This window comes from Paenibacillus phocaeensis (assembly GCF_900021165.1).
In the GTDB taxonomy this organism is placed as follows: domain Bacteria; phylum Bacillota; class Bacilli; order Paenibacillales; family Paenibacillaceae; genus Fontibacillus; species Fontibacillus phocaensis.
The window spans coordinates 1-57,671 of sequence record NZ_FCOQ01000022.1 but is presented as its reverse complement, the minus strand read 5'-3'; the positions used below and the strand labels follow the sequence as shown (position 1 = coordinate 57,671).

Here is a 57,671-nt window from a genome sequence, read left to right as displayed (position 1 = left end):
TCGCCGGAAATGATTTCGCAGGATAAGCTTCGAGCCAGTTCGATGCTGAGCTTCGTTTTGCCAACCGCTGTCGGGCCGAGCAGCACGAGCAGTTTCGGTTTATCATTACGTGTCAAGCGAAATCACTCCATATGCAATCTTGGTATGGGAGCGGACGGTAGCGGTAAACCCCAAACGATCGAATTCTCCGCTTCCGCGCTGTTCCTTCAAAACAACCTTCTTCCGTGCCACCCGGCAAGCCTCTTGGACCGCTTCCGCATCCAGGCGATTGGGATTGGCAAACGTCCGCAGCGGTGAAATGGAGGACGATTCTGCAATCGGATCGCGGAACATCGGGTCGAAATAGACGATATCCGCGCTATGGTCCGGCATTTCCCGCAGCGCGTCCAGATGGTTCTTATGTACCGGTTCAATCCGACGCAGCGCTTCGTCGAAGGCCGGCAGGCCGGAGACGTAATGCTTCAGCCCTTCATATAACAAGGCCCAAAGCGGCAGAGAGTCCTCCAGCGCCAGCACTTTCCCTTCTGCCCCTGCGGCAATCGAGAAAATCATAGAGTCGGAGCCAAGCCCTGCCGTGCCATCGAGGATGACGTCGCCGGGAACCACTCCTGCGGCGTCCAGCATCGCGTCGTTTTCTCCTTTAAATAACCGCTTCGCCCGTACAAACGCCATGCTGGGGTGAAACGTCATCGGTTCGCGGCCGGTCCGATGCAGTCGGGCCCCCTGCTCCAGGATCACCAGGATATCGCTGTCGCCATAACGTTCGGCTAACCGCGACAGGGAAGTTCGGCTGCGCGAAACGTAAGGAACGCCGGCCAAGCCGGCTAATTCCTTCGCTCGTTGAACCGCGCCCGGCGTTTCGTGATCTCCCGTAGTAATGAACATGATGAATTCCTCCGTTTATCGCCTTTACATCACCCGTTTGAACAGTTTCTCCAAATCATATGTGGAGAAGGATACGATGATCGGTCGTCCGTGCGGGCAAGTATAGGGCTGCTTGCAGGCGGCCAGCCGGCGGATCAGCGTGTTCGCCTCTTCCGGCGTCAGCTTCTGGTTCGCCTTGATCGATGCCTTGCACGACACCATTGTGGACGAAGCCTCGCGCAGCTTGGCCAGATCGATAGCTCGCTCGCTCAGCACCCATTCGGCCATCTCCTCGATGATGCTTGCTTCCTCCCCTTGCGGGAACCAATAGGGATGCGCCGCAACGCGGAAGGTGCCGCCGCCGAAGTGCTCGAGAACGACCCCGACCTGCTCGAACCAATGCAGCCGCTCCTGCAGCTTGGCACTGTCCGACGGCGTAAATTCCAAGGTAATTGGAATCAGCAGTTCCTGCGAGGCATCGGCCGGGCGACCGAACTTCTCATAGTAATATTCGTAATTCACACGCTCGTGCGCCGCGTGCTGATCGATTAAATACAACCCCTGATCATTCTGGGCGATCAGGTAGGTCCCGTGATGCTGTCCGATCAAGGACAGCTCGGGAAACGNATTGCCCGGCGGCCGGAGCGTGACTTCCGCCGCCGCAGCCGTCTGGCCGGCGGCGGAAGCGTCCTGCCCCGCGCCTAGAGGCGGCGCGGGGAAATGGAACTGCTCCTGGATCACGGAGCGGTTCGGGCCCTTCCCGATCGTCTGGCGCACGACTTGCGGGATCAGCACCTGGCCGGACAATACGGCGCGCACACTGTTCTCCACAAAGCCGTTGAGCTCCGGCTCCTTGCTGAAGCGCACCTCCAGCTTGGCCGGGTGCACGTTCACGTCGACCAGCGACGGGTGCATCTCCAGCATTAGCACCACCAGCGGATAGCGATTAATCGGAAGCAGCGTGTGATACGCCCGCAAAATGGCCTGATGCAGCCCCTGATTACGGATGTAGCGCCCGTTGACGATCGTCGACATGCCGCCGCGGTTGGAGCGCGCCAGGTCCGGACGACCGATATATCCGGTAATCCGGTAGTCCAGATCCTCCGCTTCGATCGCAACCATCCCCTTGGAGGCGTTCACGCCGTAGATGGCCGCAATTACCTGCAACAGATCGCCGCCTCCCGGGCTTTGCAACAACGAATTGCCATTATGCCGCAGCGTAAAAGCAATCCCGGGATGCGCGAGCGCTTGCCGATACATCACATCCGAAATATGGCCCAGTTCGGTTTGGATGGTCTTCATATACTTCAGCCTTGCCGGTGTATTGTAAAATAATTCCTTCACCGTGATATCCGTACCTTGCGGTGCGGCGATATCCTCGTTCAGCTTCAGCGAACCGCCTTCAATCTCGACCACCCGGCCGAGCCCGGTGTCGCTGCTTGAAGACACGAGCCGGACTTTGGCAACGGCTGCGATGCTGGGTAAGGCCTCGCCGCGAAATCCGAGGCTGCGGATCTGGAACAAGTCGCGGCCGGAGGTGATTTTACTCGTCGCATGGCGGTAAAAGGCCGTTTCGCAGTCCTCCGGTTCAATCCCGGACCCGTTATCGGTAACCCGGATCAACTGCAGGCCGCCCTCTTCGACGGTTACTTCGATTTTGGTTGCCCCTGCGTCAATCGCATTCTCCACCAACTCCTTGACTACCGACGCCGGACGCTCCACGACTTCCCCCGCCGCAATCTGGTTGGCAATATGCTCGTCCAATATGGCGATTTTTGCCATTGCAATTCCCCTCCTGCCTTGTTGTTCGTATTACTGCCCGCCGCTCAGTGCCCATAGCCGATTCGATAGCCGACTGACCGTTGCAGCATTTTGCTGACTTTTCCATCCTACCTATTTACCCGCCTCAAGCCTAACGCCTTACCAACTACTCATCAGCATCATACTAACTTCCGCCATCTACCTAATACCCACTAGCACCTTACCAACTTCCACCAACCACCTAATTACTCACCAGCACCTTACTAACTTCCGCCAACTATCTAATTACACTCATCAGCACTAAAGTTTGCACCTGCTGCGCTAACGCTGATCTGAAACGTTATTTCGCTAAAATCCATCGTTAAAAATCTCTAACGACGCTCAGCCACTCTATTTCCTCGAAAACGCCGAATTTCGGGTATGAAATAGCCAAATAAGGTTTGTAGTCAGCGTTAAAAAATGAAACCGCGGATTTTTGCCCATTTAAGACTTCTCACAAGCGTTAGAGCTCAAGGGAGACTTAAGCCCGGGATTGGAGAAAAGTTTGCGAGAAAAAAAGGGGTACGCAAGGGAGACCAGCGTCCCCGAGGACCAGTCTGCCAAGTCCCCAGCGAACCTATAAGCCCACCGTCAGCGCGGCCACTTCAACCACCTGTGCTCCCGCCCGATAGTCAGTTCACAGCTATCGATCAGCCCCCCCCCCAACGGGCCGGCCAGCCTGCCGGTATACTCAACCAGTGAGCTTTCGGGGCCGTGAGGACAGCGAACTGCAGATTGCGAACTGGCAAGCCGGCACCTTGCGAACCTACACGCGCTGCATGCCTGCACCCTGCGAACCTGCATGCCCTTGTCCCGTGTGCTTACATCCCTTCTGTCCGGCATCTCCTGACAACCGTATTGACAACCTTCCCGCATACCATCCCCTGACTCCCCCGCGTTTCGCTACAAATCCTTCGCTTTCATCTTCAGATCATTCACCAACTGCATCGCCTGCAGCGGGGTCATATTCATCAGATCGGCATTCTTAATCAGGTTAATGATCGATCGCGTTCCCGGATCTTCCGGCGTCTGGACGGAGGCTTTCGTTTGAACGGGCGGCTCCTCATCGCCAAAAATCGAGAGCTGCACGACCGCCCCGCTTTCACCAACAAGCGGCTCTGCCGCAGCAGCTTCCATTGCTGCCCCAGCCCCCGTTGTCGCTTCCGCTTCCGTTGCGGCCGCAGCGGCGGCCGATTCCTGAAGGGCTAAAGCGGCCTCTTCCTTCCCCATCGACACGACCGGTTGCGCAGCCGCATAATCCGCCGCCTTCNCGGCGGCCGATTCCTGAAGGGCTAAAGCGGCCTCTTCCTTCCCCATCGACACGACCGGTTGCGCAGCCGCATAATCCGCCGCCTTCATCAACGGCTTAGCCGATTGCGCAGCTGCGGCAGCTGTGGCAACCGCCGCACCGGCAGCGCCCTCAGCCAGCGGGGACTTCTCCTCCAGCCCTTTCAGCAGCCCGTAGGCTCGTCCGATAATTTCGTCTGGCAAGCCCGCTAGCCGTGCACAGTATATGCCGTAGCTGGTGTCCGCTGCGCCGGGGATCAACTTGCGCAGGAAGTGCACCTTATCGCCGCTCTCCTGTACCGCCATGCTGTAATTGCTGAGACCGCGCAAGCTGTGCTCCAGATGGGCCAGCTCGTGAAAATGCGTCGAGACCAGCGCCTTGCAGCCGATCCGATCATGGACGTATTCGATCACGGCTTGCGCGATCGCCATCCCTTCGCTGGTCGACGTGCCCCGGCCCAGCTCATCGATGATAATCAAACTGCGCGGGGTAGCCTTTTCCGTCATGATCTGAATGTCGGCCATCTCCACCATAAAGGTGCTTTGTCCGCCAATCAGATCGTCCGCGGCTCCAATCCGCGTAAAAATACGGTCTACCAGCGGAACCTCCGCCTTGGATGCCGGCACGAAGCTGCCGATTTGCGCCAGGATCGAGATGAGGGCGACCTGCCGCATGTACGTGCTTTTCCCGGCCATATTCGGTCCGGTAATCAGCAAGATGCTGGCTTCGTCCTTGCGAAGCGCCGTGCCGTTGGCGATAAATGCGGCATCCTTCATCACCGATTCCACTACCGGGTGCCGGCCTTGCTCAACCACGAGATCGTAGCCATCGGTCAGCTTCGGCTTCACGAAGCCGCTGTCCGATGCCACCGCCGCCAGCGAGCGCAATACGTCGATTTCGGCGATTTGCTCGGCCAGCTTCTGCAGGCGAGGAATTTCGGCGGCGATCCTTTCCCGCAGCTCGTTAAACAACGCGTACTCCAGATCGACCATTTTCTCCTCGGCCTCAAGAATCAGGGCTTCCTTCTCCTTCAGCTCCGGCGTGACGAACCGTTCGGCGTTCGCCAGCGTCTGCTTCCGTTCATAGCGGCCTTCCGGCAATGCCGCCAAATTCGCGCGGGTGACTTCGATATAGTAGCCGAACACTTTGTTGTAGCCGATCTTCAGCGATTTGATGCCGGTGGCCTGCCGTTCGGCGGCTTCCAACTCGGCGATCCAGCGTTTCCCGTTCACTCCCGCCTCGCGAAGCTCGTCCAAGCGCTCGTGGTATCCGGCTTTGATCACGCCTCCGTCGCGGACCGAGACGGGAGGATCCTCCGCGATAGCTGCGTCGATCATCCCGGCCAGATCCCCGCATTCGTCCATCGACGAAGCGATCCGCCGCAGCGTTGACGATGACGAGCTGCCGCACAGCTCCTTGATAGTCGGCACCTGGCGCAGCGAGTTCTTCAGCGCGACCAGATCGCGCCCGTTGGCGTTGCCGAAGGCGACCCGGCCTACCAGCCGTTCCAAGTCATAGATATCCTGCAGCGCCCCGCGCAAATCCTCACGCAAAATAAAAGCGCCATGCAGATGCTCCACCGCTTCGAGCCGCTCTTCAATGCGCGATTTTTGCAGCAGCGGCTTGTCGATCCAGCGGCGCAGCAGCCTGGAGCCCATTGAGGTTTCCGTGCGATCGAGCAGCCACAGGAGCGAGCCCTTCTTCGAACGTTCGCGGACGGTCTCGACCAGCTCCAGATTGCGGCGCGTGAACGGGTCCAGAATCATAAAATGCTCGGGCTCATAAGCCGAGATTTTCGTCAACTGGCCTAGCGAACGCTTCTGCGTTTCACTTAAATACCCGACAAGCAGCGCGACATTGTCGCGCCGTTCCGGCTCCAGGCGGATCCATTCCGCTTCGCCGAACAGCGATCGGCCGGTCTCTTCCTTCGCCCTGGTCCATGGGGTATAGACCACCGGCTTGCCCAGCGGAGCGGCTTGTCCGGCAATCCAATCCAGCAGCTCCGGATCCCCGATCATCTCCGCCGGGTCGTACAATCCGATCTCATCACGCAGCCATTCCTTGTTCGACGGTGCCGAGGTCGCATAGAGCTCGCCCGTGGACAGATCACAGGCAGACAAGGCCATGAGCCCCTGCCGCTCGGTGACCGATACAATGTAGTTGTTCGTTCGCTCGCCAACCGTCTTTCCTTCCATAATGGTACCCGGCGTAATGACCCGGACGATTTCGCGGCGGACCATGCCTTTGGTCTGTGACGGGTCTTCCATCTGCTCGCAGATCGCCACTTTGTACCCTTTTTCGATCAATCGGTGAATATAGTTGTCTGCCGAGTGGTAAGGAACGCCGCACATCGGAATTTTCTCCTCGGCGCCCCCGTCCCGACCCGTCAGGGTAATTTCAAGCTCCTTCGCGGCCAGAACCGCATCCTCGAAGAACATCTCATAGAAATCGCCCAGCCGGAAGAATAGAAACGCATCTTGCGCTTCTGCCTTAATCCGCAAATATTGCTCAATCATCGGCGTATAGGTAGCCATGATTCCCCTCCATTTACCCCTGCACTGTCAGGTCTTTCATAGTATCCTATTATACCAGAAATGGGCAGCGGGGTTATGTGGGATTTTGCATTTTCCATGAGCGCCGGATATCTACGGTTTCGTCCCAGGTGCGTCCGGATTGAATCGCTTCCAGCAAGGGTCCGACATAACCTTCATAACGGGAATAATCGGGAACGCTCTGAATCTCGTTCAACAGGCGGGGCAACGCAGCGCGGAGCGGCTTTTTTCTCCCGGAATAAAAAGCTGTCCATATTTCTTCCTGCTCCAGCGGTCTCGCGGGGAGCCTTCCTTCATTTTCGATAATCAGGCAGGCCAGTGCCACCACCCCTTTCGTGACTAACGGGGAAATCAAGAAGCTGGGCAAGGTACGATATTCGAAACCTCCGTATGCTTTGAGCCGGAAATCGCCAAGGAAACCGTACTTCGGCCGGCGAGGGATCCCCCGGGCATCTTCCAAAACCGCCAGCGGCAGCGCCAGATAATTATCGAGCGTGCGCAGCAGTTCAGGCGTCAGCCTCACTCCGCTGAAATGCAGGTGTCCGCCCAGCGGAAACCCGCGCTGCGGCATTGCGCCCGCCTGCCAAATCAGCCCCCGGTCTTCGATGGATTCGCGGGCTTGGCGGAAGGCATGCAGCAGATGGACCACCACCTCACGCGGCTCCTTACCGGGACGAGGCCGCAGCTCGGCCAGCGGGAATAATCGCTGCCCGCGGTAACGCAGAACATCGCAGCCCGCTTCCCCGTGAAACTGCAAATAGCGGGACGCCGGGACCACTTTGCCGTTGGCCGGGTCGAACAGCAGAAATTCCGGGTCCATCCCGATCATCCGTTCCTCCCGCGATTCCCGAAGCTTCTCCAACTCTGCCAATGTCTCCCGCATCGCATGAGCGAACCCGGCGACGGCGGCGCTCCCGGCTTCCGTAATGGGGATTAAGGCATCCACCGTAAATTTTCCTTCCTCCCCAGCCGAGATGACCACTTCGCCGAAATCCAGTCCTACGGCATATAACGCCCGAACGGCGGTACTGACGAGACGTTTGTACAACGGCGAGTCTGGGGAAGGCGATTCACTCAAGAGCGGCAGCGCTTGACCGGCCTGACCGAGCGGCCGAATTTCCCAGGCGCGCAAATGAAATACGGTCACCGCAAACCGGCGCGTATAGGCCGCCGATGCACTGCTGGCCGTCGATGCGGGCCGTTCTGCTTGCGAAGCCTGGAGTCCGGACGCTTCGAGACGCCGCCGCCAATGGACCAGCGAAGACTTGGCCCGTCCCAGTACGATCTCCTCCACCCGGCCGCCCCAATAGGCTTCCTCCGGGCCGTAATAGATCCACTCCGAACGGTCCTTGGACGACGCCGGACCCTTGAGTACTCGATACGGACCGTCCCTGCGTTCCAGCGTCTGCAACAGGCGTGTTCTGAACGCGCCAGAGGCTAGACGGATTTTTAGCACGAGATGCTCATCCTTCACCACCGAATCCATCCCCCATCTGAATTGAGGTCATTCGAAAAAAATAAAAACAAAAAGAGGGCAGCCGCCCTCTTCGACGACGCCCCTGCCGCATATGCTACACTGTAATCTGAAACGTTCGGTGCTTACCCCTCTGGCTTCCTGCTTCCAACCTGAATCACAGTTCGTCGTCGAGGAGATCCGGATCCAAATCTTCATAATCGCCGAGCTCAGAACCGAAGTCGTAGTCCTTATCTTCAATGCCGCTGCTCGGCACGACAAGAACATTCAACTTCGTTTCGGCCACCAGCTCCACTGCGAATTCGCGTTCCACCCGAATGGATACGCGGCCGTCTCCCGATACGGTAGCTTCGACAGTGCTCGGTTCCTGCGTGGCCTCTGCGGACACTTCCACCGTCGACGAACGGTGTCTGGAATCCAGGTAGCTCAGCGGAACGCTCTCGACGTAGGATACCGTTTCCTTGGCGACCTCGGTCTGCGAGTTCTTGTCGTACGAATACCAGATGTTAATATCGTAAGTACCAATAACTTCAATTCCGTCTCCCGCAGCGACCGCTTCGTACTGGTGGTTGATGATCCAGGCCCCCAGGATGCTCGACGGTTTATGAGGGGGAGTCACGGTATGTGTTACGGTAGAGAACTTACGACCTTTGCCGCAGATCGCTTTCGTGATGATCTCTCTACTTTGATATTTCAATGACATGTTAGAACCTCCTCCATACATCATTCACTAAAAGTGTATGCAGGACATTCGTCTAGGGTGACAACTATTTTATCGGCACTTGATTTCGTTTGCGCACCCGTTTCGCCGCCATTCGTGGAATGGGGGCTTTATTTTTTTTGGAAACCGCCAGATAGAAGGATAGTTCCCGGCACAGCTGCAGGATGGCCGAACGGATTTCAAACTCCTCGCGGGTGGAGGGCAACTCCATTTTTTTGAACTCCTCCTGCAATTCAGCTAACATTTGCTCGGTGATCCCGGTGTATTCCTCCTGATTGACATCGACGCTAAGCCGGTCAAACAACACCGCGACAGAATCCCCTTGCGGCATCCGATGATAGACCTGCGAAATCAGCTCCAGCATCCCTTCGATCCGGCTTAACTGCTCTTTGCGCATGATAAAATACGCCGTCCACGCCTCATTAGGCGAGAGAATGTGGTTCTCTTCCGCCCGCTTGGCGATCGCATGGCCTTCCTCAATCAACCGGGCCGCATTCGTCAGCTCTTTGCCGTCCCATAAGCGATACGGATCGCGAAGCGAAGCGCTGATTTCCTGAAAAATCCGGGAAAACAAAGCGTCCACCTCACGCCGAGTCTCCAGCAATTTGTCTTCCGTCTTCGGCATGTACATAAAATTAACGACCATCGCCGAACCGAGCCCAATAACCAGCAGTTCGACCTGGGTCAGCAGCACATGCCAGGAGATTTCCGTACCGCTGAATACGCGGAATACGACGACGGAGCTGGTTACAATCCCTTCTTTGAAGCCGGCACGGGCGATCAGCGGGAAAGCGATAAGAATATAAATCGCCAGCACCCAAATATGAAAGCCGAGGAAATAAAAAACGCCGAATGCCAGGAGTAAACCCAATAGGGAAGCGAAAAAACGCGCCGATATCGAGGCCAGGCTGCGTTTGCGGGTTACGTCTACCCCGAGAATGGCGAGAAGTCCGGCGGAATTGGCCCCCGTCACCCCGGCAAAATCCGCAATAAAGATAGCCATTAACGTAGCGATGGCTGTTTTGATGACCCGAAAGCCCATAAATACCCACCTTTTTTGTCGAAAACGATCTATGGAAATATCCTACTTGATTTTCGGAATCCAAACAATCCCACTTTCACCTTCAACCTTTGCTGTCATGGGAAAAGGGAGCTTTGTACGATTATCCCTTTGGGTAAGGGTTCCCCCATTTCTCCTGATCTGATCGAACGGGATCATGCTGCAAAGCGGCCTTACGCAATGATGTTCCGTGATATCCCCATTCGAATAGTCGCAGCAGGCCGTGTTGTTCACCGATCACCGATCCCCCACCTCAAGGCTGATGACAACAATCGTAAGCATGTCACGTGTCTGGAAGGACAGCAAAGAAGAAGATCGCCGACGACCTGACCAATTGGCCGGATAGGGCGATCTTCCTGTTTTCACGTTAATGGGGAAACCTGGTGCGGCAGCGTTACCGCTCCCGCACCAGCTTCCGTTCGATATATACAACCAGCTGGTACATCGCCGTCGCCACCACCGCGATGATGACCAGACTCGACAGCACCAGGGTGAAGTTAAACACCTGAAACCCGTAGACGATCAGGTACCCGAGCCCGATTTTGGCGACGAGGAATTCTCCGACGATGACTCCGACCCAAGCCATCCCTACGTTCACTTTCAACGTAGATACGATGGTGGGGAACGAAGCGGGCAGGATCGCCTTCATAAATACGTCCCGCCGCGAGCCGCCAAACGTACGAATCACCTTGACCAGATTGGCATCTACCTCATTAAAGCTGTTAAACACCACCAGCGTCGTGACAATGACGGTAATCGACAGCGTCGTGACGACGATGGCGGTGAAGCCGGCGCCGAACAAGACGATAAAGATCGGGCCAAGCGCCACCTTCGGCATACTGTTGAACACCACCATGTAAGGATCCAGCACCCGGGAGAGAAACGGCGACCACCAGATCAGGACGGCCAGCAGGGTGCCGATCAGCGTGCCGAGGAGGAAACCCACCGCCGTTTCCCCTACCGTCATCGCCAGATGAGGCCACAGCTCGCCGCTGACCGCATCCTTGACGATTTGCCGCCCTACCTTGGACGGGTAACTGAAGATGAGGACATCAATCCATCGCATTCGGCCCGCAAGCTCCCAGCATCCAATGAACAAAACGAGGAGGAGAGCCTGAACGCCAAGCACATAGTTGCTCAACCGCCGCTTCCGTTTGCGGTATTGGCTCCACTTCTCCTTCAGCCAGGCTTCCTGATTTTCATCCGGTTTGGTTCCAGACTGTACCAAGGGTTATCCCTCCTCCCTTTCCGAACGTTCCAGGTCTCGCCAGATTTCCCGGAACAGTTCGTTGAAGCCTTCGGCTTCCCGGGCATACAGCGGCTGCGCGTTCCGGATGTTCTCCGGAACAAGGTACATGCTGCGAATGCGGCCGGGTCTTGGCGCCAGCACGATCACCCGATCGCTGACCGCAATGGCTTCGGACAGATCATGGGTGACCAGGACGCCGGTTTTCTCCCGCTGCTTGAGGGTCCCCCAGATCAGATCCTCCAGCTGCAGCTTGGTCTGATAATCGAGTGCCGAGAACGGTTCATCCAGCAGCAACAGCTCCGGATCGGTCGCCAGGGTTCGGACGAGGGCAACCCGCTGGCGCATGCCGCCCGACAGCTGATGCGGATACAGATTCGCCGTATCGCCCAGGCCCATCTCCGCGAGCAGCGCCCGGGCTTTTTCCGCGCTTTCCGTCGTCAGCCGCCCCGTCAACTCGAGCCCCAGCACGCTGTTGCTCAGAATCGTCCGCCACGGGAACAAATAATCCTGCTGCAGCATATACCCGACCTGCGGGGTTGGCCCCGTCACCGGGTTGCCGTTCAGCAGAACCTCTCCCCGGGAAGGAGGGAGCAGACCCGCCATGACGGAGAGAAGCGTGGTTTTTCCGCAACCGCTGGGACCGACCAGACTGATGAATTCGCCCGGCTCCACCGACAAGTTCATCCCTTGCAAAGCGAGGACGGCCTCCCGGTCCGTCACGTAGACCAGATCCAGGTTTTTCAGTTCCACGACAGAAGGCAAAAGCGCTCACGCTCCTTTTCCGTTTTTTTGCATTACTTCACCGTATTTACGGCTTGCTCGGCGAAGCTGTTGTCGACCAGCTTGCCTGCTTCGACCCGTTCGTTCAGCTCCCCGGCGCTGTCCATCACATCCAGCAGGTTGTTCCAGGCCTCCTCCGCCAAGGCCGGCGTCTCCGCATACGTCCCTTGCTCCTGGTACCGCTTGATCGAGCTGACCAGAATGTCCATGTCGGTATCCTTAAAGTAGGGGGCGACTGTCTCGGCGATTTCCTCCGGCGTGTGCGATTGCACCCAGCGCTGGGCTTTATGCACCGCGTTCGTAAACTTCTGAACGACTTCCGGACGCTCCTTCATATAGCTCTGCTTGGTCATAAATACCGTGTAGGGCAGCTTCCCGCTTTCGGTACCGAAGGAAGCGACAACATGGCCCTTTCCTTCCTTCTCAATAATGGAAGCTTGCGGTTCGAACAATTGCACGAATTGCCCCGTTCCCGAGACGAACGCTGCCGTAATATTGGCGAAATCCACATTCTGAATCAGCTCCAGATCTTGATGCGGATCGATCCCATGCTTGCGCAAGGTGAACTCGCCGGCCATTTGCGGCATGCCCCCTTTGCGCTGCCCCAGAAAGACGCTGCCCTTGAGCTTCTCCCAATCGAACTCCCCGGGATCATCGCGGGCGACCAGGAACGTGCCGTCGGTTTGCGTCAATTGAGCGAAGTTGATCACCGGATCATCGGAGCCCTGCTGATACACATAAATCGAGGTCTCCGCACCTACCAGTGCCACATCGATCGCCCCCGATAACAGCGCCGTCATCGTTTTGTCGCCGCCTGCTGTCGTTTGCAGCTCCACGTCCAACCCCTCCTCTTTGAAAAATCCCTTTTCCAAAGCCACATATTGAGGGGCATAAAAAACGGAACGGGTGACTTCCCCGATTTTCACCTTTTGTGCTTGACCGCTTCCTCCGCAACCGCTTAGGGCTGCTGTCAGGAGAACGATGAGCGCGAGCCATAACCCTTTTCTAGCGTTGTTCATGCCGTTCACCTCTCCTTCTTCATGGAGTTTCATAGCCAACTGTTTTCTATCGGCTGGCCAGAACATACTAAATAGTATGCGATGGCCCAGCAAAAGGTTAAGCGTTCGGGCAGCGTCTGTCCGACTAAGAGTCGCACAGGATATCGGCGCACTGGGCTCGATCACGCAAAAAAAGCCGTCCCTGGGCGGATGTCTCCGCCTTAAGGACAGCTTCGGTCGGCAATGCGACTAGATGCCGTAAATGCTTTTGAACTTTTGCTCCAAATAATCTGCCAGATAATCCGGATTCAGCTCTTCTCCGGTGACCGCCAGAATGATCTCCGACGGCTTGCGGCTCTTGCCGTATTTGTAGATTTTGTCGGTCAGCCATTCCTTGATCGGCTGGAAGTTGCCGTCCGCAATAAAGCCTTCAAACTGCGGCAGCTCCTTCCGCAGCGTATTGGCGATTTGAGCTGCGTACATGTTGCCCAGCGCGTAGGATGGGAAGTAACCGAACAGACCGCCCGACCAGTGAACGTCCTGCAGCACGCCCACCCCGTCGTTCGGCGGCGTGAGGCCGAGATAATCGCGGTACTTCTCGTTCCATACCTTAGGCAGCTCGCTCACCGGCAAAGCCTCATTGAACAGCATCTTCTCGATTTCATAACGGATGATGATGTGCAAATTGTAGGTGAGCTCATCCGCTTCGATCCGGATTAACGAGTTCTCCACCCGATTGATGCCGAGGAAGAATTGCTCCGGCGTGACATCCTTCAACTGCTCCGGAAAATGCTGCTGGAGCTCGCCGAAATACCGTTGCCAGAACTGCAGGCTGCGCCCGACAAAGTTCTCCCAGAACCGGGACTGCGACTCGTGGATCCCCATGGAAGTGCCTTGTCCCAGCGGCGATCCGGCTAGCTCCGCAGCGACATTTTGCTCGTAAAGAGCATGCCCGCCCTCGTGCAGCGAGCTGAAGATGGCGCTGGCGACATCATCTTGCTTATAGTTCGTCGTAATTCGCACATCGCCGTGATTCAACGTCGTTTGGAACGGATGCACCGTTTCGTCGATCCTACCGGCTTCGAAATCATAGCCCATTTGCTCGAGCAGGAAGCGGCTGAATTTCGCCTGCTGTCCGGTGTCAAACAACTGATCCAGGAAAGGCGCCTCCGGCTTGTTCTTCGCTCCGGCCACCGCCTCGACCAGCGGCACCAGACGATCGCGCAGTTGCCCGAATACCTGATCCAGCTTCTNGGCCACCGCCTCGACCAGCGGCACCAGACGATCGCGCAGTTGCCCGAATACCTGATCCAGCTTCTCGACCGTCAAATCCTGTTCATACATATGTAGCAGCGTATCATAACGAGTCGCCTTCGGACCCCAGTAGTCGATGAACTCCTGCGTTTTTTCCACAATTTGCGTTAAGTAAGGCTCAAACCCGGCGAAATCGCTGTTTTCCTTGAAATCCTCCCACATCGTTTCGGCATGGGCGGTAAGTTCGGTATATTCGCGGAATTTCTGCGGCGGAATCTTGACGCTTCGGTCGTACTCCTCTTGCACATCGAGCACCATCCGGCGCTTCACATCATCCAGTTCCTCCAGGACGGAAGGCTGGTTCAAATAGGCTAAATATTCCCCCATCTCCGCTGAGGTTTGCAGCTTAAAGGCTTCGGTGGACAATAAACCAATGGTGGCTGCCCGGGTCTCCGCGCCTTTCCGCGGTGCGCCGGTGCGCAAATCCCAATTCATCAGCGCAACCGCTTCCCCGTATCCGTGAATCTTCTGCAGGAGCTCCCGAAAGAGCTCCCATTTCTCAACCGTTTCCTGCTTCATGACAACTCCCGCCTTTACTGGTGAAATTTACTGCTACTCTTGATGATACTTTTAACAAACCGTATAATCAAATTTTAAGCGGGCATCATCCCTTTTTTTTGAAATAATTCATTTTCAGGTAAAGGAGCGATCTCTCATCTTATGAAAATAGCTTTAACCCCGACGGCCGAAAAGCTGATCGCCGACAAGCTGGGCGACAGTCCCGGCATGCTCCGCTTGGTGTATGATACGGAGAACTGCGGCTGCGGAATGAGCGGAGTTCCCGGACTAGCCATCGTGTCGGAGCCCGGAGCGTATGACGTCCCGATGGAGAACGAGGTTTATCCGTTTTGGATCGACAAGATGCAGGCGGTTTTTTTTGAAGAAGAGCTTACCCTGCAAGGGGAAGAAAGCACCGGCACCTTCCGGTTGGATGGGCAGTCCCAATTTTACAAATCGAATATCCGTTTGATTGACCGCCGGTTATAAGCCGGTACCACGACCCTAAACCTAAGGAGGCAGGCCAATATGAATCAATTGCAAACGATTCTGGAGTATAACCGTAAATTTGTGGAGGACAAAGAATACGAGAAATACGTCACGGACAAATTTCCCGAGAAGAAGATGGCCATCGTTACCTGTATGGATACCCGGCTCACGGAGCTGCTGCCTAAAGCCATGAATTTGCGCAATGGTGATGTGAAGCTGATCAAGAATGCGGGTGCGGTCATTTCCCAACCTTTCGGAAGTGTTATGCGGAGTCTGCTGGTCGCCATTTATGAGCTGAAAGCGCAAGAGGTTTTCATCGTCGGGCATACCGGCTGCGGGATGGCTGCGCTGAATTCGGACCGGATGATCGGCTCCATGCGGGAGCGAGGCATCAGCGAGGACACGCTGAACACGCTGGAGAACTCCGGGATTAAGCTGAATAAGTGGCTGCGCGGCTTCGACAACGAGAAGGAAGGCGTTATCCAGACCGTAAATATCGTGAAGAAGCACCCGCTCCTCCCTGCGGATATTCCGGTTCACGGGATGCTGATCAATTCCACGACGGGCGAACTGGAGCTTGTGATTGACGGATACCAGACTCTTCAGAAATAATTCCAACATGAATCAGATTTAAACCCGGCTGCATGGGGAAAGGAAGGAACAACGAGATGACGTATAATTTCGACGAACGTTTGCCGCGGAGAGGGACCTACTCCGAGAAATGGGATCTTGGACGGGAGTTGTTCGGTGATCCGGACGTATTGCCCTTATGGGTGGCTGACATGGATTTCCGCTGTGCTCCAGCGATTGTCGAGGCCGTCACTGAACGGGCCAAGCTGGGGATCTACGGCTATACCTCCCGACCTAATGAATACCTCGAGGCCATCACCGGTTGGCTGGAACGGCGGCATGGCTGGAACGTCGAAGCGTCCTGGTTGACCGACACCCCGGGCGTCGTGCCTGCCCTTGGCGTTGCCGTCCAGGTCTTAACCGAACCGGGAGATCGGGTCATTCTGCAATCTCCGGTATATAACCCGTTCTATGATGTCATTCGGAATAATGGAAGGGAGGTCGCCGAAAATCCCTTAATTCTTGAGGATGGACGTTATCGTATGGATTACGGCCACCTGGAATCGCTGATGCAAGGCGGCGCCAAGTTGATGCTGCTGTGCAGTCCCCATAATCCCGGCGGGCGGGTCTGGAACCGGGAAGAGTTGGAACGGCTTGGCGAGCTGTGCCTGAAATACGGAGTGAAGGTCGTTTCGGACGAAATTCATGGCGACCTGGTCTTTCCAGGCCATCGTCATTTACCGCTTGCGTCTCTCTCCGAGGCGCTCGCCGGCATTACGATCACCTGTGCGGCCCCTTCCAAGACGTTCAACATCCCCGGGCTGGCTACGGCGTATACGATCATTCCGAACGTGGCGATCCGCAAGCAGTTCGCGGAACGGATCAAGGCGCTGGCCATCGGCTCTCTGAACTATTTCGGGCCTTCCGCCACCATTGCGGCGTATACGCAAAGCGAGGATTGGCTGGACGCCGTCCTGGACTACATCCGCGCTAACCGCGATTTTGCGGTCGCCTACCTCTTGGAGCATCTGCCGGCGGCCGCCCCTGTTCTTTCCGAGGGCACCTACTTGCTATGGGTCGATTGCCGAGCGCTGGGCTTAAGTAAATCCGAGCTGAAGCAACTGATGTACAAGGAAGCTAAAATCGCCTTTACAGAAGGTTCGATTTACGGTCAGAACGGCGAGGGATTTCTGCGGATCAACCTGGCGTGTCCGCGTTCGTTGCTGCAGGAGGCTCTGGAGCGCTTCTGCGCAGCGGCTGCCGCACGCACTACGTAAAAGGCGAAGTAAATCGCCCTACCCGAACAACCTAGCAAAGCCGGATAGACGAATCGTCTTCCGGCTTTGTTTGTTTAAGTGCGCCGCATATAGGCGCGAACCGTAATCGGTGCAAAGACCGAGACGAACGCGACCTTTCTATTTCAGTTTGCCGCTGCGCAGCTGTTTCAACTGCTCGTAAGCTTGCTCCAGCGCTTTTTTTCGCTGTTTCATGGCTTGCAGATGCTCACGTTCGATCTGGGCAAACCGCTTGCTGTCAAAATCCATCCAAGCTTTCAGCATATCGGCGTCCGGCAATCCTTTGGTCCGTACCTCTCTTCGTTTCACGGCAACGCAGCACAGATAATGATGTTGCATTTCCAGCCCCGCGATCTCAAACCAGGGATCCAGACAACTCCCCAAATTCCCGGCATAGAAGGTTTGCTTGTGATCGTGGAACGGATGATACCCGTAAGGCACCGTTACAATAAGGGTTCCTCCGTCGCCCAACAGTCGATAGGCCTGGCTGATCAAAAGCTCGGGATTAGCGAAATGCTCCAGAATTTGTCCCAAAATGACCGTATCAAAGAGCCGTTTACCCGGCAACTCCGTAACGTCGGCCACTTTGAACTGAACCTTGGAGCGAACCGGAACGGATTCCCGGGACAACTCTGTACGCGCATATTGAATGGCCTTCTCCTCCAAATCGATCCCGACAACCCTTCGTCCCTCCCTTCCCAGCAGGATCGAAGTGATTCCCTGACTGCATCCGACGTCCAGCACCCGGTTGCCGGCAACGCGCCGGCAGATCCAATGGATTCTGGCGCGCGTCGCATCTTGGGATTTGGTCGAATTCACCAACCCGTAGTAACGTTCGTTGACCCGGTCGTCGTTTACCATAAACACTCACCTCCTTCTTCCGAGAAGAAACGGCGGCTATCCCATAAATTCTTTCAGCACTTTGCGGATATCTCCGGGGCTTAACCGGTCGCGGGGCGGCACTTTTTTGGCGGAAGTATTGTCTTGATGGATGACGTTTACGTAGTTGCGCGGCGCGAGCAATTCATGCGGCAGATCAATTACGTTGCCGTGTGTTCCTCGACCCGGGAGCTTGACGCGGTAGCCGGACAAATACTCAGCCGTCTTGTACAAGTAAACGTAAAATTGCGGGGAACGATGAAAGGTCGGCGCCATTTCCCCATGTACGCTGTCCCACAAATACCCGTTCTGATTGATCAATGCGACCGTTCCGGGCTTCGGAACATAATCATACAACTGCTGCACGTACGTCTTATGGTACAGATCGTCGGAATCTAGCCGGGCGACATACAAATCAACGCTTTTTCCGGCAAAAGCCTTGATCCGCTCGATGCTGTCGCGGTTCGTCCCGAACCAGATATTACTCGGAAGCGGCGGTTGTTTGGACAAAATATCCGCCACGATCGCTTCGGTTCCTTCGGCGATCTTGAACACCGCCAGAAAGTTCTGATTAGTCTGGGCTTTCAACGAATTCAACGTAAAGTTGCGAAAGATGGCGATCCTTTTCTCTAACCAAGGCCGCGTGAACCGTTGGGGGTCAAAACCAAACGTATTGAAGTTGCTTTCGATCACCACTTTTTTCGACATGTTATCCCTCCTTGTCATTCAGCCCGCCGAATTGCTGGGACTCTTGCATTGCAGGGCTACCGATCTTTCACTATATGCTAGACATCTATGCAAGGACAGGACGTATTCCATAGGTGACAGCAAAAATAGTCAAGCGAACCGTCTCTTCGACTCGCGGTACAAGCACACAATTCGAACGGGATTCAAAATCATAGACTAAAATGATCAATGTGCGAAAGGAAGGAAAACTTCGATGCAACAAATTTATCTGGAAACCCGGGACTTGCTGCGGCATATCGAGGATGCCGTTAAGGACCGGAAGCCTTTCTCGCTGGTGCGAATCGGCGACGGCGAGAACTTGGTGATGTCTCAGCATGAGGTCTGGCCAATCTCGAAAGTGCTGCAGGAAAGGTGGGCGATCAAAGCCAACCGCGGCGAAAAAGGGGTTACCCTGCCGAATCTGCCGCTCCGCAATGCCCTGGTCTCTTCGGTCCGGAGGGCTTCCGTCGTCGGAATTCTGCCCGCAGGCGACGATACGATCAACGCGCCGAGTTATTTGAAAAGACCGCTAACGGATCAAATATTCGCCCATTACAAACTCCGGCCGGCGAGGGTATGTCATGCCGGCGTGAATCGGGAACTGGCCCGGATGACGGAATTCTGGTCCGTCTTATCGGGTCGGAGAATCCTCGTTATTACGCGAGAAGCCCAGCTTATTAAGGAAATGCTCGAAAAGGAGCCCTACAAACAAAAGGTTGTTCATGCCCTCCCCTTCAGCCAATGGCAGGATTACCGCAGTACGATAAAATGGATCGCTTCCCACAAGGACAGCTTTGATGTCGCCTTCATCTCCTGCGGAGTCAACGCGGTGGTTCTGGCCGAACAAATTGCGGCGTTGACAGGCAAGGTAGCCCTCGATATGGGCAAAGCGAACAATATTATTCTAAAAGGGCGCCCCAATTAAGATGAGGGCGCCTTTGTTCATGAGATATCCGCTTATTTCCCGATCCGCATGACGCGATCCGCCCAAGCTTCGTAGAAGGAATGTTCGTGGGAAACGAGCAGTACACTGCCTTGAAACCCGATTAAAGCCTGGCGGAGCGCTTCCTTGGCTTCCTGATCCAAATGATTGGTGGGTTCGTCCAAAATCAGAAAATTGCAGGGAGTCAGCAGCAACCGGCATAATTTAACTTTCGACTGCTCCCCGCCGCTCAACGTTCCGATCGCCCGTACAGCCAACGTATGGGGAACGCCGCAGTGAGCCAAATGTCTGCGGATGGTCTTGCCGTCCAAATCGGGCCGATAACCAGTGAGATATTCGATTGGCGTTAAGGTCGGATCCTCCCAAATGAGGTTCTGCTCGAAATAACCAATACGCACCCTGTCCGCAAAGCGATATTCCCCTGCCAGAGGAGGCAGTTTTCGCACCAAGGTATTTAGCAGCGTCGATTTGCCGATCCCGTTGAAACCCGAAATGACCAGCTTCTCTCCGCCCTGCACTTCAAAACTAAGCGGTGACAGCAGCGGCCGTCCATATCCAACCGCAAGTCGCCTGGTCTCCAGTGCAACCCGTCCGGGCGGGGGCAGTTCCTGAAACCGGAATACCGGCGAAGACGTTCGGCCTGGAGGATTGATTCGCTCCATCCGCTCCAGCTGTTTGCGGCGACCCTGGGCGATTTTGCTGTTGACACCGGCGATATTTTTGCGAATAAAGCTTTCCGTAGCCTCAATTTTCTTCTGCTGCGCTTCATAACGCCGTTCATAATCGCGTCGCAGATGCTCCTTCTGCCGCAGGAAATCATTGTAACTGCCCGGGTATTTCCGGATCGTCCCGAACTCGATGTCGCAAATGCACGTCGTCACGCTTTGCAGGAACGCAGCGTTATGAGACACGACGACGAAGGCTCCGCGGAATGCCGCCAGCGCACCGGCCAGCCAATCTACATGCTCCCGGTCCAGAAAATTGGTGGGCTCATCAAGCAGCAGCACGTCCGGTTCCTCCAGCAACAGCTTGGCCAAGATGACCCGCGCCCTCTGTCCGCCGCTTAACTCCGACATTGGACGCTCCATTCCCATCGCTTGAATCCCTAATCCCGTTGCGGTCTGATCGATCCGGCTTTCAATCCCGTAAAAATCCCCGGCCTCCAGCCTCTCCTGGCATAACGCCGCCTGCTTCAGCTTGCTCTCGTCCCCGGTCTTCGCGACCTCTTGATAAATCTCCGTCATTTTCCGTTCCAGGGCATAAAGCTCATCGAACGCCGTCTTCATGTATTCCCGGATCGATACCGTCCCCGGGATTCGGGCATATTGATCCAGATGACCCAGACGCAGCCGCGGCTTCCACTTGATCCGTCCTTGATCTGGAATAACCTCGCCGGTCAACATGCGGATCAACGTGCTCTTCCCCGCTCCATTTTGACCGACTAGTCCCATGTGCTCACCTGGATGCAATTCCAGGGAAGCTCCGCGGTACAATTCCTTATCCCCAAATCGATGGGTGATTTCGTTCATTTCCAATAAACTCATGTCAAATCCCTCTTCTCTTTCAAATCATAAAAAAAGCAGAGAAACAGGCGCAAGTAGCGCCGGTCCTCTGCTTAGGGGAACCCCAAAAAACACAAAGGACCAAGGACAAAACATTGTCCTTGGCCCTCTAATCTAAGCATTCCCGGTTCAAAGCTGTACTTAAATAAGCCTAGGTCTCCCCTATGCTGCCAAGTACCGTGCTTTCAACCGATGAATGCAGGAAGCTAAGCTTCCCGATTAAGCTCCGCACAATGCTTCATCCTGGACATTTGTACGGAGCGAAGTTCCCTAACGAGCTTGCCATTTTGGAGGTAAATCATGAATGCACCTTCCTTTTTCCTCAAATCCACTTCATTTTAACATAAAGGTTCAACATTTTCACGCCTATTGACTTCAACCTTGTCATTCACTCAAATTTCTGGAACTGAAAGGTTCGTTCTGGACGCCAGCTCTTCCCATATCACTTGCCGGTCGTCAAAAGGAATCCGCTGATCCTTCACGATCAGATGCGTCTCATGACCTCTCCCCGCGATCACAACACAATCTCCGGGACGACCATGATAAAAGGCAGGTCCCTGACGGGATCCTGCCCTCCTCTAGATTTCACCGATGGATTCCTGCACCTTCGGTTTGCCTGCCTCCAGCAACGCTGGGTTCCTTCCGAGAAAGATCGACAGGAACAGAATCAGAAGCCCCGTACCGATCAACACCCATTCAATCGGTACGGCGTCGGCGATGGGACCGAAAATCAGCATCCCAAGCGGCATCATGGACGTGGAGATCATGCTGAATACGCCAAAGATGCGGCCCAGATAGTTCTCATCTACCTTTTCCTGAATCATCGTCATGGTTGGTGTGTTAAATCCCGGCATGGCCACGCCGAACACGGCCATAAATACCAGATAGATCCAAAATACGGGAACGACACCAAGCAAGAGGGTACACGCCCCCATCAGAACGGTGGCCAAAGTCATCGTGTGAACCTTGTTCCGGAATCCGCCCCATGCCGCAATTAATCCCCCTCCCGCCATCATCCCGACAGAAAAGGCGATTTCGATCGCAGTGAGCCGCCACACCTCATCGCCGAAGCTGCGGGTAACCTGAAGCGGGGTTAGAAAGGCGGCCGGCGCCATCAGAATAAAGAACACCGCCAAGAATGCAAAAAAGGATTTCAAATAGGCTTGTCTGCGTATATAAGCCAATCCCTCTTTCAAGTCGTTGAAATAGCTGGACGCCGATTGGTCAGAAGCTTTGGGATGCGAGGGGATTCGAAAATAAAGCAGCAGCGTCAAAATGGCAATCGCTGCCGTAACCACATCGATAAAGAAGATGGTCTCAAGCGTGGCTACTGTTAGCAACGCAGCGCTGACAATCGGCGAGACAAACATAATCACAGCTTGAATGCTTCCGTTGATCCCGTTCACCTTGGTTAAGCGGTCCGAGGGAACGATCTGCGGCAGTATTGCCCCTACCGCCGGCGTCTGTACGCCAGAGCCAAGCGCCCGGATTGCAGAGATGGCGAAGAGCAGCCAAGCTTCCTTATAGCCTGTCAGGAACAGAAGCGCCATGATGAGCGTAGCCAACGCGATCATGCCGTCTGCCAGCATGATGAGCACCTTCCGATTGTAGCGGTCCGCCCATACGCCCGCCACCGGGGATAGAAGAAACGTCGGGATAAAACCGCAGATGATGTACAACGTCATCATGATCCCCGATTGGGTATTCAGCGTGATGTACCACATGATTGCATATTGCACCAGCGAAGAACCAAATAAGGATATGGTTTGGCTGCTCAGGAAAAGGATGATATTCCTTCTCCACGGCTCCTTTGGTGCTGAATGAATTGACCTGTCTGCGTTATTCACGGCCATCCCCTCTCGATTATGTAAATTTCAATTTTATTATACTTTAAATGAACTTAAACTCCGAATCAATGGAAGAGTTGAATATAAACAAAAAAGAACCCCGCATCGGGGTGAAGTGGGGGCGGCGATCCTCTATATTTTGACGTTCTCTTCCTTGGCCATCGAGCGGATATAAAATGCCCCAAGCACCGAACACAGCAAGAAGGAAAAGAACGCCATCGCCGCCGCTTGCTCGCGCTCCTGAAAGACGCTGAACACCTGCTGCATGGAAACGCCCAGCATCTGCGGCGAGTTGGCGCCCAGCAGGAACGGGGCTGTAAACGAGCCGATCACCCCCATGAACACGAAGGTCAGGGCAACGAGGAACGTTTTGTAGGAAAGCGGGAAAATAAACCGGGCAAACAATCGGAATCTCCCCGCGCCAACGTCTTTCGCACTTTCGATGACCGACGAGGGAATCCCGGCCAGCGCGGAGCTGAGCAGCATGGTCGTAAACGGGATGTTAAACCAGAGATTCGCGAGGATAATCCCTTTCTCGTCGAAAATGATCCGCGGCAGCGTAAGGCCGATCTGGGCGAGCAGACGTGCGAGCCATCCGTGATTACCCAGCAGATTGATCAGTCCATAGGTCGCGATGACCCCCGGGATAAATAAGGGGATCATATAGGTTTTCCGGATCAGCTCAACGATCGGTCCCTGATTGAAGCGCATGTATACTGCGAGCGTGTAGCTGACGAGCAGCACAAGCGCGCAGGTGATCAATGTAATCCGCAGAGTGAACAGGAGGTTTGTCCTCATCCCCTTATCAGCAAAGAGGTAATGGTAACGGCTTAAATCCATCCCCCCTGTCTCGTTCGTGAGGCTCAGAAAGAAGGATTGGATAATCGGGATGATGACGACGATCAGCAGAATTGCGAAGGAGGGGAGGACCATCGCCAGCCCCGCCATCGCTTGCTTCCATTCCTTCCTCATTGCGCAGCAACTTCGCTCTGCCAGCGTTTGTTGATTTCAGTGCCGAGATCCCCAATGTTGAAGGTTCGGAAGCCCTCGGCAACCCCTTTGAACTTGTCTTGCATTTCCTGCGGCATATTCGCCAACTCGATGCCGGGGAACCCGTTCATTTTCTCCACAATAACGGTTTGGGCTTCCGGCGACAAGACGAACTCCAGGAACTGATAAATTGCCTCTTTCTTCTCGGATTCCCCGTTCACCATCAGATAGGTCGGGCCGCCGTTGAAGCCGGGCGTAATTTGCTGCATTTTAATCGTATCGGGCAGCAGGCCTTCGTTGAGTTGCTGCAGGACCATGTCCGACCATGCCGGAATCAATGCAACTTCACCGTTCATCAGGAGATCCAGCGTGCCTTGATTTTTCTTAGGGTAAATGCCGTCGCCGTAGACGTATTGCCCCAGCTCTTTGAGCGTCTGGAACCCGGGTTCCCATTGGCTCATGACAGAGGGATCGGCATTGTGGATATCCTCTTCCGGAAGATCTTTATAGATGACCGTTTGCACAAACGAACTGCCGGAACCGCCGGTGGAGGGGTCGTTATAGGCAAATTGCCCCGGGTGTTCCTTAATCCAGGTAAGCAGCTCGTCCAATGTCTTCGGCGGGTTGGTCACTTTCGTGCTGTCGTAAGCCAGAACGACGGCGGAGGATCGATAAGGAATCGCGTAATGGTCCACATCCTTCATCGTATCGGCATTCACCTTCGCCAGGTTGGGGATCGCATTCGTATCCAATTGCTGCCACACTCCGTCCTTGGTGCCTTGCGCAACCACACCGATGCCGTCCTCGTACAGATCGATGTCGCCTGAGCCTTTGCCGGCTTGCTTCGCGGCCAAGATGCGGTCGTAGGTCGGCTCTGCGCCGGTCCCCGACGGAATATACACCAGGTTCACATCCACTTGATCGTTTTGCTTCTCGAACATGGGAACCAGGGTATCCCATAGATCCTTAACGTTCTGCGAACCCGTAAAATAGAAGTTAAATTTCACCGGCGCGCTGGCGGCTGCCGGAGCTGCCGTCGATTCACCTGCGGATGCCGCATTTGTCGCCGCCCCGTTTCCGGCTCCGCCGCCGCAACCAGCAAGCACTGTCATCGTGATTAATGCGGTAGACAAAAGAGTTAACCATGGTTTTTTGGATCGCATTTCGTTTATCCTCCCTTATTGGGGTTCGCCTGACGGAAACCCGATCAATTTGACGATCTTGACGCCAACTTCCTTGCCGATAGATAAGCGCTGCGTTGCTTCCTTCGATTGGAACGTCCGCAGCGTCCCCCATCCGGCCAACTCGACGGTCACCTCGGCGTAATGCCCAAGCACCATCACCTGCTTGATCTTCCCTTCCAACCTCTCTCCACTCTCCGCTAATTCGCCCAAGATTACGTCTTCCGGCCGGATCGCCGCGGTTATCCGGCCGCTGAGCCGCTTCTCGTTCGGAAACCGGAGCTCGCCGATCCGAATGCTCGTTTCATCTGCCACCCCCTCCAAAAAATTCATTTTGCCGATAAAGCCGGCTACATATAGAGACTCGGGCGTATCGTAGATCTGCTGCGGACCGGCAATCTGTTCAATACGCCCGTGATTCATCACCACGATGCGATCAGAGAGCGATAAGGCCTCCTCCTGGTCATGCGTAACAAATACCATCGTGAGGCCGGTTTGCATCTGAATTTCGCGAAGCTCCTCGCGCATTTCGTGCCGCAGCTTGGCATCAAGCGCCGAAAACGGCTCGTCCAGCAGCAAGACCGACGGCTTGAGCAGCAGAGACCGGGCCAGGGCAACACGTTGTTGCTGGCCGCCCGACAATTCGGCCGGGTACTTCTTCTCGTACCCCGACAACCGGACCAGCTTGAGCGCATCGGCGACCGCAGCGCGTATTTCGGTCTTTGGCATCTTGCGGATTTTAAGCCCGAAGGCGAGGTTGTCAAATACGGACATGTGCGACCAGAGATTATAACTTTGGAAGACCATCGAGGTCGGGCGCTTCTCGGGCGGCAGTCCGATCACACTTTGGCCTTCGATCAGGATGTCGCCTGAATCCGGCTCGAGAAAACCGCCGATGCTACGCAGTACCGTCGTTTTGCCGCAGCCCGAAGGACCAAGCAGCGTAACAAGCTCGCCTCGTTCCACCGTCAGATGAATGTGGCTGACTCCGTCTCCCGTCTTGTAGCGTTTCGTTAAATCACGTACCGCCAACTGCATTTTGCTGCCCCCTTCTCTTGAAAAATGCTTATTTCGTTTGGAATCCGCTGGCGAGCACATCGGCGCTGACCAGTCGCTGCGCGGCGACCAGCAGCAGGATCGTCGGCAAGGTCAGGATGATGGAGAACACCGCGCCGGCGCTGCTCGGAAAATCCGAAATAATGGAATACATCACAACCGGCATCGTCTTGAAATCAGGAATGCCGACGAGGAAGGTCCCCTGCGCTTCATCCAGCGAGTTCAGGAACGTAAAGACCGAGGCGACCATAATGCCGGGCATCGCCATCGGCAGGGTGATACTGCGGAATACTCGAAACGGACTGGCCCCTACGTCTCGGGCGGATTCTTCCTGGGCCCGGTGCACGTTGCGGAACGCGGCCGTCGGAATCCAGGTCATGAACATCAGTACGTTAATCATGTGAATCAATACGACGCCCAGTAACGTGTTCATAAGACCGATCCGGTAGAACAGTACTGCAATTGAGACGTACAGCCCCATCTTCGGGAACGCGTGCGTCAGCAGGAACGAGAACAGAAACATCCGCTTTAGCGGGAACTGGAGTCTGGCGAACGCATAGGCCGCCGGAATACAGATGACGATCGATAAGGCCGTCACGATCGCCGCGATCAAGAATGACAACGAGATGGAGGAGACGATATCGTCCTTCGCCAGAACGAAATTCCACCATTTGAATCCCCAAGCCTCGGGCAATACATCCGGATAACTCCACTTCTCACTGAAGGCGAGCACGAGCAGATTCAAGAGCGGGCCGGCGAAAAATACCGCAAAAATCGTCAGCAGCCCAAACTCGATGATCCTTTTTGCCCCCACCTTTTTCCAGTACCATAACATTCGGGTCACTCCCTTCCTTTAGGTTGATTGGCGGATAACGACACGGCTTTCGTATTCCACCCGCTTCGGCAAATCCGTCTGACCGCGGATCAGCTTGTCCAGCATGTCAACTGCGTCTCTGCCGATGCCGGTCGCATCGACGCTGACCGTAGACAACGACGGCGTATACAGCTTGCCAAGCTCAATGTCGTCGTAGCCCATCACCGCCGCCTCCTGCGGAATTCGAACTCCGCGATCCAGCAGCAGCTTCATCGCCCCAAGCGCCAGCATGTCATTCGTCGTGAATAAGGCGGTATAACCCTGATCCCGAAACGCCAGGTAGTGCTCCTCCATCCGCTTGAACCCGTAGTTAAAGCTGGATTCTGGTGAGGGAACGATGCTCACAGCATCGGAGCACGAACAAATGCCCAACTGCTCCAGGCGGCGAGTGAATCCCGCCAAACGCAGCGAATGGCTGCGATGCTCGACCGGACCGGCAAGGATTAGAAATTTGCGATGCCCGAGCCCATACAAGTAGTCGGCCGCCCGTGCGCCGCCGGCTTCATCGTTGCTGACCAGATGGATGACGTCAGGGTCGTCGGTCGAGCCGTTGACCATCAGGTAAGGCAGATTGAATTTCTTGACATAATCAATCACGTTCTTCTGCAGCCGGCTGACCAGAATCAGTCCGTCCACTCGCTGTTCCAGCAAGTAATCGGTGGAGCGCAGACTCATCTCCCGGTCCGTTTTCAGGAAGACGGAATAACCGCGCGCTTCCGAGGCTACGAGGATTTCGTCAATCATTTTGCCGTACAACGGATGCGAGACAATCGGCGGCTGGTCGCGGAATACGATGACGCCCAGGTTGTTCGTCCGCTTGGTCACCATGGCCCGGGCAACGGCATTCGGCTTATAACGGAGCGCTTCTGCCGCTTGCAGCACGCGTGCCTTCACCTCGGGGCTGGCATACCCGTTGCCGGAGATGACCCTGGAGGCCGTGGACTTGGACACCCCCGCCAACTGGGCTAACTCCCGCAAGCCATGGTTGGGCTTGTGACTCAACGCGGACTCCCCCCTTCATTGGGATTCGCATCGGCTTTCACCGCCAGAAGCGCAGTCACATCGCGGGTCGTTATTGAATCGACCCCCATGCCGGCCAACCGGCGCATGTCGGCAGGATCTGAAACGGTCCAAACGTATACCGCCAGTCCCGCTTGTCGCGCAGCAACCAGGAGCTCCGGACGAACTAACTTGTACGGAACGTTTAAACCCAAACATCTCGCCGAACGGCCTTCATCACACGCTCTGGCAACCGCATCGCTATAGGGGCTAGTCAGGAAGCTGTCGATGTTTACATTCAGCAGCTTGCGAATTTGCCGGGCGATGCGATCGGCTTCCAGCGCAAGCGCGTATTCGCAACCGCTGAAGAAGGCTTGATCCGTCATCTCCAACCGGACCAGCATCGCAGCCGCCGGCTCCAAGCAAGCAGCGGATTTGATGTCCAGGTTCATCGTTCTTCCGGTTTTCTTCATCCAGCGCAACACGGCTTCCGGCCGAATCCGTTCCTCCGCCGATTGTTCGTCCAGTTCCGCCAGCGTCAACTCCGATATCCTGCCCTGCTGTCCCCCCGTCAGGGATACTTCGTCGTCATGGGCCAGGACAAGCCGCCCATCCCGGGTGACCTGGATATCATCCTCATAGATATCTGCGCCAGCAGCTAATGCGGCGCGCAGGGAAGCCAGGGAATGATCCGGACAGCCCATGCATCCGGTGTGAGCAGTCACAAGGGGAAATGGATTCATGCCATGAAATACCTCCTTAATCGAAATACACCGGGTTGGTAAAAGCAATTAACGCATGGACGCCGTGCACCAGGCCCCATAGCTCGGCTCGCAGCCAGGTTCTCGGTCCGCGCGGAACCGTTAATCCGGCTATACAGAGCGGTTCGTCCGAGATCGTCTTGCTCCACGTTACCTCCAGATCCAGTTCCTGGCCGCGGTCGGAGCATAAAATGAGCTTGAGGGTTTGTTCGGGCAAGGACCATAATCCTGGCCTGACCGAGAAGTCGATCGTGATGTTGGCGAGCAGCTCCCCCTGATCTTCCGCATGCAACGGGGACGGGATCACGGAGCCGAGGCCGTAACTTTGGCCGCCGATCCTTACGGACAGCAACAGTAGCGGACCTACCGTCACCGTGGCCCTCCCTTCCCGAAGCGCGCTGACCAGATGCGCCTCTGTCGGGTGCTCGCCATCCGGGATGCCAAGATACGTAACGGACAGCGGTTCATCCGTATCCGTCTGCGCATGCCAATCCCGGCCCGATGTCGCGGAGATTCGCCAACCTTCGTTCAGCTTGTCGGTCCACCAGGCATAGGCTCGCCGATTGTTGGTGCGAATCGGGGCGAACGTTCCGGACCAGACCTCGACATAGTCGACGACAGCCCCGTCCCGCAGCTCGTATTCCCAATAGCAGCCGGTACACGCTGGACTCCCGATCCGGAACGGATGGGCCAAGCCGGCGATCCCTCCAAGCCGATGGACCGCTCGGATCCCTTCCTCAATCCGGCTGCGCTCGGCTTCCCGCCAGTCGGCATATTCACTTAACCCGATCGTGACCATATGCCCGTGGAAGGTCGTCCACTCCATACCGGGCACGATCAACAGCTCGTGCCGGCTGGCGACATCCTCCTTCCCGGCTAGCCCGGACATCGTGTTATGGTCCGTCAGGGCGATCGCATCAAATCCGAGCTTCGCCGCTCCTGCGGCCAACTCATCCAGCGTCTGAACGCCGTCGCTGTGCAGCGTATGCGTATGCAGTTCGCAAGCCAGCCACCTCATCTCGCTTCCAGCTCCTTTCCATGTGTCCGGATTTGCAACTGATACTCGCAAGCTTCGGTCACGATGCAGTGAATGCTTAACGTAATCCGCCAATCTCCCGCGGGAAGGGGCCCCGGCAGGAGTCCGGGCGAAGCCTGGCCTGCCGAGAGCGCCAGCTCCTGCACGGGGTCATGACGGTGGCAAGCCCCGCGATAGCCGGTCGGATCGTCGAGCGAGAGCGTGATCAGGTTTTTCAGCGGCAAATAACTGTCTGCCTGGGCTAACGCGGACTCCCTTTGTTCCGGCAGCAAATAGAATTCGAAACTTTGCTGCAACAACTGCAGAGACCGTTCTCGATCTTCGAGCACTTTCGGCCCATATTCGAACCGCAGTTGCAGCACGCTGCAACCCTGATCAATCTGAAACGGAATGCGGACATGGGTTTTGGAATCCTCAGGCGCAACGCGTCCTTTCATGTCCAGAACCAGCAAATTTGCTCACCCTCCTTCACTTGAGTCTCCGTATAACGGAAGCATTCCCGGCTGGGAACGGTCCCACATGTTTCTCATCTTACAGAGTGAACATCAAGGCGGTATCATCCGCGTGTTAATCTTCTGTAAATGAAAAAGCCGGTAAAGGAAACAATGTTGACCTCGGATTAGGAAGGCTAGGGGTTGGACTGAGCTAGGGCTGAGTTTAGACTGAGCTTGGACATGAGCTTGGACTGAGCTTGGACTGAGCCTGGACATGAGCCTGGGCTGGGTCCGATTCACGCCGGTCCATCACGGGCAAGTACTACGAAATGTAAAAGTGCAGGTGAATTTCATCTAAATCGGCGTTCACACCGGTTCGAGTGCAAAAGTGCATCTCATTCTCGTTATATTTACTATAATTTTCCATTTACTCCTTTATCAAATGTACTTTTGCATTACACACGTCTGGAAATGAGAAATGGCGCGAAATGAGATGCACTTTTACATTTCGTCTCATAAACCGCCTGATTTACTTGCTCAATCGCGCGCTATATCCGACAGGTTGCAAAAAAGGGAAAACGGCGTTACGAAGGTAGTAACCCTCGCAACGCCGTTAATTTGTTTCTAAATAATCCCGGATCTGACCTATATGGTGTTTGTCGTGAGAAATAAAAAATGTCCTAAGGTAAGTCTCCAACGTAAATCCTCGTTCGCCCGGATAAACCATCGTGAACTTGCGCTCCTCCAACCTATCCAGTTGATCCAACAAAAGCCGGCGGTTCCCTATCGTTTCTTCCACCGCTTCCCGCTTGGTTTTGCCCTTCCCATAAAGGACGGATTGCTCATTGTATCCCAAATAGTCCGGATGCTCCGTTAATTCCGGAGCCCCATTCTCGGCTAAAAGCGGAAACGTAACCTCGTTAAAGTACTCGTCCCATTTCATAACATGGATGATGATATCGTGGATGCTCCATTTTCCTTCGCTTAATGGCGAGAACCAAACTTCATCGCTTAAGCCGTCCAATGCTTCAACAAAGGTCAAAAATTCACCTAATTCGGCAATCAACTTTTGCTTCATCTCTTTCCTCCCCATGCCGTAATTTAAAAAAATCATATCACAAAACAAAGGAATGTATGTTCGTGTTTATTGTCCGTTTTTTTACATTAATTCGCTTCCGGCCTGGAACATCGAAGTAAAACGCGGAGCCCGCATCGAATGCGGGCTCCTAAAAGTTAGCTACCGTTCCGGGGACTCGCCGGTTCGTTTGGCGGTCACTTTGGGGACGACAAAGGAAACGGTCGTTCCCTGTCCGGGCGCGCTTTGAAATTGCAGGCCGTTCCCGAAAAGCTGCTTCAAACGGCGGTCGGTGTTGGCCAGGCCAACGCCCGATTTTATGCCGAGCGGCTCTTCCGGGTTCAAAGCCCGCCTCTGCGTTTCGGGGTCCATGCCGATCCCGTTATCCTCGACGGCTATTTCCGCGCCGTTCCCTAAATCGCGCACCCGGACTCGAACGGTGCCTCCCCGGATGCGCCCGAGCAGGCCATGCCGGACCGCATTCTCCACCAAGGGCTGCACGGATAGCGGCGGGACGTGCAATTCGAGCCGGACGTCCGTCTCCCACTCCACTTGTAGCCGGTCGCCGAAACGCTCCTTCTCGATATATAGATAAGCTCGCACCAGCTCCAGCTCCTTCCGCAGCGGTACCAGCCGTTCCAGGTTGGCGAAATCGAAGCTGGCCCGCAAGTAATCGCTGAACGCCAACAGCAGGTTGCGCATGCGGTCGGGATCGATTTCGACGAGCGCGGCTACGGAATTCAGCGTATTGAACAGAAAATGCGGCTGAATTTGGGCCTGCAGCCAGGCCGCTTCCAAACGCGACTGTTCCCGCGCGGCCTTGGCCACATCCGTGAGAGCTTTCACCCGGGCCCTTAGTTCATGGGCGTCGACAGGTTTGACGATGTAGTCGTTGGCTCCGGCCCGGAACCCTGCTTCGATATCCTCCGTCCGGTATCGGGCCGTAAGCAGCAGAATCGGCAACTCGGAATGGGAAAACAACGAGCGTACCGTTCGAGCGACCTCATAACCGGACATTTCCGGCATCATCACATCCGCGACGAGCAACTGCCAATCGCCGGAATTCAGAAGGGCCAAAGCCTCGGAGCCGCTCGTTGCCGTCACGATCTCGTATGGATCCGGAGCGAGCGCGTTCGTCAGCACACGCAGGTTGACCGGATCGTCATCGACGGCCAGAATGCGGGGGCGATCTGCAAGCGCGGAAGCTTCCGGCAGAGAGGCGGCGGCCGTTTCGACGCGATCAAGCGACTCTTCCTCCTCGCTCGGCTGAAGAACGGCGACTGGATTCGCCGTATCCGCGGCCCCGTTCAGTTGCGCCACCGGCAAGGTGAACCGGAACACGGAGCCAACGTTCGGCGTCGAGCTGACCGACAACTCTCCCTGATGCAGCTCCACCAGCTGCTTCGTGATCGCAAGACCCAGTCCGAACCCGGCCGCATTCGTATCCGTTTGCTCCGCGCCTTGTTCGTAAGGCTGGAAGATCCGGTCCGCCGTAGCTGGGTCCATCCCGATCCCGGTATCGAAAATGCGGACGATCACCTTCTCCCCTTCGACCTCCGCTTCGATCGCAACGAATCCCTCCTTCGTAAACTTGACGGCATTATGCAACAGATTGAACATGATTTGCACCAGTCGGTTCTCATCCGCCAGCACCGGCGGCAGCGAATCCGGGATCCGGTTCTCCAGCTTGATCGGCTTACCGTCGGTCATAAACCGGATCATGTCCAGCACGCCCGCGGCCGCCGATTGAAGGCGGAGAGGCGCCGGCTTTAATCGAAGCCGATTTTCCCGCAGCCGGGTCAGGTCGATCAAGTCGTTCAGAAGGAGCGACATGCGTCTCCCCACCGAAACCAGTAAGTTCAGGCGCGAACGATTGGCTTCCTCATCGGACCGCCCGCCGCTGTCGAGCACGGTCTGGGCCATGTTCAAAATCGCGTGAAGCGGGTTCCTCAACTCGTGCGAGGTGTGGACCAGGAATTCGTCCTTGAGTTTGTCGGCCTCCTGCAACCGTTTCGCCAGTCTGGTCGTCTCGGCGGCGTTGCGGAAATACCGCTTAAACCAATACAACGCAAAGGCGGTGAACATAGCCAACATATCGAAAGGATAGTAACCGATATCGAGAAGCAGCGTGTAATTGATAACTCCCCAAATGAGATTCAGCGCGACGGCCACGGTTCCAAGCAGCAAATAAATCGTGTCGGGAACGCCTCTTCGGACCGCCAAATAGAGAAAGACCGGGACTGCCGCGAAAGCAACCAGCATCAGTGCCGTATGCAATGCATCGGCATAAGTGAACATGCTGACCGGCATCGCCAGAACGCATAACCCGAAAACACCGCACACGGCCAAGTGCCAGCGGGAATGGCGAAGAACCGGGTACCCGGGCAGCAAGCTTCTCACATATTGCAGCAGCATCGTAGCGGTGCCCAGGTACGACAGATAGTAAACCTTATACCCCGTTTCGTAATCAACGCCAAACCAGGCTGACAACAGACGTTCCTGATCGACAGTAACGGACGCCGCCCCGCTAAGCGCCAACAAGGAAAAGAGCAGAAGCGGCTTCTGACGAGCACCGATAAAGTACAGGACGAAAGCATATAGGGCATGCATCATCGCCAGCAGGAACATCGCCGCCTGCGAGCCGGCGGAGAACCAATAAGCGCGGCGCATCGCTTGTTCCGTTCCGAGTTTCACCGGCTCCGTCAGACCGCCCATGACGCGATCGTCGTAATTGGCGACTTGCAGAACGAGATCCAGAACGCCGCGATCGGCTGTGAACGTAACGGAATACGGCGCATTGCTGGCCGTATAGGATGAAGCGCGATCCGCCGGATGACCGGAGTTGCCAAGCAGCCGGCCGTTGACGTACAAGGCCGAGGATGCAGATAGCCCCGGCACGCGAAGGGTCAGCTTCGGCAATCCTTCCTCCGGGACCAACACGCGCAGTCGATACGTCCCATAGCCGAAGGCGGAGTTTCGCTGCGGCGATAAATCCCGCTTCCAGCTTCCGGGCACCGTTACGGTTTCGCCGCCCCCTTCCGGTTCAATTGCGCCGTACAGGTCGGGCGTCAACAGTTGCGACGGGTAGAACTTCCACCCTCCGCCGAGGGACAAAATCGGTTTGTCGGAAGGAATCCACCGGTGCAGGTCCAAACGCCCCTCTTCGGCTTTGACTCGGGTCGAAGTCGTCTGCGCGTCAATCCAAGCGAGGCGTACCCCGGTAAGTAACAGCAAAAACAAGCCGACAATCATTGCGATTTTTCTTCTTTTCATCATAAGAATACCCATTCGACAAAAAACGCCGGATTTCCTTCATTTCGACAGGAAGGCCGGCGTGCAGCAAATGTCCTCAGTTGCTTTGCTTCATCAAGGTTTTATAGGCGGTGTAGTTATGAATGGCAATGCCTCCAAACCCGTCATGGTTCGCATAAAAATAACGGATCGAATTGAGTTGCCGGTTGATATAATCCGCGCCTTTGTTATAGTAGGTAATTTCGTTCAGGATCGTGGTGCCGTTGGGCGGGCTGGTCTCCGCGCCGATGTAAACCTTCTTGCCCAATTTCGCCGCATAATCAGCTTCGGCCAGAGAGGCGCGAATTTGTCTGTCGGCTGTGTCGCGATAAGCCATCAAGGATACGGTGTCCACGATGTCCAATACAAAATAGCTTAGCGGTTTGCGCTCCCCGCCGGTTTCAACGATAACCGGGGTTTCCCCCGTCGCGTACCAGCAAGGAATCGCCGCGTTGAACTCCAGAGGATCTCCGCTCGAGGTGATCTCCTTGGCGATTTTCTTCAGTACCTGTAGATATTGATAACTTACGGAACCTCGCTTGGTTTTGTATTCCGGCAAAACATGGGGCTCAATATCGAACTGAATCCCGTCAAAGACGGTGTCCGGATGGGAAGCATTAAACGACAATACCTCCTGAAGCTCCGCCAACGCCTCGCGGTGATGACCCTCCAAAGCCCACTCCGCTCTTCCGACCAACGCAAAGACGCGAATCCCTTCCTCATGCGCTCTGCGAATCAGTTCCTCGTAAGTCGCAGGCTGATCCGGCAGCGTCTTGCTCGTTCCGATAAACAACAAATTGATGTCTTGTTCCTTTAAGAACTTCAACAGAGTCGTGATTTTGTTGGAGTCCGAAGCGGCTTCATAGAAATCCCAAGCCCATATCGCCTTGGTTTGCCGCTCCTTCGCTTGAGCCGGAGAGGGAACTCCGCTCATCAGCATCAAACATACCGCCAATACTAAAAGGGTTGCTGTTTTTTTCACTCGGTTATCTACACTCCATTCCGCTTTCCCCGCCCGTCATTATTAAGCCTTAAGACAGGGTTATTCTATCCAGAATGAGATTACCACAAAATGGAGCGTACCGAATGATCTGCTCGAACTAAAGTAAAGGTTGCCGAGTCCTGTTTGTTCCCATTTCCTTCAACTCATAAACCGTCTCCATCTGCCGGTGAGGACTTTCTGCCGCCAACTGATCAACCTTCACTTCAATACCGTCTATATTTTAGGCCATGACGTCCGAGTTCCGCATCCGGCGTATGGCGACCAGGCTGATGAGAGCGATATACATTAGGCACATTGCGAAAAATAGGAAGTGATCCCCTGCCGAAGCAAGACCGCTCTGGCTGAGTACCCCCATCCCAATGGTCAGTAGAGAATGCGGGAACAGCATTCCGAAATGGAGCACATACATGCCCAACCCAAGAAAAGATGCGCATAGGCCGATGCCGACAGGAGTCGCGAAGCTACGCACGCGCAGAGACAGCGCCAGTTGGAAGGCGCCGATGGCAAGCGAAGCCATCCAGCCTCTGAATAGCCAGCCGGGAAGTTCCATCGGAAGTGCCGTGGGCAAGCCCATAAGCTTCCCCCCGCAGAAGTATAGAAGGAAGAAGAAGCCCTGGGATACAGCCAGAAGCAGGCCGACCATCGCCAGCTTGGCGAGAAAAATGTAGCCCGTCGGGACAGGCGCCGTCATCACCATATTCCAGTTCTTGTTGAAATGCTCCAGCCTGCACATATAAGCGCAGCAAATCGCAATGAGGACAGGAAAGAAAAACTCTCCGTAAAACAGACTAACCTGGGACCACAAGCTGTACCATTCATTTTGTAACGCCGCCCTGTTCATATAGAAGTTGGCACAGCCGATCAGCACGCTCAGAACCGGAAGCGGCAACAGAATCATCCAGATTCGCGAATGGCGAAGCTTCATCCATTCCCCCGAAATACATCGTTTTAACATCGTAAACAACCTCCTCAAACTTCCTGTCGGGATACGTGGATGCTGCCCGCCGTATAGAGAACGATTCCCACGGCAACCAACAACAGCGCCGTTGGGATGAGTTCCCCCGCACTTCTGCCTACAAAGTGAATTTCCTCGTCAGCATAGCTTTGCGTTACAGGACTCATTCCCGTATAGTACGACCATAATAAGAATCTTCTTACGGCAACGGGAAACAAATCCGCCGTCATACCGATAAAGCCTCCGATCATGCCCAGAGACAGCGCAAAAGCCTGATTTTTAATTGCCATCGATACCCATTGCTGCAGCGCAATGACCGCCATATTGGCCAAGACGGCACCGAATAGAAATTGGAGCAGTTCCGCGAAAGGAACCCGCTGCTCGAACCCGTTTACGATGCCGAACGCGGCAACCGCAAGGACTTGCAATACGCAAGCTCCCAACATGAGGATAGCGGCACAAACATATTTTGCGCCGTAAAGCTTGCCCCGCGGTACGGAAAGCGAAAGCAGCAGTTTCCAGGTATTCCCTTTGTGCTCCATATCACAGATGCGGGAGACGCATATCGCTGAAAGAACAGGAAGAAACAGACCGTTCATGGAGGCCAGTGTCATAAGCAGAGGCAGCCAACCGCCATGCTGAGAGTTTCGGGAAATGGCCATTTGAGTTGCAGTGAACGCCCAGAGCATCTCGACGGTCAAAAAAGCCAGAATCATCAGAAAAATATGCTTGTTGCGCAATTTGTAAAACTCCAGACCGACAGATTTCACTACAGGCTCCGCCCCTTCCCTGTAATGTCAAGAAAAATGCTTTCCAGGTTCTTGGTATGTTCCTCAATGCGCAGGACATCCAGATTTGACTCAACCAAGCAACGGTTAATTTGAGACACCATATCATCCGTTATGCCTCTGAACGCCAGGGAATCTTTCTGAAAGACAGGTGAAAACCCTTTTGAGGCGAGGAGTTCGCGAGCCATTAAATTATTCCGGGTTTTGATCAGAATGGCGGAATGGCTGAGGCGCCGCAGTTCTTCCATGCGGCCCTGAAACATCATCTTACCGTCATTGATAATGCCTACCGAGGTCGCAATCTGTTCGATTTCGGACAATAAGTGGCTGGAAATCAATACAGTGATTCCAAATCGCTGCGGCAACGATTGAATAAGTTCCCGGATTTCTCCGATACCGGCAGGATCAAGGCCGTTTGTGGGTTCGTCGAGAATCAGAAGCTTCGGAAACGGCAACAAGGCCATGGCAATCCCTAAGCGCTGTTTCATGCCCAGGGAATATTGTCCCACCTTCTTATCCTTTTGATTGTCCAGCCGGACGATCTTGAGCGCCTCCATTACGTTCGCTTCAGGCACGTCCCGCAGCCGCTGAACGACACGCAAATTTTCCAGTCCGGAGAGATGCCCGTAATACGAAGGCGATTCGATCAGCGAACCGATTTGACTCAGAAGGCGGCGGCGGTTCTTTTCGAAATCCCTATCAAATAGAGTGACCTTGCCTTCGGTCGGCCGGGTTAATCCCAGTAGCATCTTTAACGTTGTTGATTTACCGGCCCCGTTAGGGCCAAGAAACCCGTAGATGTCGCCTTCGTGGACCGAGAGATTTACGTTTTTGACCCGGTATTCGTTGCCGTACCGCTTCGAAAGGTTAACTGTGGATACAATGGGTCCCATATGAATTACTCCTATCTATGTCGACTTTCGTGATAACAGGAGTATATCGGGCAGACCTTTCCTTAACCTGAAGCCAACCTTACATCAGCCTTAAATCTTCGAATCAAGCGATGCGACTTAGGTGAATCGATGAATAATCACGTATAATCAAGGGGGGTGAATAAGAAATGGAAGATCTCCGAAATAGGAAGATTCTTATTGTAGACGATGAACGTGAAATCAGAGAAATGATAGAGCACTTTCTGCGCAAAGACAGCTATTCGCGCATCTATCAGGCATCCAGTTGCCGCGAGGCAATAGACACGTGCCGCTCCATCAAGCCCGACATCGTCATTCTGGACGTCATGCTGCCGGATGGGGATGGTTTTACGCTTTTGCCCGAGATAAGAAATATGGCGGATACCCCCATCCTGTTCTTATCGGCAAGAGGCGAGGACGAAGATCGGCTGCTGGGCCTCGGGCTTGGCGCGGATGACTATATGGTGAAGCCGTTTTTGCCTCGGGAGCTGGTGCTGCGCCTGACGGCCGTTTTGCGCCGAGTCTATTCACTGCCCGTGCAGGAGGAACATCCCGTCTTCAACCTAGGCGGGCGTACGATCAATCTTAACGGAGGCATTGTCCGCGATGGCGAGACCGAATATTCTTTAACCGCAAAGGAACATACTTTACTGCTTAAGCTCTATGAGAACCGGAACCGTATCGTAACCAGCGACGCCTTATGCCAAGCCGCTTGGGGAGACGATCTGTTCGGGTACGAGAACACCCTTATGGTGCATATCCGCCGCATACGCGAAAAAATCGAACCGATGCCGTCCAATCCCGTCTATTTATTGACCATACGGGGCCTGGGCTACAAATTAACGGTGAAGGAGAATGAACGATGGATGGATCCATCCGCATTTTACGGCAATTCATCATCGCCACCATCATGATCTCCGCCCTTCTGCTCATTTTGAATTTCACTCTCTTGGGCGCTTGGGTACTTAAGGGAATGAACATCGTCCAGTCTCCCTCCACTGTTGTTCGACAGGTAACGGAAGGTCTGCACCGGACATCCGGGCACTATGCCCTGAATTCCGAATCAAGCGGTTTGCTGGACCGAAATCACGCATGGGCGATGCTGATTAACAGCTCGGGGCAGGTCACATGGAGTTATAAGCTGCCTGAAGATGTTCCCGAATCGTACTCCTTAACGGATGTGGCCAAGTTTACGCAAAGCTTCTTAGCGGATTATCCCGTATTTGTATGGGAGCACAGCGACGGATTGATCGTCATTGGATATCCGAAGCACAGTCTGGCCAAATATCAGCATATTCTTCCGACGAATTGGGTCTCATCGTTTCCGCTTCGCCTGCTAATTCTCCTTGCGGTGAATATGGCTCTTGCCTTATTGCTGTCGCTCTCGATCGGCAGCCGATTAATCCGGTCGATCCGTCCGTTGACCCAGGGAATACAGGCCCTTGCCGACGACAGGAGCGCTTTTGTAGAGCCTAAGGGGATCCTTTCCAATCTTGCGCAAAGCGTAAACAAGGCTTCGGCCTTGCTCCGTCACCGGGACGATTCTCTAAAAAAACGGGACGAGGCCCGCTCAAACTGGATTGCCGGCATTTCGCACGATATCCGAACACCGCTATCCATGGTTCTGGGCCATGCAAGCGATCTGGAGGAAAACCGCGCGCTGCCGTCCGAACAAAGAAAGCAGGCCGGAATAATCCGGAAGCAAGCGGAAAAGCTCCGTTCACTTATCCATGACCTGAATCTTGTTTCCATGCTGGAGTATGAAATGCAGCCGCTGCATAAGAAGCCAATACGGGCAGCGGCCTTGGTCAGACAAATCGCGTCCGATTTTTTAAATCAAGGACTCGACGAACACTTCACACTGGAGGTTGAAATCTGCGATGAGAGCGTACAAGTGATGGCAGATGAGCGGCTGCTGGAGCGGGCTGTTGTCAATCTGGTCCAAAATAGCCTTACTCATAATCCCGAAGGATGCCAAATCAAGCTGTCTGTCGGTTTGGATCCGAATCATCTGACAAGCCGAATCATAGTTGAGGATAACGGACACGGCGTTCCCGCTCATCTGCTTCCGGATTTATTGGAACTGCCTTTCTCCGCCAAGAGACAGTACCCTCGCCATAACGGGCATGGACTGGGGCTGCCGATGAATGCAAGGATTGCGAAAGCGCATCAGGGCCATTTGATTCTAACAAGCGAGGCGGGAGCAGGATTTAAAGCCGAACTAGTGCTGCCTGTTCTAAGAGAGAATTCTATTAGACTATAAATATAGTCCATCTGCCAACCGATATATCTTTTAGCTAACGTTACGCATCTCGGGTAAAGGGGATTTTTCTTTGAGAAAAAAAACACAGAGCATCAGCCCTGCCGAACTAGTCGTCATGAAGGTGTTGTGGAAGGAAGGCAAATGCACCGCCAGTGTCATCATTGACATCGTATCGAAGGAAGCCGACTGGCATTTCCGCACGATCAAGACGCTGCTGCGAAATTTGGTGAGGAAGCAATTCGCGGGGTACCAGGTGGATGAACACGACAGCCGGATCTATTACTACTTTCCTCTCATCGAGGAGGAAGCTTATTTGCGGCGGGAGCGGCAGCAATTTCTGGACTTGTATTATGACGGGAACAGGCACTCCCTTCTGGCCGGATTTCTCCAGGACGGAGGATTGTCCCCGCGCGAGGCGGATATGCTGAAACAAATGCTGACCCGAAATGACGAGTCCCGTGGAGATGATCGCCCCTGATGGATTTCCTGCTGCCCATGCTCCTATTGAAGGGAATCGAACTGACGCTGGCGGCTTCCTTGATCGTGCTCCTTATCCTGGTATTGCGCCGGTTCGGGAGGAAGTTGCTGAGTCCTCGAGCACTGTGTTGGCTTTGGCTTTTGTTTCTGATCAAGCTATGCCTGCCTTTCTCGATCCCGAGTCCCACCAGTATTGAAAATTGGACTGACGCCTATCTGTACGAGCGGCCATTCAGCGTAGGCGCCGTGTTCTCCTCTGTGGGAAAGAGCTGGAATGCAGTCAGAGACCAACTCTACGGACCCTCCGACTCTTCCCCCCCTTCACGAGATACGCGGATGTATCGCGACGGCGAAGAAACCTGGATTTCCCTGCCTCCGATTGAACGCCCCTTACTTGAATCTACCCGTAGCCAATCGGGTCTCTCGGAGGTTGTTCATGCGTTCGCCTGCGTATGGCTCGGCGGGATTTGCATGTATGCGGCGATCGATGGGGAACGAAGACGCCGGACGCGCCGGCTTGTCCGCTCCGCACTTCCGTGCGAGGACCGGGAGCTGCTTGCGCTGTTTGACCAATGCCGAGAGGAAGCCGGCATACGCGGGCATGTCCGTTTAATGAGATCGGGGATTCCCTTTCCCGCGCTTCACGGATTATTCCGGCCAAGCATTTTGCTGCCGTATGATTACGACAGAACCTATTCGGCGGAAGAATTGCGGTTTATTCTGCTGCACGAGCTGATGCATTTCAAGCAGAGAGATGTTCTTCTGCTTGGATTGTCCCGTGCTTTGCAGATTGCCCATTGGATCAATCCGCTCGTACGCCTAGCCGTACGCAAGTATAGAGACGACCTGGAAATCCGCTGCGATTCGCGCGTGCTGCGGCTGCTCAACCGGGAGGAACGGACGCGCTACGGGATGCTGCTCATCAGACAAGGAGAGTTGAACAGCTCGCATTCTCTTCCCGGAATCGGAGCGAACTTGCTGGCCAGGCATGCGCCCTTGGCGGAGCGGATCAGAACGATCGCCGATTTCCGGGCCGGACGCCAGGCCAAGTTCAAGGCCGTCTCGGGGATCTGTCTGTGTGCTTTTCTGGCGGTTTGCCTGCTGCCTTCAAACCAGATGTACGCTGCTTTGTATGCGGAGAATACGCCGAAGTTGTATGCGTTTTGGCTGGACGAACACACCGATCCGCGCAGTCTGTCGACCTTATCCAGCATGGCGGAGCAAATGAGCGGCCTCCCTTCCACCAACCCGAGCGTCTCTATGTTGCTCGATTCAGACTTTGACGGCTTGACGCTTCTGCAGCTCCGGACCCGTATACAGCTGCTTGCGGAGACCAGGAGAGACGATCCGATCTATGTGGATACTGGGCCGATTCGCGAGTCGATCCGGGAACAAGGAATACAGGAAGGACAGGTGTTGGTTATGGCGCAATATCCATACCATTACGTCAAATATTGGGGTTTTGGTATAGGCAAAAGCGTACTGACGGACCTGTCCAGTCTTGAGCGGTTGGAACGGCTGCCCTTGTACTGACAGGCGGACAGACGGAAGATTTTTTTCGGTAAAAAGACTATGTTTATAGTCCTTTTATAAATTTGATAATGAGAGGATGATCATGAATGCAAGTCGCTTCATTGGGAGATCACGTATGCCGTTGTATGGAATCCCCGGTTCGGAAATTAGAAACGGGAAACGAAGAAAAGGCTTTTTCAAGCTATCTGGCCTCAACGTTAGCGGAAACGCCCTCCCTTTATCCCTTTCCGTATGCGGGACTGGGACTGTCTACGATGGGGCTGGGCAATTACCCGCAATCCCCCTTCTCCATGCTGTTCCCGCTATTAACCGGATTGGGCGGCCGCAACAATGAATGGATAAGCCTCGCACTGAAGTCCAACGCCGGGCAGGGATTCCTGTCCCCGGGCTACAGCTATGCGACGGGCTGGGGAAGGAATGGTCTGTTAAACAGCGGTTCCGGCTTCGATCTTCGTCTGTAGCCGTATTTGCGCCGGGCAACCGATCTGCCGGTTGCCCGGGCATCTACCGCAAGCTCCGCATCGGCTTCAACCGTGATCGAGACGAGGTTGTCAGGATCGCTGACTTCCCCTACTCCAAATTGCTATGGCGTCGGAATGCCTGCTCATGATCCGTCTTCTTTAGCTTGGAGTAGACCAGGCAAATCGCATCAAACAGAATATGGATGCTTTGATCAAACAAAGAGCCGAGCGGTTGAATCGAAGCCGGTTCATGTTCGGTCCGGTATTTTGTGGCGGCCGGCACTTCGACCACCAGAGAGGCGTGGGAGGCAAGCTCCGAATCGGGATTAGCCGTTATCACAACGACACGGCAGGGAATGGACCTGGCCTTCTCCGCTGTCCAAATGACATTTTGGGTCTTTCCGGAACCGGAAACCGCAACCAACACATCCCCTTTTTCCATCGACGGGGTAATGGTCTCGCCCACAACAAAAACAGTGGCTCCCAAATGCATTAATCTCATGGCAAAGGACTTCGCCATGAACCCAGATCGTCCCTCACCGCTTACAAAGATTCGTTTTCCATCAAACAAACTCGCAGCGACTTCGTCCAAGCTGGTTTCCTCAATCTTATCGATAACGCCCTGAACTTCCTTCAATATCTGTTCTGTCGTTTTCATCTTTCTTACACCTCTTTCAAAACTTCACTGAATGCCTTTGCCGCCATGTGTGGATCTAAAGCTTGGGTAATGGCAGAGCCGACAATAACAACGGCAGGTCGTCTTGCAGCGAGCTTCGGCAAAGCATCTAATTGAATTCCCCCCGCAACTGCAAGCTTGATCCGCGATCCAACATCAAACGGCACAAGATCATTCCTTTTTCCGAGCACTTCTTGCTCATCTTTACTGACATGCTCACAGAAATAAAGATCATCTTGGGCAAGCGGAAACAGCTGCTCCTTTTGATCCTTGCTGGTATTCAATAGATCAATCATGATCCCTTTGTTATATTTTTTGGCAACATCTAGGCAGGTATTTACGGTAGCCAGCGGTGCCACTCCCATAACCGTTGCCAGGTCCGCCCCCGCTTGGTAACAGATTTCAAATTCATATTTCGCATTATCCATGGTTTTGATATCCGCAATCACCGACTTGGAAGGAAATTGCGCCTTCACTCTTCGCACGCTTTCCATCCCGTATTCCTTGATCAATGAAGTGCCGACTTCAATCCAATCAACGTACTCCTCCGTCATTTTCCCCAGACCAATCGCCTCATCTATGGTCAGACGATCTAATGCCAACTGAATGATCACCTTTGCTGCCCCCACTTACTAAATCGATTTATTCAAATGAAAAAAAGGACCCGTTCATCAATGATCGTAGTTTCTCCTTACTGATGATTCTTTAATCAGAAGCTGACATTGATATACAACGTCCTCCATATTCGTTTCCTCTTTATTGATCAGTTTCAGAAGCATTTCAGCCGCTTTCTTCCCCATTTCATAGGACGGCTGCGCAATCGTCGTCACAGGCGGATCAACCAAATCCGCAAACGGGATATTATCGAAAACAGCTAAAGAAAACTGGCTTCCGACCTTCACCCCATGTTCTTTGGCAAATTTCAGCACTTCCAAGAAAGCGAGGTCGTTCCCCGCCAATAGGGCAGTCGGTGGCTGCTCTCCAAAGAAAAGCTTCTCAAGCTCCGACTTCATCTGTTGAACTTCCGTACTGACGATAAATCGCGGATCAATTTCCTTTCCATTGGCAAGCATCGCGCTCTTATAACCTTCAATCCGGTCAACCCGGGTAGAGATCGTCAGAGGTTGCGTAACGATGGCAATCCGCTCATGCCCGTAATCAATAAAATGTTGAATAATGGAGAACGTCGATTCAAAGTTATTGACTTTAACTGCAGGAATATCGATATCCTTGACTTTTCGGTCCATGAATACAACCGGATAGCCATGTTGATGCATATTTTGGTACAGCTCTGTATTTTGCCCCGTCGGAAAAATAATTAATCCGTCCACCTGTTTCGCCCGAAGCATATCGATGTATTTTTTTTCTTTAACCGGATCATTATCCGTATTGCAAAAAATAGTATGCATGTCATGCTCATTGGAGTAATCTTCAATTGCCCGGCTTACCTCTGTAGAAAAGCGGTGCATGATGTTTGCAATAATAATCCCGATCATGGAAGTCCGCTTTTGCTTTAAGCTTCTGGCAATATAATTAGGCTGGTAGCCAAGCTGGTTGATCGCCTCTTCGATCTTCTTCTTGGTTTCATCACTCATGTATTCATAGCGTTTATTTAGGAATTGAGAAACCGTGCTCTTGGATATGCCGGCTTTCTTCGCAACATCCGCCATGGTGACTTTCTCCATCCAATCTCCCTCTTTTCTTAATCACTCCTTGTATTGTATCTTTTATTTTCTCGTTTATCTAGTTGTCCCCATATCGCGCCCTTGAACAAATCCCGGTCCGCCGCCAGCCATAAATCCCTGGCTATGGCCCTCTTCGTCCGGCGAAATCCAGAACGAATAAATGGAAGCATTCTCCAGGTAAAAACGAATTCTTATTACGTTTGTCTTTAAATCCGCAATTTGTTTCTTTCTCCACTTGATTTCCATCTTTGTTTGATCCGCGGAAACCGGAATGCATTCCGACTTTTCAAAGCCTTCGATCACCTTGGAATCTTCATCCAGTATCTCCGCATAAATACGGCCACCTTCACATGAAGCATTGACAAAAAGATGGTTCCCGGTAAAAGCGAGTTTGGCCGTCTCCACTTCTCCCCCTTTTCCTTGATCGGTTAAAGAGGCAAATCCGTCCCGACGCAGGGTTGCCAGTCCCAAACTTCCTCCGGCGTATTTGTGAGAGCTGAATTTGGGAGAATTCCCCGAAAAGCAGGAATAATAAAAGTAAATTTTGTCCTCGACCACCAAACAAACCCCGTTTACCGCATGCGCATATCCATAATCCCAGGATCCTTTTTGTCGCGATGAGGAAATAAAGTTATCATAGGTGGGTCTGGACCAGTGGAACCCGTCTCGGCTGTATCCGAGCTTCAGATCATTAATTTTAGGGGTTCCGTTTTTACCGCTGATGTTGTTGGGAGGTCCCATAAAAACGCTGAACACTCCCAGCATTAAGCTTTCATAAGGGGTCGCATCCAAATTGTACAATTGCGTATAGTACCCCATATCCGGATCAGGCATGTCATAGATATCGGTTCGGGACCAAAATTTGATATCTTGCGCCTTCCAGTTCGTTCCGCCAAAGAAATCTTCCGTTTCAAAATATCCTCTTGTCCGCACTCTGCTATCTAAAGCAGAAAATGTACGCAAGCTGAATACCCATTTTTTTGTAAATGGATTATAAAAAAAGGTGGTATTATCTCCGCACGGGCCAAGATTCCCCGCTTCTTTCCAATCGATGCCGTTCGCCGATTTATATAACACGGCTTGTTCCAGCGGTGGAACCGATCCTGGAATATCATGAGCATGCTTCGGCTTATTATGGTAATATTTCACATCAAAATCGTATTTTCTGTAGAATACAAGCATCTTATATTTCTCATCCGGATTTGGGGCATGATAATCAATCCAAACCGCCGAGCCGTCTCGAAGCGTTCCAAATTCCCGGGGGATGACCCTCTCCGAAGTTCTTCCCGGATCTAATTCCGTCAACCTTTTCCAGTGAATTCCATCCTCACTTTCCGCATAACCTACGCCATCAAACCAACCGGCATGATACCACATTTTAAATTTTCGATCTTCATCGTCATAAAAAATCCCGTCATTAAACGGACAAGCGCAAGGACAATACCCATCATTCATCTCTAAGGGACTTTCCGGTTCAAAGATCGGTTCGGCACCTAGATGAGGTTGATGAAATTCCCGCGTCAAATTGCTGTTTTCGATCAGAAAATCATCAACAAACAGCTGTCTTCCTGTATCGATATTAATTACATCCGGTTTGTTCGTTAAATACGGGACTCCCAAGGGCTGATCCAGCGTGGTTTCTTTATACTCCGGAGGCCAAGGCTCCGGTAAGATTAAATTGTTGTATAGACGAGACATAGGGTTCTCTCCTCTCCTAATTATATGTCGATTTATTTCAATCCTTTATTCACTGTGCTTGAAGAACAGGTAAGTTAAAGTGAAAGCTACGCCAAGACCAATCAAGTTCGCAATAATGTACATCAGAATTTGCCCGTTCAGGTACAATAATGCTCCCGGAATGACCGTGATTGCCAATCCCGTGCCTTTGAGGCCTACGATCGAAGAGAAAATCCCGGCAATACCGCCCCCGAGACAACCAAACACAAAGGGCTTGACTAATCTCAGATTGATCCCGAAAATAGCCGGTTCCGTAATTCCCAAAAACGCTGGAATCGTTGAGGAGAAATAAAGCGCTCTTTTCTTGATGTCTTTGGTCTTAAAGGCCACCGCCAAAGCTGCCCCGCCCTGTGCGGCAATCGCTCCCGAAACGAGGGCGTTGAATGGATTTGCCCCTGTCTTCGCCAACAACTCAATCTCTAACGCCTTGAAGATATGATGCACTCCTGTTGTTACAATCAGTTGATCCAGAGCTCCTATAATTAATCCGCCGATCCCGAACGGCCAGGTGATCAATGATCTGAATCCGTTAAGGATTAATTGTTCGACCCCATGCATGAGCGGTCCAATGATAAGCAAACCGCAGAAAATACTAACTAAAAGCGTGGCGAACGGCGTGACGATCAAGGATAAAGAATCCGGAACCACTTTCTTTAGTGACTTTTCCACCTTTGAGGCCAAAATAGCGATCATTAATGCGGGAAGCACCGATCCTTGATATCCCGTAATCGGGATGGACAACCCGAACAGCGACAGCAGAATCGGTTCTGCCGTACCGCTGGCAACGGCGTTGGCGTTGGGAAGTTGAGGCGCAACCAACATTAATCCGATCACGATCCCCAAGATCGGAGAACCCCCGAATTTCCGCATGACCGAATAACCGACAAGGGCCGGTAAGAAAGCGAAGGCCGTATCCGTCAACACTTGGGTAAACGTTAAGAAGGTAGGATTCATCTCTAGGCCAAGGTTTGTTAATAGTCCTCTCAAGCCCATAAATAGTCCGGTCGCTACCAGCACAGGGATAATCGGAATAAATACATCGCCTAACGTTCTGGAGATTTTCTGAACCACGGACATGTTTTTATAGGCTTCCGCTTTATTATCGTTTTGGATGGTAGTATCCCCGTTCACGAATGCGTCGTAAACCTTATTGACAAATCCCGTGCCAAGGATGATTTGGTATTGGCCTGCGGAGAAAAACTGCCCCTTAACGCCGTCAATATTTTCAATCGCTTTCTCATCAATTTTGGACTTATCTTTCAGGATGAGTCTTAGCCGCGTTGCGCAGTGTTCCACGGAAGTAACATTCTCTTTGTCTCCAATATGTTGAAGAATTTGTTTGGCGACCTCTTGTTCTTTCATACCTGATGACCTCCTTATCTATTTGCCCTGATCATTTGTTGATTTAGCATATAATGCTGCAATTGTTCTCGGGTAGGGTAGCCGTCGTAATCCCCGGGGGACTGCACCGCCAGGGAACCGATCGCATTCCCGCGTTGAACCGCTTCCACGATGGAACGCTTCTCAATTAAAGCGCTAATGACGCCTACAGCAAAACCGTCACCGGCACCTACTGTATCTACTGTCTTTTCAACGGGAAAAGCACTCACTTGGCCTTCTTCATTAGGCGTCTTATAATAAGCGCCTCCTTCTCCCAGTTTAACGATCACCAGTTCAACTCCTTTTTCCAAATAAAAGGAAGCCATATCGCCGGGCTCGCTGTAGCCGGTTAAGAGATATCCTTCACTTGCTCCCGGAAGGACATAATTCGCTTCAAAAGCGAACTTATTGACCACATCGATCATTTCTTGCTGCGATTTCCAAAGGGCAGGACGTAAATTGGGATCAAAGGATACGGTTCGCCCCTCTCTCTTCATGCACTGAAGTACACAGTCGGCATATTCCCTAGTTTGTTCCGAAATGGCCAGAGGAATCCCGGTCATATGGAGATGAGCTGCCCCTAAGTAATACTCTTCCGCAAAATCCTCTACCCCCATATAGCTCGCCGCAGAACCTTTCCTAAAGTATTGAATTTCAGGATCGCCATCCCATACTTTGGATTTCAATTGAAATCCGGTGGGATATTGCTCGTCGATCTGAACCTGGCTAATATCAACCCCCTCTTCTTCGAGACGCCGCAAGATCAGATTTCCAAAGGAGTCATTTCCAACTTTACTCACCCATCCGGATCTTAAGCCCAACCTTGCGAGCCCGATAGCGACGTTCATTTCCGCTCCGGCTAATCCTGAGGTATAATGGATCACCTCATGAAGTGGACCCGGCTCATCTGCTGTAAACATCACCATGGCCTCGCCAAAAGTAACGGCATCCAAATTGCTCAATTCATTTCTCGCCTTTCTGTTGAAATTTTGGTTGAACAAACCAAGATGAAACTTAGTATGCCTCCTCCCTCTTCAGATCAATCATTTTATTAAATCGGTTTAGTAAACCGGTTTAGTTCGATTATAGACGATATGTAAGCGCTTATCAATATAAAAATGTTGGCATACCTAAATGGATAAGAAGCATGACAGTGTGTTGTCATGATTCTTTTTATATAATCAAGATATCAACGACGAAGGAGACGACTCGAATGACAAATGCTCCACTAGAATTGCTTCCAGTGAAGTCCAGAGAAGAACTGCGGGCATGGCTGCAGGCGAATAGCCGAACTGCGAAGTCGTGTTGGGTTGTCGTCAGCATGAGGCCAAGACCGGACACGCTGCTCTATTTAGACGCGGTTGAAGAAGCTTTATGTTTTGGTTGGATCGACGGAATCAAGAAGAGGCTGAACGAGACACAGACAGCTCAAAGGCTGTCCCCTCGTCAGAATCGAAGTTCATGGACCGAATTGAACAAAGCGCGGGTCCGCCGTCTGGAGAAGCTGGGGCTCATGACCGAGGAGGGACGAAGGGTTCTTCCCGAGATGAACCCCGAAGCGTTTCGGATCGACAGCGTTATTGAAGAGCGGCTGCGGGAGGACCCACAGGTGTACAAGAACTTCATGTCCTTCCCGGCGCTTTATCGCAGAGTTCGGATCGATACGATCCAAAGCGTCATCCACCAACCGGAGCTGTTTCAGAGCCGACTGGACAAATTGATCGCACACACGAAGGAAAATAACATGTACGGCCAGTGGAATGATGGCGGACGATTGCTGGAAGAATAGCTGCGCCAAACGCGGGATCCTCACTCTGCCGTAACCAAAATCATCTCTTGAGCTTGGGTTGTCCCATCGCTGCCTAAGGCTTGGACTACGATGCGGTCATGCATACTCCGACGACCGAAATCCCAGGTCAAGGACCAACCGTCGCTTCCGTCGAGGTCGGAACCGATCAGTTCCCGTTCCGCCCTTATCCTCCCTGTTATATTTACTGTGCGTTGGAAAACTTGCGCGAATTGATCCGATACGTCGTAGGGGACATCCCTTTCTTGGCCGTAAACTGCTTGATGAAATAAGTATCGTATTCAAACCCCGTCGCGCGCGCAATATCGTTCAGGTTCATATCAGTATGGGTTAGAAGTTCGCATGCCACCTTCAATCGATAGGAGAGCAGATACCCCATCGCGGTCGAACCGCATCTTGCCTGAAACCGCTTGTTTAAAGTCACGCGGTTCAAATGCGCGATGCCCGTCAAATCCTCCAGGGTAAGCTTGCGAGAATAATTCGTGTGGATGTACTCTAACACGAGATCTACCGGGGAAGGTTCGCGATTTCGGTTCAACTCCTCCAGCAAGCCAAAAATTTGGATGAGATACTTTTTAATTCGACACGCCCATCGTTCATCGCTTTGCGCCATCACTTCCGTGCCCAAGACAAAAAACCATTCAAAAATAAGCGGATAAGCATTTGCGGTAAGCCGAGGGATGCCGGAATAGGGATCCGCTCTGTCAAACAGCGAAAGCCCGGTCTGGATGCTTGGCGCCGACGAAAAGTACTTCTCCGTATCGGACAACCTGACGCTGGTCAGGAACTCCGGGTGAAAGTGGAAGGATTGAGCGGCTACGTTAAGTGCCTCCGTGACTCTCAGTTCATCGTTTTCCGCCAGGCAAAGGACACCCGGAGCAACGATCGAGATGGGATGCTCGTTTAAAGTGCCGTGTAAGCTTCCCGAAGTAATCAAGACCAGGGAACGGCGTTCTGGATAAGGAAGTCGTCTTACATCCTCCATCGGAACAAACTCAATGTTCACAATGCGATTCTTGTATCGATCTATTTGCGGCATGGTCTCACCTATCAAATCGTATAGTCAGATGCTTCATTTATGCCAGTGTATCATATCTTTCCAGAGGATATAATGATCGATGTAGCACCAATAGGAGGGATGCTCTATGGCACTTGAACCATTTCACATTCACGTTTCCGACGAAATCCTGGACGACCTGAGGAGCCGACTCGATCGCGTCCGCTGGCCCGATCAGCCGGAGTACATCGGCTGGGAACGAGGTACGGAACGATCGTATCTGCAATCCCTGGTCGCCTACTGGAAGGATCAATATGACTGGCGAGCCCAAGAGGCCCGATTAAACCGGTTCACTCAATTCCGCACGCACCTGGATGGGATCGACATCCACTTTGTCTATGAGCGCGGGAAAGGACCGAACCCTCTGCCCCTGATCCTCACTCATGGATGGCCCGACAGCTATCTTCGGTATGAGAAAATCATTCCGCTCTTAACCGATCCGGCCAGCTACGGCGGCAGTGCAGAGGACGCCTTTGACGTCATTGTCCCCTCGTTGCCCGGGTTCGGCTTCTCCAGCCGCCCGGCTCGTCCTGGTATCAACAATGCGAGCGTCTCCGAGTTGTGGGCAAAGCTTATGACCGAGGAGTTGGGCTACGACAAATTCGCTGCTGGCGGCGGTGATATGGGCTCCGGGGTGACCCGATATCTGGCCGTCAACTATCCTGAGCGGTTGTACGGCATTCATCTCACCGACATCGGGATTATCCGCGGGCTCATGACTGCACCGAACGAGGCGGAGCTCTCGGAAGAAGAGCGGCAATATAAACAAGCCGCTTCGGCATGGGTAGCTGAAGAAGGCGGCTATATGTCCATCCAATCGACGCGTCCTCAAACGCTGGCTTATAGTTTGTCCGACTCCCCTGTTGGATTGGCAAGCTGGATCCTCGAGAAGCTGCGAGCCTGGAGCGATTGCGGCGGAGACCTTCGGCAAAGATTCACCGAAGACGAACTGCTCACGCAGATTATGATTTATTGGGTAACGAACACGGCGGGATCGGCCGCCCAGATGTATTATGAAAACACCCATACGCTGCCTCCACTCGGCTACATCGAGGTTCCAACCGCCCTTGCCTTGTTCAAGGCGGATATCTTGCTCCCGCCCAAGGAATGGGCCGCGCGAAATCTGAATGTGACCCGGTGGACTTCCCTGCCCCGCGGCGGTCATTTTACCGCCATGGAGGAACCGGAGCTGATGGCTCGGGATATCCGCGAGTTCTTCCGATCATTTCGAGCAACACGCGAAAGGAAGGCGAAATGAAAAAAAGCTGACCGGGAACGGTCAGCTTTTTCACGCGGCAACGCCTGGAGTCAGGTCACCCTTGATGGCATGACTTGAAAATATCGTCAATCAGCTTCAGGACCTTGCGAACTTCCTGATTTTTTACGATAGGCTCAGCGCCTTCACGAACAACTTCATAAAAGTTCTGGTAGAACGGAACAAAATCGGCTTTAGGTTCCGGGAAGGCCAATTTCTCGGTTGCCTCCTCCGAAGGGGGCGCCATCGTCTTCGTGAGTCCCACACCCGCTTGAATCGGGGTTGGAGCTGCCACATCTTTCCGGCCGGTAGCGGCGATCATCTCTCCGGACAAATCCCAATCGTTGATTTTCGCGGTTCCTTCCAGACCTTTCACGTACCAGCGAGGAAGCTTGGTATAGTTGGTGGTTCCTACTTCGATCAGAGCTCGCACGCCATTTTCAAAAGTGATGTAGCTCATAAATCCGTCATCCACTTCATCACCCAAGATATAACTCAAGTCCGAATACACGCTCTGGACAGGACTATCGACCAGCCAAAGCAACTGATCCAGCAGGTGAACCCCCCAATCTAACAGCATGCCGCCTCCGTGCTTCTCCAGATGACGCCAATCGCCTGGAATGCCATTAGCGCCTTGGACACGGGATTCGATTTGGAAGATGTCTCCGATCGTCTTGTTCTGATACAGCTGACGAATGATGAGGAAATCCGGGTCCCACCGGCGATTCTGATGAACCATAAACACATTTCCGGTCTCTTCGGCAACGGCCAGAATCTCATCTAGCTCTTCGGTGTTCATGGCAACAGGCTTTTCGCAAACCACATGTTTGCCGGCCCGCAGCGCTTGGATCGCGATTTCCTTATGCGAATCGTTCGGCGTCGCGATGAGAATCGCTTCGATCTGGTCGTCCCGCAAGACTTCCTCCAGGCTGCCATAAATATGAAGGCCTTTGCCCTTGGAGATTTGCTGTCTCTCCCCGGAGATATCATAAGTCCCCGCAACGTGAAAACGGGCGCTCTCCGCTGGGATCAAGTTGTGGGCATGGTAGGAACCCATGCCGCCATAGCCGATTACGGCGAAATTAATGATTGACATCCTGCTTGCTCCTTTACGCCCACCACATGGCTGAGGGCTGCTCTTGGATCATAATCGATTTCAAGTTGGTAATGGCCCGATTCAGACCTTCATCCACCGACATAATAGGATCCTCGTGCTCAATGCTTAACACATAGTCGTAACCATACACGCGTAAGGCGGAAATGATATCCGACCATACCTTCAAGTCATGACCGCAACCCACGGAGCGGAAGGTCCAGGCCCGCGTCTTCACATTGCCGTAAGGCTGCATGTCCGTTAAACCGTACATATTGATGTTATCTTGATCCAGATAAGTATCCTTCGCATGGAAATGGTGAATTGCGCCGGCTTCCCCAAGAATCTTGACGGCCGCGACCGGATCGATCCCTTGCCACCACAAGTGGCTTGGATCCAGGTTGCAACCGATGGCTTTCCCTGTGGCTTCACGCAATTTCAGCATGGTATAAGGCGTATGGGCCAGGAATCCGCCGTGAAGTTCAATCCCGATCTTCACACCGGCCGCTTCGGCTTCGGTATTGATTCCCTTCCAATACGGAATCAACTTCTGTTCCCATTGGTAAGTGTAGCTGTCGTCGTATTCGGTTGGCCAAGGCAATACCGGCCAGTTCACCTGAGTATCCGCTGCATTCCCGCCCGAGACGCCGGAGAATCCGTTGACCACCGGAACGTTCAGCAAGCTCGCCAGCTTGATCGTCTTGCGCAGTAATTCGTCCGCTTCCGCAGCCACTTCTTTGACCGGGGAGATCGGGTTGTTATGACAGCTGAGCGCCGAGATCTCCAGGCCTTTGTCCGCTAATTTCGCCAGATACTCCTTTCTCGCGTCACTGCTGGCCAGCAGCTTGTCGATATCCAGATGAGCGTTGCCCGGATAGCCGCCGGTGCCGATTTCGACCGTTTGCAATCCTCTCTTGGCTACTTCCTCAATCATTTCTTCAAAGCTTAAAGCGTTAAACAATGGCGTAAATACACCCAGTTTCATCGACGATCACTCTCCTTATTGTTCACGTGCCTTGTAGTGGCCATAAACCGGATATCCATTTTGAGTTGGAGCACACCAACGAATTCCGTTTTTAATGACCTTCTGCACTTTCTCGTTATAATAACTGGCGTAAGTTTCATGGCCGGGTTGGAAATAGAAAATCTTCCCGTTGCCGCGGCGGAAGGTACAACCGCTGCGGAACACCTCGCCGCCGGGGAACCAGCTGACGAAGATCAGTTCATCCGGCGCCGGAATATCGAAATGCTCGCCGTACATCTCTTCTTTCTCCAGTTCGATGAAATCCCCAATTCCCTCAGCGATCGGGTGGCTCGGATTCACATTCCAAATCCGCGTGTGCTTGCCGTCTTCCCGCCATTTCAGATCGCAGGAAGTGCCCATGAGTTTCTTGAATATTTTGGAGAAGTGTCCCGAATGCAGCACCACGAGCCCCATGCCTTCCAGCACCCGCTTATGCACGCGTTCCACGATGTCATCCCGGACTTCATCATGGGCCATATGCCCCCACCAGATCAGGACATCTGTATCCTCCAATACGGCTTCCGTCAAGCCATGCTCCGGTTCATCCAAAGTCGCGGTCTTGACCTTAAACTGATCTTCACCCAGGAACTTCGCCAACTGCCCGTGGATGCCTTCCGGATACATATCCCGAACGGCTTGGTCGGTCTTCTCATGGCGAAATTCGTTCCATACGGTCACTTGAATCATCGATATCGCTCCTTGGGATCTTATAGGTATACCGGCTCGCCGGTCTTCGAGGACTTGTAGATCGCTTCCAGGATTTCCGTCACCACCAGAGCTTCCTCCGGCTTCACAACCGGATCGGTATCGTTCAGGATCGCTTGGACCCAGGATCGCGCTTCAAGTACTTCCGGTCTTTCGCCGGCCCCATCATAGAAGGCAACGCCCCCGGTTTGCAGTTCAATGTTCTTCTCATACAACAAGCTGTGGTCTTCCCCATTGATGGTCAAGCCATTGTTCATATCGGCGCCTGCTTTGGTTCCGCAAAGCGTCGTTTTAGCTTCTTTCACATCCAGGCTGTTCAAGGCCCAGCTGGATTCCAGGAAGATCGTGGCCCCGTTCTCCATCACTACGAAACCAAACGCGGAGTCTTCGACGGTGAATTTTTCCGGATCCCAAGGTCCCCAGGCATTCGCAGCATTTTTCGTCTGAGACAGGGCGTGATAGGTTTTCCCAACCACGTATTTCGGCTTGTAGTTATTCATCATCCAAAGCGTCAAATCCAATGCATGCGTCCCGATATCGATCAATGGACCTCCGCCTTGAGCTTCCTCATCCAGGAACACGCCCCAGGTCGGAACCGCACGACGACGAATCGCATGGGCTTTGCCAAAATAAATCTCGCCCAATCCGCCCTCTTCGCAAAATTGATGCAAATATCTCGAATCGGTCCGGAACCGGTTCTGATAACCGATCGTTAACTTCTTGCCGGTACGCTTGGACGCTTCAATCATGCTTCTCGCTTCTTCGGACGTCTTCGCCATCGGCTTCTCGCACATCACATGACAGTCCGCTTCCATCGCCGCAATCGAAATGAAGGCATGCGAGGAATTCGGCGTACATACATGAACGACATCCAAATCGGCATTGGCTAACATCGTTTTGTAATCGTCAAACACCTTCGCGTCCGGAGTTCCGAACTTCGCCTTGGCTTCCTCTGCCCGTTCAACGATGATGTCGCAGAACGCCACCATTTCCACTTCTTCTACCTGGGATAATGCCGGCATATGCTTGCCGTTTGCAATCCCGCCGCATCCTATAATTCCAACCTTTAATTTCATCGTATACCTCCTGAAAGCGTTCTATTGTCGACTTCATTATAGCCAAATCCGATGCCGCTTTCTTCCCGCATTCCCCGCAAAAAACTCCCGAATATTGCTCTGCCTTCCCTAAAAAATAAAGGACTTAAACGAGATTTCCTCGTTCAAGCCCTTGATATTCAAGGCTTATTCAAATTTTTGCGGTACTGCAGCGGCGATTGTCCAACCTCATCCTTAAATACATGATGGAAGGTTTTCACACTGGCAAAGCCGGCTTTATCGGCGACTTCGGCCATCGGAATGTTCTCGTTCGCCAATATAAACTTGGCTTGGTTCACCCGGTATTCGGTCAAGAATTGCATGAAGGTTTGCCCTGTATTGGTTTTAAAGAACCGCGTGAAATAATACGGGCTGAAGCCAACGAATTTGGCGACATCCTCAAGGGTAATCACTTCCTGATAGCGATTCTCCACATATTCAAAAACTTGATTCAGCAGGTCCAACGTTTCTTTATGTTGAACGGTAGACCGCTTGCTGGACGTCGGCTTGGCTTGGCGCCTCGGCAAATGCAAATAAAACTCGCCGATCAATTGATGCAGGTACCCCAAGGTCAAATAATTCATGCCGGCGGGTCGGCTCTCTTCGACCTCATAGAGATGAATCAACAGCTCCGTCGCCTTCTGAGCCAGCCACTCTGGCCAGTTGCGGCTAAGCGGCTCCCCGGTCTCAAAGAGATTTAACAAAGAGTCTTCAGATACACGCAGAATTCTCTCGTCGAACAGCTTCAGGTTGAATTGATAGACATACCGTTCACTGTCCGGGGAAGCCAGGAAATAGTGGGCTTCGCCGCTCGGGAAGAAGTAGATCTCGCCTTCCTCCAGCTGGACAATATCTTCCTGAACACCGATATTTACTTTGCCTTTGCGGGAATAGATGATTTCAATTTCTTTATGCCAGTGCGGGTAGACAATCGTCACACCGTCGTTCAAAAATGTTCGAAACGGAATGGAATCCACGAATTCCGGGATTTCCAGATAGTCGCTCATAACCCCGTTGACTCCCTGTTTGATGTAATTGGCTTACCTGGATTGATTGATAGTTAATTTTGCGGAGTGCTCAATCAAATTATAGGCCAAACCGCATTCTTTTGCATAGTGTATTCGTGAATAATGAAGCCTTTTCGTGAGTCATCCTTCTGCA

General features: G+C 53.4%; 51 protein-coding genes and 1 pseudogene (1 of these 52 running past the window's edge). 11 read left to right on the top strand and 41 right to left on the bottom strand.

What is annotated here, in order from left to right:
- The 11 genes and pseudogenes from miaA to BN3795_RS15400 all read right to left on the bottom strand — a co-directional run.
- On the bottom strand, nt 1-116 hold the 5' portion of the coding sequence (miaA, locus tag BN3795_RS15450) for a tRNA (adenosine(37)-N6)-dimethylallyltransferase MiaA (RefSeq protein ID WP_068785590.1). It extends 859 nt beyond the left edge of the window; 116 of the gene's 975 nt are visible here — the first part of the coding sequence; it begins with the start codon at nt 114-116; the stop codon falls past the left edge of the window.
- A complete protein-coding gene (locus BN3795_RS15445; protein WP_068785589.1) occupies nt 106-885 on the bottom strand; it encodes a class I SAM-dependent methyltransferase in 780 nt (259 codons plus the stop codon). The genes miaA and BN3795_RS15445 overlap by 11 nt, the downstream gene beginning before the upstream one ends.
- A 24-nt stretch (nt 886-909) precedes the next feature.
- On the bottom strand, nt 910-2,646 hold the full coding sequence (mutL, locus tag BN3795_RS15440; RefSeq protein WP_068785588.1) for a DNA mismatch repair endonuclease MutL: 1,737 nt from the start codon (nt 2,644-2,646) through the stop codon (nt 910-912).
- A gap of 1,448 nt (nt 2,647-4,094) precedes the next feature.
- A pseudogene (gene mutS, locus BN3795_RS15435) lies at nt 4,095-6,486 on the bottom strand (DNA mismatch repair protein MutS); the annotation flags it as partial.
- Between the two features lie 73 nt (nt 6,487-6,559).
- Entirely contained in the window at nt 6,560-7,990 is a 1,431-nt protein-coding gene (locus BN3795_RS15430; RefSeq protein WP_232729944.1) for a putative amidoligase domain-containing protein, read from the bottom strand.
- A gap of 145 nt (nt 7,991-8,135) precedes the next feature.
- Nucleotides 8,136-8,681, bottom strand: a complete 546-nt coding sequence (cotE, locus tag BN3795_RS15425; RefSeq protein WP_068785586.1) for an outer spore coat protein CotE — start codon at nt 8,679-8,681, stop codon at nt 8,136-8,138.
- 64 nt (nt 8,682-8,745) lie between these two features.
- Nucleotides 8,746-9,741: an aromatic acid exporter family protein gene (locus BN3795_RS15420; protein WP_068785585.1), complete on the bottom strand. Its 996-nt coding sequence runs from the start codon at nt 9,739-9,741 to the stop codon at nt 8,746-8,748.
- 412 nt (nt 9,742-10,153) lie between these two features.
- Nucleotides 10,154-10,942 carry an ABC transporter permease gene (locus BN3795_RS15415; RefSeq protein ID WP_232729952.1) on the bottom strand — a complete coding sequence of 263 codons (789 nt, stop codon included), beginning with the start codon at nt 10,940-10,942 and terminating at the stop codon, nt 10,154-10,156.
- Between the two features lie 48 nt (nt 10,943-10,990).
- The gene (locus BN3795_RS15410; RefSeq protein WP_068785583.1) at nt 10,991-11,770 is read right to left on the bottom strand and encodes an ABC transporter ATP-binding protein; all 780 of its coding nucleotides are present in this window, start codon (nt 11,768-11,770) and stop codon (nt 10,991-10,993) included.
- Nucleotides 11,771-11,802: 32 nt separating this feature from the next.
- Entirely contained in the window at nt 11,803-12,807 is a 1,005-nt protein-coding gene (locus tag BN3795_RS15405) for an ABC transporter substrate-binding protein (protein ID WP_068785582.1), read from the bottom strand.
- A gap of 228 nt (nt 12,808-13,035) precedes the next feature.
- Entirely contained in the window at nt 13,036-14,619 is a 1,584-nt protein-coding gene (locus tag BN3795_RS15400) for a carboxypeptidase M32 (protein ID WP_068785581.1), read from the bottom strand.
- A 141-nt stretch (nt 14,620-14,760) separates the two neighbouring features.
- On the opposite strand from BN3795_RS15400, the gene BN3795_RS15395 reads away from it, so the two are divergent.
- From BN3795_RS15395 to BN3795_RS15385, 3 genes are read left to right on the top strand one after another with little or no spacing between them, the layout of a single operon-like run.
- The gene (locus BN3795_RS15395) at nt 14,761-15,087 is read left to right on the top strand and encodes an iron-sulfur cluster biosynthesis family protein (RefSeq protein WP_068785580.1); all 327 of its coding nucleotides are present in this window, start codon (nt 14,761-14,763) and stop codon (nt 15,085-15,087) included.
- Between the two features lie 39 nt (nt 15,088-15,126).
- On the top strand, nt 15,127-15,699 hold the full coding sequence (locus tag BN3795_RS15390; RefSeq protein ID WP_068785579.1) for a beta-class carbonic anhydrase: 573 nt from the start codon (nt 15,127-15,129) through the stop codon (nt 15,697-15,699).
- 56 nt (nt 15,700-15,755) lie between these two features.
- Complete coding sequence (locus BN3795_RS15385) at nt 15,756-16,934, top strand: MalY/PatB family protein (RefSeq protein WP_068785578.1); 1,179 nt, start codon at nt 15,756-15,758, stop codon at nt 16,932-16,934.
- 138 nt (nt 16,935-17,072) lie between these two features.
- On the opposite strand, the gene BN3795_RS15380 is transcribed toward BN3795_RS15385, so the two are convergent.
- Nucleotides 17,073-17,813, bottom strand: a complete 741-nt coding sequence (locus BN3795_RS15380) for a class I SAM-dependent methyltransferase (RefSeq protein WP_068785577.1) — start codon at nt 17,811-17,813, stop codon at nt 17,073-17,075.
- Nucleotides 17,814-17,849: 36 nt separating this feature from the next.
- The gene (locus BN3795_RS15375; protein WP_068785576.1) at nt 17,850-18,539 is read right to left on the bottom strand and encodes a glycosyltransferase; all 690 of its coding nucleotides are present in this window, start codon (nt 18,537-18,539) and stop codon (nt 17,850-17,852) included.
- A gap of 232 nt (nt 18,540-18,771) precedes the next feature.
- Between BN3795_RS15375 and BN3795_RS15370 the strand changes: the two genes are divergently transcribed.
- Entirely contained in the window at nt 18,772-19,482 is a 711-nt protein-coding gene (locus BN3795_RS15370) for a GT-D fold domain-containing glycosyltransferase (protein WP_068785575.1), read from the top strand.
- A gap of 32 nt (nt 19,483-19,514) precedes the next feature.
- Here the strand turns inward: BN3795_RS15370 and BN3795_RS15365 are convergent, their stop codons facing one another.
- The 16 genes from BN3795_RS15365 to BN3795_RS15290 all read right to left on the bottom strand — a co-directional run bounded on the left by BN3795_RS15365 (nt 19,515) and on the right by BN3795_RS15290 (nt 38,245).
- Nucleotides 19,515-21,044, bottom strand: a complete 1,530-nt coding sequence (locus tag BN3795_RS15365; protein WP_068785574.1) for an ABC-F family ATP-binding cassette domain-containing protein — start codon at nt 21,042-21,044, stop codon at nt 19,515-19,517.
- 596 nt (nt 21,045-21,640) lie between these two features.
- A complete protein-coding gene (locus tag BN3795_RS15360) occupies nt 21,641-22,915 on the bottom strand; it encodes an MFS transporter (protein ID WP_068785573.1) in 1,275 nt (424 codons plus the stop codon).
- A gap of 126 nt (nt 22,916-23,041) precedes the next feature.
- Nucleotides 23,042-23,881, bottom strand: coding sequence for an ABC transporter permease (locus BN3795_RS15355; protein WP_068785572.1), 840 nt, complete (start codon nt 23,879-23,881; stop codon nt 23,042-23,044).
- A complete protein-coding gene (locus BN3795_RS15350) occupies nt 23,878-25,062 on the bottom strand; it encodes an extracellular solute-binding protein (protein WP_068785571.1) in 1,185 nt (394 codons plus the stop codon). Before BN3795_RS15350 ends, BN3795_RS15355 begins: the two co-directional genes overlap by 4 nt.
- Before the next feature lie 15 nt (nt 25,063-25,077).
- On the bottom strand, nt 25,078-26,118 hold the full coding sequence (locus BN3795_RS15345; RefSeq protein WP_068785570.1) for an ABC transporter ATP-binding protein: 1,041 nt from the start codon (nt 26,116-26,118) through the stop codon (nt 25,078-25,080).
- A gap of 28 nt (nt 26,119-26,146) precedes the next feature.
- The gene (locus BN3795_RS15340) at nt 26,147-26,971 is read right to left on the bottom strand and encodes an ABC transporter permease (protein ID WP_068785569.1); all 825 of its coding nucleotides are present in this window, start codon (nt 26,969-26,971) and stop codon (nt 26,147-26,149) included.
- Nucleotides 26,972-26,989: 18 nt separating this feature from the next.
- The gene (locus tag BN3795_RS15335; RefSeq protein ID WP_068785568.1) at nt 26,990-28,012 is read right to left on the bottom strand and encodes a LacI family DNA-binding transcriptional regulator; all 1,023 of its coding nucleotides are present in this window, start codon (nt 28,010-28,012) and stop codon (nt 26,990-26,992) included.
- Nucleotides 28,009-28,752 (bottom strand): glycerophosphodiester phosphodiesterase, encoded by a 744-nt coding sequence (locus BN3795_RS15330; RefSeq protein WP_068785567.1) that lies wholly within the window; start codon nt 28,750-28,752, stop codon nt 28,009-28,011. The genes BN3795_RS15335 and BN3795_RS15330 overlap by 4 nt, the downstream gene beginning before the upstream one ends.
- 16 nt (nt 28,753-28,768) lie before the next feature.
- Entirely contained in the window at nt 28,769-29,788 is a 1,020-nt protein-coding gene (locus tag BN3795_RS15325; RefSeq protein WP_068785566.1) for a CehA/McbA family metallohydrolase, read from the bottom strand.
- On the bottom strand, nt 29,785-30,258 hold the full coding sequence (locus tag BN3795_RS15320; protein WP_068785565.1) for a hypothetical protein: 474 nt from the start codon (nt 30,256-30,258) through the stop codon (nt 29,785-29,787). The genes BN3795_RS15325 and BN3795_RS15320 overlap by 4 nt, the downstream gene beginning before the upstream one ends.
- Nucleotides 30,259-30,853: 595 nt before the next feature.
- A complete protein-coding gene (locus BN3795_RS15315) occupies nt 30,854-31,318 on the bottom strand; it encodes a DinB family protein (protein WP_068785564.1) in 465 nt (154 codons plus the stop codon).
- A gap of 159 nt (nt 31,319-31,477) precedes the next feature.
- Nucleotides 31,478-34,591, bottom strand: coding sequence for a hybrid sensor histidine kinase/response regulator (locus tag BN3795_RS15310; protein WP_232729943.1), 3,114 nt, complete (start codon nt 34,589-34,591; stop codon nt 31,478-31,480).
- A 73-nt stretch (nt 34,592-34,664) separates the two neighbouring features.
- A complete protein-coding gene (locus BN3795_RS15305) occupies nt 34,665-35,546 on the bottom strand; it encodes a TraB/GumN family protein (RefSeq protein WP_068785562.1) in 882 nt (293 codons plus the stop codon).
- A 283-nt stretch (nt 35,547-35,829) separates the two neighbouring features.
- Complete coding sequence (locus BN3795_RS15300) at nt 35,830-36,564, bottom strand: ABC transporter permease (protein ID WP_068785561.1); 735 nt, start codon at nt 36,562-36,564, stop codon at nt 35,830-35,832.
- 14 nt (nt 36,565-36,578) lie between these two features.
- Nucleotides 36,579-37,334: an ABC transporter permease gene (locus tag BN3795_RS15295; RefSeq protein ID WP_068785560.1), complete on the bottom strand. Its 756-nt coding sequence runs from the start codon at nt 37,332-37,334 to the stop codon at nt 36,579-36,581.
- The gene (locus tag BN3795_RS15290) at nt 37,334-38,245 is read right to left on the bottom strand and encodes an ABC transporter ATP-binding protein (protein ID WP_068785559.1); all 912 of its coding nucleotides are present in this window, start codon (nt 38,243-38,245) and stop codon (nt 37,334-37,336) included. Before BN3795_RS15290 ends, BN3795_RS15295 begins: the two co-directional genes overlap by 1 nt.
- Before the next feature lie 167 nt (nt 38,246-38,412).
- On the opposite strand from BN3795_RS15290, the gene BN3795_RS15285 reads away from it, so the two are divergent.
- From BN3795_RS15285 to BN3795_RS15265, 5 genes are all read left to right on the top strand, one after another.
- Nucleotides 38,413-39,177, top strand: coding sequence for a response regulator transcription factor (locus BN3795_RS15285; protein ID WP_068785558.1), 765 nt, complete (start codon nt 38,413-38,415; stop codon nt 39,175-39,177).
- Nucleotides 39,126-40,526 (top strand): sensor histidine kinase, encoded by a 1,401-nt coding sequence (locus BN3795_RS15280; protein ID WP_068785557.1) that lies wholly within the window; start codon nt 39,126-39,128, stop codon nt 40,524-40,526. Before BN3795_RS15285 ends, BN3795_RS15280 begins: the two co-directional genes overlap by 52 nt.
- 70 nt (nt 40,527-40,596) lie before the next feature.
- A complete protein-coding gene (locus BN3795_RS15275) occupies nt 40,597-41,004 on the top strand; it encodes a BlaI/MecI/CopY family transcriptional regulator (RefSeq protein WP_068785556.1) in 408 nt (135 codons plus the stop codon).
- Entirely contained in the window at nt 41,004-42,536 is a 1,533-nt protein-coding gene (locus tag BN3795_RS15270) for a M56 family metallopeptidase (protein WP_068785555.1), read from the top strand. The genes BN3795_RS15275 and BN3795_RS15270 overlap by 1 nt, the downstream gene beginning before the upstream one ends.
- Nucleotides 42,537-42,622: 86 nt before the next feature.
- Nucleotides 42,623-42,997: a hypothetical protein gene (locus tag BN3795_RS15265; RefSeq protein WP_198524733.1), complete on the top strand. Its 375-nt coding sequence runs from the start codon at nt 42,623-42,625 to the stop codon at nt 42,995-42,997.
- A 109-nt stretch (nt 42,998-43,106) separates the two neighbouring features.
- Here BN3795_RS15265 and hxlB read toward each other — a convergent pair whose 3' ends face one another.
- The 6 genes from hxlB to BN3795_RS15235 are packed head-to-tail and all read right to left on the bottom strand — an operon-like array spanning nt 43,107 to nt 49,437.
- Nucleotides 43,107-43,655 (bottom strand): 6-phospho-3-hexuloisomerase, encoded by a 549-nt coding sequence (gene hxlB / locus BN3795_RS15260; protein ID WP_068785553.1) that lies wholly within the window; start codon nt 43,653-43,655, stop codon nt 43,107-43,109.
- A gap of 5 nt (nt 43,656-43,660) precedes the next feature.
- On the bottom strand, nt 43,661-44,287 hold the full coding sequence (gene hxlA, locus BN3795_RS15255) for a 3-hexulose-6-phosphate synthase (RefSeq protein WP_068785552.1): 627 nt from the start codon (nt 44,285-44,287) through the stop codon (nt 43,661-43,663).
- A gap of 57 nt (nt 44,288-44,344) precedes the next feature.
- Complete coding sequence (locus tag BN3795_RS15250; protein ID WP_068785551.1) at nt 44,345-45,358, bottom strand: LacI family DNA-binding transcriptional regulator; 1,014 nt, start codon at nt 45,356-45,358, stop codon at nt 44,345-44,347.
- A 54-nt stretch (nt 45,359-45,412) separates the two neighbouring features.
- Complete coding sequence (locus BN3795_RS15245; protein WP_068785550.1) at nt 45,413-47,056, bottom strand: hypothetical protein; 1,644 nt, start codon at nt 47,054-47,056, stop codon at nt 45,413-45,415.
- A 45-nt stretch (nt 47,057-47,101) separates the two neighbouring features.
- On the bottom strand, nt 47,102-48,457 hold the full coding sequence (locus BN3795_RS15240) for a sucrose-specific PTS transporter subunit IIBC (protein WP_068785549.1): 1,356 nt from the start codon (nt 48,455-48,457) through the stop codon (nt 47,102-47,104).
- 14 nt (nt 48,458-48,471) lie between these two features.
- Nucleotides 48,472-49,437: a sugar kinase gene (locus BN3795_RS15235; protein ID WP_110945209.1), complete on the bottom strand. Its 966-nt coding sequence runs from the start codon at nt 49,435-49,437 to the stop codon at nt 48,472-48,474.
- A 251-nt stretch (nt 49,438-49,688) separates the two neighbouring features.
- Between BN3795_RS15235 and BN3795_RS15230 the strand changes: the two genes are divergently transcribed.
- Complete coding sequence (locus tag BN3795_RS15230) at nt 49,689-50,264, top strand: YdeI/OmpD-associated family protein (RefSeq protein ID WP_068785548.1); 576 nt, start codon at nt 49,689-49,691, stop codon at nt 50,262-50,264.
- Between the two features lie 202 nt (nt 50,265-50,466).
- On the opposite strand, the gene BN3795_RS15225 is transcribed toward BN3795_RS15230, so the two are convergent.
- The gene (locus BN3795_RS15225; RefSeq protein ID WP_232729942.1) at nt 50,467-51,288 is read right to left on the bottom strand and encodes a helix-turn-helix domain-containing protein; all 822 of its coding nucleotides are present in this window, start codon (nt 51,286-51,288) and stop codon (nt 50,467-50,469) included.
- Nucleotides 51,289-51,427: 139 nt separating this feature from the next.
- On the opposite strand from BN3795_RS15225, the gene BN3795_RS15220 reads away from it, so the two are divergent.
- Nucleotides 51,428-52,597 carry an epoxide hydrolase family protein gene (locus BN3795_RS15220; RefSeq protein ID WP_068785546.1) on the top strand — a complete coding sequence of 390 codons (1,170 nt, stop codon included), beginning with the start codon at nt 51,428-51,430 and terminating at the stop codon, nt 52,595-52,597.
- Nucleotides 52,598-52,652: 55 nt separating this feature from the next.
- Here BN3795_RS15220 and BN3795_RS15215 read toward each other — a convergent pair whose 3' ends face one another.
- The 5 genes from BN3795_RS15215 to BN3795_RS15195 all read right to left on the bottom strand — a co-directional run bounded on the left by BN3795_RS15215 (nt 52,653) and on the right by BN3795_RS15195 (nt 57,517).
- Nucleotides 52,653-53,690 carry a Gfo/Idh/MocA family protein gene (locus BN3795_RS15215; protein ID WP_068785545.1) on the bottom strand — a complete coding sequence of 346 codons (1,038 nt, stop codon included), beginning with the start codon at nt 53,688-53,690 and terminating at the stop codon, nt 52,653-52,655.
- 13 nt (nt 53,691-53,703) lie between these two features.
- Nucleotides 53,704-54,672 (bottom strand): sugar phosphate isomerase/epimerase family protein, encoded by a 969-nt coding sequence (locus BN3795_RS15210; RefSeq protein WP_068785544.1) that lies wholly within the window; start codon nt 54,670-54,672, stop codon nt 53,704-53,706.
- Between the two features lie 15 nt (nt 54,673-54,687).
- On the bottom strand, nt 54,688-55,398 hold the full coding sequence (locus BN3795_RS15205) for a ThuA domain-containing protein (protein ID WP_068785543.1): 711 nt from the start codon (nt 55,396-55,398) through the stop codon (nt 54,688-54,690).
- Between the two features lie 20 nt (nt 55,399-55,418).
- Complete coding sequence (locus BN3795_RS15200; protein ID WP_068785542.1) at nt 55,419-56,492, bottom strand: Gfo/Idh/MocA family protein; 1,074 nt, start codon at nt 56,490-56,492, stop codon at nt 55,419-55,421.
- Between the two features lie 158 nt (nt 56,493-56,650).
- Nucleotides 56,651-57,517 (bottom strand): AraC family transcriptional regulator, encoded by an 867-nt coding sequence (locus BN3795_RS15195; protein WP_068785541.1) that lies wholly within the window; start codon nt 57,515-57,517, stop codon nt 56,651-56,653.
- Nucleotides 57,518-57,671 lie beyond the last annotated feature (154 nt).

Excerpts from the sequence above, each read along its gene's own strand:
- BN3795_RS15445 (WP_068785589.1), bottom strand. The coding sequence starts at position 885 with ATGTTCATTACTACGGGAGATCACGAAACGCCGGGCGCGGTTCAACGA.
- BN3795_RS15430 (WP_232729944.1), bottom strand. The coding sequence starts at position 7,990 with ATGGATTCGGTGGTGAAGGATGAGCATCTCGTGCTAAAAATCCGTCTA.
- cotE (WP_068785586.1), bottom strand. The coding sequence starts at position 8,681 with ATGTCATTGAAATATCAAAGTAGAGAGATCATCACGAAAGCGATCTGC.
- BN3795_RS15420 (WP_068785585.1), bottom strand. The coding sequence starts at position 9,741 with ATGGGCTTTCGGGTCATCAAAACAGCCATCGCTACGTTAATGGCTATC.
- BN3795_RS15405 (WP_068785582.1), bottom strand. The coding sequence starts at position 12,807 with ATGAACAACGCTAGAAAAGGGTTATGGCTCGCGCTCATCGTTCTCCTG.
- BN3795_RS15395 (WP_068785580.1), top strand. The coding sequence starts at position 14,761 with ATGAAAATAGCTTTAACCCCGACGGCCGAAAAGCTGATCGCCGACAAG.
- BN3795_RS15390 (WP_068785579.1), top strand. The coding sequence starts at position 15,127 with ATGAATCAATTGCAAACGATTCTGGAGTATAACCGTAAATTTGTGGAG.
- BN3795_RS15385 (WP_068785578.1), top strand. The coding sequence starts at position 15,756 with ATGACGTATAATTTCGACGAACGTTTGCCGCGGAGAGGGACCTACTCC.
- BN3795_RS15380 (WP_068785577.1), bottom strand. The coding sequence starts at position 17,813 with ATGGTAAACGACGACCGGGTCAACGAACGTTACTACGGGTTGGTGAAT.
- BN3795_RS15375 (WP_068785576.1), bottom strand. The coding sequence starts at position 18,539 with ATGTCGAAAAAAGTGGTGATCGAAAGCAACTTCAATACGTTTGGTTTT.
- BN3795_RS15370 (WP_068785575.1), top strand. The coding sequence starts at position 18,772 with ATGCAACAAATTTATCTGGAAACCCGGGACTTGCTGCGGCATATCGAG.
- BN3795_RS15365 (WP_068785574.1), bottom strand. The coding sequence starts at position 21,044 with ATGAGTTTATTGGAAATGAACGAAATCACCCATCGATTTGGGGATAAG.
- BN3795_RS15360 (WP_068785573.1), bottom strand. The coding sequence starts at position 22,915 with ATGGCCGTGAATAACGCAGACAGGTCAATTCATTCAGCACCAAAGGAG.
- BN3795_RS15355 (WP_068785572.1), bottom strand. The coding sequence starts at position 23,881 with ATGAGGAAGGAATGGAAGCAAGCGATGGCGGGGCTGGCGATGGTCCTC.
- BN3795_RS15350 (WP_068785571.1), bottom strand. The coding sequence starts at position 25,062 with ATGCGATCCAAAAAACCATGGTTAACTCTTTTGTCTACCGCATTAATC.
- BN3795_RS15345 (WP_068785570.1), bottom strand. The coding sequence starts at position 26,118 with ATGCAGTTGGCGGTACGTGATTTAACGAAACGCTACAAGACGGGAGAC.
- BN3795_RS15340 (WP_068785569.1), bottom strand. The coding sequence starts at position 26,971 with ATGTTATGGTACTGGAAAAAGGTGGGGGCAAAAAGGATCATCGAGTTT.
- BN3795_RS15330 (WP_068785567.1), bottom strand. The coding sequence starts at position 28,752 with ATGAATCCATTTCCCCTTGTGACTGCTCACACCGGATGCATGGGCTGT.
- BN3795_RS15325 (WP_068785566.1), bottom strand. The coding sequence starts at position 29,788 with ATGAGGTGGCTGGCTTGCGAACTGCATACGCATACGCTGCACAGCGAC.
- BN3795_RS15315 (WP_068785564.1), bottom strand. The coding sequence starts at position 31,318 with ATGAAGCAAAAGTTGATTGCCGAATTAGGTGAATTTTTGACCTTTGTT.
- BN3795_RS15310 (WP_232729943.1), bottom strand. The coding sequence starts at position 34,591 with ATGATGAAAAGAAGAAAAATCGCAATGATTGTCGGCTTGTTTTTGCTG.
- BN3795_RS15305 (WP_068785562.1), bottom strand. The coding sequence starts at position 35,546 with ATGCTGATGAGCGGAGTTCCCTCTCCGGCTCAAGCGAAGGAGCGGCAA.
- BN3795_RS15300 (WP_068785561.1), bottom strand. The coding sequence starts at position 36,564 with ATGTTAAAACGATGTATTTCGGGGGAATGGATGAAGCTTCGCCATTCG.
- BN3795_RS15290 (WP_068785559.1), bottom strand. The coding sequence starts at position 38,245 with ATGGGACCCATTGTATCCACAGTTAACCTTTCGAAGCGGTACGGCAAC.
- BN3795_RS15285 (WP_068785558.1), top strand. The coding sequence starts at position 38,413 with ATGGAAGATCTCCGAAATAGGAAGATTCTTATTGTAGACGATGAACGT.
- BN3795_RS15280 (WP_068785557.1), top strand. The coding sequence starts at position 39,126 with ATGGATGGATCCATCCGCATTTTACGGCAATTCATCATCGCCACCATC.
- BN3795_RS15270 (WP_068785555.1), top strand. The coding sequence starts at position 41,004 with ATGGATTTCCTGCTGCCCATGCTCCTATTGAAGGGAATCGAACTGACG.
- BN3795_RS15265 (WP_198524733.1), top strand. The coding sequence starts at position 42,623 with ATGCAAGTCGCTTCATTGGGAGATCACGTATGCCGTTGTATGGAATCC.
- hxlB (WP_068785553.1), bottom strand. The coding sequence starts at position 43,655 with ATGAAAACGACAGAACAGATATTGAAGGAAGTTCAGGGCGTTATCGAT.
- BN3795_RS15250 (WP_068785551.1), bottom strand. The coding sequence starts at position 45,358 with ATGGAGAAAGTCACCATGGCGGATGTTGCGAAGAAAGCCGGCATATCC.
- BN3795_RS15245 (WP_068785550.1), bottom strand. The coding sequence starts at position 47,056 with ATGTCTCGTCTATACAACAATTTAATCTTACCGGAGCCTTGGCCTCCG.
- BN3795_RS15240 (WP_068785549.1), bottom strand. The coding sequence starts at position 48,457 with ATGAAAGAACAAGAGGTCGCCAAACAAATTCTTCAACATATTGGAGAC.
- BN3795_RS15230 (WP_068785548.1), top strand. The coding sequence starts at position 49,689 with ATGACAAATGCTCCACTAGAATTGCTTCCAGTGAAGTCCAGAGAAGAA.
- BN3795_RS15220 (WP_068785546.1), top strand. The coding sequence starts at position 51,428 with ATGGCACTTGAACCATTTCACATTCACGTTTCCGACGAAATCCTGGAC.
- BN3795_RS15215 (WP_068785545.1), bottom strand. The coding sequence starts at position 53,690 with ATGTCAATCATTAATTTCGCCGTAATCGGCTATGGCGGCATGGGTTCC.
- BN3795_RS15210 (WP_068785544.1), bottom strand. The coding sequence starts at position 54,672 with ATGAAACTGGGTGTATTTACGCCATTGTTTAACGCTTTAAGCTTTGAA.
- BN3795_RS15205 (WP_068785543.1), bottom strand. The coding sequence starts at position 55,398 with ATGATTCAAGTGACCGTATGGAACGAATTTCGCCATGAGAAGACCGAC.
- BN3795_RS15200 (WP_068785542.1), bottom strand. The coding sequence starts at position 56,492 with ATGAAATTAAAGGTTGGAATTATAGGATGCGGCGGGATTGCAAACGGC.
- BN3795_RS15195 (WP_068785541.1), bottom strand. The coding sequence starts at position 57,517 with ATGAGCGACTATCTGGAAATCCCGGAATTCGTGGATTCCATTCCGTTT.